General features: G+C 38.9%; 43 protein-coding genes and 2 pseudogenes (1 of these 45 running past the window's edge). 4 read left to right on the top strand and 41 right to left on the bottom strand.

Translation table 11 applies throughout. The annotated features are described in order from the left end of the window. Positions 1–266: 266 nt before the first annotated feature. The 29 genes and pseudogenes from ACFVS1_RS22580 to ACFVS1_RS22720 form a co-directional block, all read right to left on the bottom strand. Entirely contained in the window at positions 267–944 is a 678-nt protein-coding gene (locus ACFVS1_RS22580; RefSeq protein WP_387550696.1) for a hypothetical protein, read from the bottom strand. 232 nt (positions 945–1,176) lie between these two features. Further along, complete coding sequence (locus ACFVS1_RS22585; protein WP_387550699.1) at positions 1,177–2,283, bottom strand: glycosyl hydrolase family 18 protein; 1,107 nt, start codon at positions 2,281–2,283, stop codon at positions 1,177–1,179. Positions 2,284–2,584: 301 nt separating this feature from the next. Then, the gene (locus ACFVS1_RS22590) at positions 2,585–2,797 is read right to left on the bottom strand and encodes a biotin/lipoyl attachment domain-containing protein (protein WP_387550702.1); all 213 of its coding nucleotides are present in this window, start codon (positions 2,795–2,797) and stop codon (positions 2,585–2,587) included. Between the two features lie 60 nt (positions 2,798–2,857). Further along, positions 2,858–4,108 carry an NADP-dependent malic enzyme gene (ystJ, locus tag ACFVS1_RS22595; RefSeq protein ID WP_387550705.1) on the bottom strand — a complete coding sequence of 417 codons (1,251 nt, stop codon included), beginning with the start codon at positions 4,106–4,108 and terminating at the stop codon, positions 2,858–2,860. A 54-nt stretch (positions 4,109–4,162) separates the two neighbouring features. Beyond that, positions 4,163–4,818, bottom strand: a pseudogene (gene rpe, locus ACFVS1_RS22600) (ribulose-phosphate 3-epimerase). Between the two features lie 58 nt (positions 4,819–4,876). Beyond that, positions 4,877–5,326, bottom strand: coding sequence for a ribose 5-phosphate isomerase B (gene rpiB / locus ACFVS1_RS22605; protein ID WP_387550708.1), 450 nt, complete (start codon positions 5,324–5,326; stop codon positions 4,877–4,879). A 40-nt stretch (positions 5,327–5,366) separates the two neighbouring features. Then, positions 5,367–7,376, bottom strand: a pseudogene (gene tkt / locus ACFVS1_RS22610) (transketolase). Between the two features lie 195 nt (positions 7,377–7,571). Further along, positions 7,572–8,525: a transketolase family protein gene (locus tag ACFVS1_RS22615; protein ID WP_144551367.1), complete on the bottom strand. Its 954-nt coding sequence runs from the start codon at positions 8,523–8,525 to the stop codon at positions 7,572–7,574. A gap of 2 nt (positions 8,526–8,527) precedes the next feature. Beyond that, the gene (locus ACFVS1_RS22620; RefSeq protein WP_387550711.1) at positions 8,528–9,379 is read right to left on the bottom strand and encodes a transketolase; all 852 of its coding nucleotides are present in this window, start codon (positions 9,377–9,379) and stop codon (positions 8,528–8,530) included. An 81-nt stretch (positions 9,380–9,460) separates the two neighbouring features. After that, complete coding sequence (iolG, locus tag ACFVS1_RS22625; protein WP_387550714.1) at positions 9,461–10,480, bottom strand: inositol 2-dehydrogenase; 1,020 nt, start codon at positions 10,478–10,480, stop codon at positions 9,461–9,463. A gap of 255 nt (positions 10,481–10,735) precedes the next feature. Then, on the bottom strand, positions 10,736–11,758 hold the full coding sequence (gene iolG, locus ACFVS1_RS22630) for an inositol 2-dehydrogenase (protein ID WP_387550717.1): 1,023 nt from the start codon (positions 11,756–11,758) through the stop codon (positions 10,736–10,738). Positions 11,759–12,005: 247 nt separating this feature from the next. Continuing rightward, a complete protein-coding gene (locus tag ACFVS1_RS22635; protein ID WP_387550720.1) occupies positions 12,006–13,181 on the bottom strand; it encodes a sugar ABC transporter permease in 1,176 nt (391 codons plus the stop codon). Position 13,182: 1 nt separating this feature from the next. Next, positions 13,183–14,724 carry a xylose ABC transporter ATP-binding protein gene (locus ACFVS1_RS22640; RefSeq protein WP_387551085.1) on the bottom strand — a complete coding sequence of 514 codons (1,542 nt, stop codon included), beginning with the start codon at positions 14,722–14,724 and terminating at the stop codon, positions 13,183–13,185. Between the two features lie 120 nt (positions 14,725–14,844). Beyond that, the gene (locus ACFVS1_RS22645) at positions 14,845–15,936 is read right to left on the bottom strand and encodes a sugar ABC transporter substrate-binding protein (protein WP_387550723.1); all 1,092 of its coding nucleotides are present in this window, start codon (positions 15,934–15,936) and stop codon (positions 14,845–14,847) included. A gap of 46 nt (positions 15,937–15,982) precedes the next feature. After that, entirely contained in the window at positions 15,983–16,789 is an 807-nt protein-coding gene (locus tag ACFVS1_RS22650) for a sugar phosphate isomerase/epimerase family protein (protein ID WP_387550725.1), read from the bottom strand. Between the two features lie 935 nt (positions 16,790–17,724). Then, positions 17,725–18,714, bottom strand: coding sequence for a sugar ABC transporter substrate-binding protein (locus tag ACFVS1_RS22655; protein ID WP_387550728.1), 990 nt, complete (start codon positions 18,712–18,714; stop codon positions 17,725–17,727). 30 nt (positions 18,715–18,744) lie between these two features. After that, complete coding sequence (locus ACFVS1_RS22660; RefSeq protein WP_387550731.1) at positions 18,745–19,734, bottom strand: sugar ABC transporter substrate-binding protein; 990 nt, start codon at positions 19,732–19,734, stop codon at positions 18,745–18,747. Positions 19,735–20,368: 634 nt separating this feature from the next. Beyond that, positions 20,369–21,382: a zinc-binding dehydrogenase gene (locus ACFVS1_RS22665; protein WP_387550734.1), complete on the bottom strand. Its 1,014-nt coding sequence runs from the start codon at positions 21,380–21,382 to the stop codon at positions 20,369–20,371. Positions 21,383–21,574: 192 nt separating this feature from the next. Then, positions 21,575–22,573 (bottom strand): ABC transporter permease, encoded by a 999-nt coding sequence (locus ACFVS1_RS22670; protein ID WP_144551387.1) that lies wholly within the window; start codon positions 22,571–22,573, stop codon positions 21,575–21,577. Between the two features lie 4 nt (positions 22,574–22,577). Continuing rightward, on the bottom strand, positions 22,578–24,131 hold the full coding sequence (locus ACFVS1_RS22675; protein WP_387550738.1) for a sugar ABC transporter ATP-binding protein: 1,554 nt from the start codon (positions 24,129–24,131) through the stop codon (positions 22,578–22,580). Positions 24,132–24,635: 504 nt separating this feature from the next. Next, positions 24,636–25,844 (bottom strand): MFS transporter, encoded by a 1,209-nt coding sequence (locus ACFVS1_RS22680; protein WP_387550741.1) that lies wholly within the window; start codon positions 25,842–25,844, stop codon positions 24,636–24,638. A 185-nt stretch (positions 25,845–26,029) separates the two neighbouring features. After that, complete coding sequence (locus ACFVS1_RS22685) at positions 26,030–27,448, bottom strand: sugar porter family MFS transporter (RefSeq protein WP_387550743.1); 1,419 nt, start codon at positions 27,446–27,448, stop codon at positions 26,030–26,032. A gap of 339 nt (positions 27,449–27,787) precedes the next feature. After that, positions 27,788–28,705, bottom strand: a complete 918-nt coding sequence (gene iolE / locus ACFVS1_RS22690) for a myo-inosose-2 dehydratase (RefSeq protein ID WP_387550746.1) — start codon at positions 28,703–28,705, stop codon at positions 27,788–27,790. A gap of 73 nt (positions 28,706–28,778) precedes the next feature. Next, complete coding sequence (gene iolB / locus ACFVS1_RS22695) at positions 28,779–29,585, bottom strand: 5-deoxy-glucuronate isomerase (RefSeq protein WP_387550748.1); 807 nt, start codon at positions 29,583–29,585, stop codon at positions 28,779–28,781. A gap of 22 nt (positions 29,586–29,607) precedes the next feature. Next, positions 29,608–31,473, bottom strand: a complete 1,866-nt coding sequence (gene iolD / locus ACFVS1_RS22700) for a 3D-(3,5/4)-trihydroxycyclohexane-1,2-dione acylhydrolase (decyclizing) (protein ID WP_387550751.1) — start codon at positions 31,471–31,473, stop codon at positions 29,608–29,610. Positions 31,474–31,496: 23 nt separating this feature from the next. Continuing rightward, the gene (gene iolG, locus ACFVS1_RS22705) at positions 31,497–32,498 is read right to left on the bottom strand and encodes an inositol 2-dehydrogenase (RefSeq protein ID WP_387550754.1); all 1,002 of its coding nucleotides are present in this window, start codon (positions 32,496–32,498) and stop codon (positions 31,497–31,499) included. A gap of 46 nt (positions 32,499–32,544) precedes the next feature. Beyond that, positions 32,545–33,747: a diphosphate--fructose-6-phosphate 1-phosphotransferase gene (locus tag ACFVS1_RS22710; RefSeq protein WP_387550757.1), complete on the bottom strand. Its 1,203-nt coding sequence runs from the start codon at positions 33,745–33,747 to the stop codon at positions 32,545–32,547. Positions 33,748–33,955: 208 nt separating this feature from the next. Next, positions 33,956–34,978 (bottom strand): LacI family DNA-binding transcriptional regulator, encoded by a 1,023-nt coding sequence (locus ACFVS1_RS22715; RefSeq protein ID WP_387550760.1) that lies wholly within the window; start codon positions 34,976–34,978, stop codon positions 33,956–33,958. 58 nt (positions 34,979–35,036) lie between these two features. Continuing rightward, a complete protein-coding gene (locus ACFVS1_RS22720) occupies positions 35,037–36,038 on the bottom strand; it encodes a Gfo/Idh/MocA family protein (RefSeq protein WP_387550763.1) in 1,002 nt (333 codons plus the stop codon). Between the two features lie 332 nt (positions 36,039–36,370). Here ACFVS1_RS22720 and ACFVS1_RS22725 point away from each other — a divergent pair, with 332 nt between their 5' ends. Together ACFVS1_RS22725 and ACFVS1_RS22730 are read left to right on the top strand one after the other, a co-directional pair. Then, complete coding sequence (locus ACFVS1_RS22725; RefSeq protein WP_387550766.1) at positions 36,371–37,795, top strand: NAD-dependent succinate-semialdehyde dehydrogenase; 1,425 nt, start codon at positions 36,371–36,373, stop codon at positions 37,793–37,795. 582 nt (positions 37,796–38,377) lie between these two features. Then, the gene (locus ACFVS1_RS22730; RefSeq protein WP_387550769.1) at positions 38,378–38,992 is read left to right on the top strand and encodes a hypothetical protein; all 615 of its coding nucleotides are present in this window, start codon (positions 38,378–38,380) and stop codon (positions 38,990–38,992) included. Positions 38,993–39,340: 348 nt separating this feature from the next. On the opposite strand, the gene ACFVS1_RS22735 is transcribed toward ACFVS1_RS22730, so the two are convergent. The 12 genes from ACFVS1_RS22735 to ACFVS1_RS22790 all read right to left on the bottom strand — a co-directional run bounded on the left by ACFVS1_RS22735 (position 39,341) and on the right by ACFVS1_RS22790 (position 53,527). Further along, positions 39,341–39,502, bottom strand: a complete 162-nt coding sequence (locus ACFVS1_RS22735; protein WP_016236194.1) for a hypothetical protein — start codon at positions 39,500–39,502, stop codon at positions 39,341–39,343. Between the two features lie 229 nt (positions 39,503–39,731). Next, complete coding sequence (locus tag ACFVS1_RS22740; protein WP_387550772.1) at positions 39,732–40,262, bottom strand: hypothetical protein; 531 nt, start codon at positions 40,260–40,262, stop codon at positions 39,732–39,734. Between the two features lie 17 nt (positions 40,263–40,279). Next, on the bottom strand, positions 40,280–41,314 hold the full coding sequence (locus ACFVS1_RS22745; protein WP_387550775.1) for a bifunctional lytic transglycosylase/C40 family peptidase: 1,035 nt from the start codon (positions 41,312–41,314) through the stop codon (positions 40,280–40,282). Positions 41,315–41,406: 92 nt separating this feature from the next. Then, entirely contained in the window at positions 41,407–43,461 is a 2,055-nt protein-coding gene (locus ACFVS1_RS22750; protein ID WP_387550778.1) for a CD3337/EF1877 family mobilome membrane protein, read from the bottom strand. An 11-nt stretch (positions 43,462–43,472) separates the two neighbouring features. Beyond that, complete coding sequence (locus ACFVS1_RS22755) at positions 43,473–43,907, bottom strand: hypothetical protein (RefSeq protein ID WP_387550781.1); 435 nt, start codon at positions 43,905–43,907, stop codon at positions 43,473–43,475. Further along, positions 43,904–46,354 (bottom strand): ATP-binding protein, encoded by a 2,451-nt coding sequence (locus tag ACFVS1_RS22760; protein ID WP_387550784.1) that lies wholly within the window; start codon positions 46,352–46,354, stop codon positions 43,904–43,906. Before ACFVS1_RS22760 ends, ACFVS1_RS22755 begins: the two co-directional genes overlap by 4 nt. A 12-nt stretch (positions 46,355–46,366) precedes the next feature. After that, entirely contained in the window at positions 46,367–46,756 is a 390-nt protein-coding gene (locus ACFVS1_RS22765) for a TcpE family conjugal transfer membrane protein (protein ID WP_048883074.1), read from the bottom strand. Further along, complete coding sequence (locus ACFVS1_RS22770; protein WP_016236199.1) at positions 46,753–46,983, bottom strand: TcpD family membrane protein; 231 nt, start codon at positions 46,981–46,983, stop codon at positions 46,753–46,755. Before ACFVS1_RS22770 ends, ACFVS1_RS22765 begins: the two co-directional genes overlap by 4 nt. Positions 46,984–46,988: 5 nt before the next feature. Continuing rightward, complete coding sequence (locus ACFVS1_RS22775) at positions 46,989–48,068, bottom strand: conjugal transfer protein (RefSeq protein ID WP_387550788.1); 1,080 nt, start codon at positions 48,066–48,068, stop codon at positions 46,989–46,991. Then, positions 48,055–50,037 carry a type IV secretion system DNA-binding domain-containing protein gene (locus ACFVS1_RS22780; RefSeq protein ID WP_387551088.1) on the bottom strand — a complete coding sequence of 661 codons (1,983 nt, stop codon included), beginning with the start codon at positions 50,035–50,037 and terminating at the stop codon, positions 48,055–48,057. The genes ACFVS1_RS22775 and ACFVS1_RS22780 overlap by 14 nt, the downstream gene beginning before the upstream one ends. Next, entirely contained in the window at positions 50,006–50,800 is a 795-nt protein-coding gene (locus tag ACFVS1_RS22785) for a hypothetical protein (protein ID WP_387550790.1), read from the bottom strand. Before ACFVS1_RS22785 ends, ACFVS1_RS22780 begins: the two co-directional genes overlap by 32 nt. Positions 50,801–51,976: 1,176 nt before the next feature. After that, a complete protein-coding gene (locus ACFVS1_RS22790) occupies positions 51,977–53,527 on the bottom strand; it encodes a primase C-terminal domain-containing protein (protein WP_387550793.1) in 1,551 nt (516 codons plus the stop codon). Positions 53,528–54,585: 1,058 nt separating this feature from the next. On the opposite strand from ACFVS1_RS22790, the gene ACFVS1_RS22795 reads away from it, so the two are divergent. After that, positions 54,586–56,442 (top strand): helix-turn-helix domain-containing protein, encoded by a 1,857-nt coding sequence (locus tag ACFVS1_RS22795; protein ID WP_252270627.1) that lies wholly within the window; start codon positions 54,586–54,588, stop codon positions 56,440–56,442. A gap of 162 nt (positions 56,443–56,604) precedes the next feature. Continuing rightward, positions 56,605–57,671: the 5' portion of an Alp7A family actin-like protein gene (locus ACFVS1_RS22800; RefSeq protein ID WP_387550797.1), read on the top strand. It continues 76 nt past the right edge of the window; only the first 1,067 of its 1,143 coding nucleotides appear in the window; its start codon is at positions 56,605–56,607; its stop codon lies off the right edge, out of view.

Genomic DNA, 57,671 nt, shown 5'->3' on the forward strand with positions numbered 1-57,671 from the left:
AATACATATAGATAAACTTTTTTTATTTTCATCTACTAACACTCCAATCATAATTTTCATAGTTTATTTTTTCCACATCAAAAGCTACTCCACCACAAAAGAACGTACGTTCCTTTTAATGCAATTATATTCCACAATTAACCAATAGTCAATTTCTTATGGAACTATCCTGCCCCGATAGTTCCATAAGAAAAGAGCTGCCAAAGCAACTCTCTTATTGAAGTAAAGCACCCATTAGTTCAACAAGGTTATGAAATGGGAGAACACTACTCATACTCATAATCATCAGTTACCAGCTCGACCTTTTCTGGTATTATTTTTTGAAGAGAGTCTATTGTTGAAAAGTGTTGATCATTTGAGAACGCGGTAATATAGTCACTATCATACCCTACCCAAAACATAGTGGAACTTTCAGTTAAAGTTGCTATCGGGGTATTGGCTATCCACTTTAATTTAACTAGTCTGGTTCGGTTTTTTTTAGTCTTTTTTACAGGATAAGGTGACTCATATTCCCTTTCCTCTAGTCTGAATACATCCTGTTTTAGAGACCATAATGATAAGTTCATCATGCTTCCATTCCCGTACAAATAAGGATAATATTCTTTAAATTGCTGCGGGCTGTGTATAATTGCCTTTACAAAGAACGTGTCTTTACGACTCCCCTTCATATAATTAAACTCTATATTTTGCATCTTAAACAGCTCTTCGTACTCTGCTTGTTGAAAATCATAGATTTCCGCAAGTGAATAAATAGGGTAATAATCTGGGCTATCCATCCAATTACAAAAGAATTCTTCATGGGTATCTGTATAATCACCATCAATATAACAAGAAAACTCTACGATATATTGGAACTCACCGTTAATCTCAAAAGGATAAGTGGCTTCTTCCCCCGGTACAGTTATTATTTTTTCGGGAGGGAAGTAGCTTATTTCTACCTTCATTTTAATCGCCTCTCTTAAAAGGTTTGAATAGTTTATTTTTATTATATTACCACGTAAAACCGTTGTTTTCGCTGGCTTATTAGTATTATCAGCTTCTTGAACTATCCTGCCCCTTTAGTTCCATAAAGAAAGAGCTGTCTTAAAGACAGCTCTGATCTTCAGCTAACGCACCCGTTACTTTAAGTACAAATCTTCACAATTAAACAAGTTCAGGATTTAGAGGGACCATTCATCACTTTTTTACTTTTATTTCCTCGGGTATAGTGGTCCAGAACTTTGGGTCTTCTAAGCCGATCCGCCAAATCCCGATTCCCCGCAAGTTATATTTTTTTACTAGGTTTAACTTAAACCGCAGACTATCGCTATTCTCAAACCAAACTTGGTGGCTATGATGATTATGATCAACGTAACTGAATTGAGGTGTTTGCGAATGGGATTCCCATATAACTTTAGCTTTATATTTTGTTCTCTGATCCATTAACTGTGCGTAGGAGCTATACAAGGCTTTGTCTGCTGTCGTATCCCAGTCCCATCCATACCCAGCAATACCGAGTAAAATTTTTGATGGTGGTACGCCATGTTTCAAAGCATAACGAATCGTTGCTTCTGTCCAATTGACTGATGCTGTTGACCCGGGTTTTGTTCTTGGGTTGTGTTCATCGTATGTCATAATCATTAACCCATCTGAATATAGACCAAGCTTTTCGTAATCAAACCACCGTGACCAGGGATTAGCACGGGAATCACCTGTGTTTGCAGGGACTGAAACCGTAACTACTTTTCCATCACGATGCACAGCATCAAACAATTTTTTTATCAGCAGACTAAAGGAATCTCGGTCAGTCAAATACAAATTTTCCATGTCAATATTAATACCGTCATATTTAAACTGATTCATTTCATTGCGTAAGTTCTGAATGAAAACATTGCGGTTCTTATCGTTTTCGAGTACATTACTCGCTACCTGCTTGCCCTTCTCCACGGTTTCATAGAAGAGGTTATGTACAACCATATATACCTTCAGGTGTTTTTTATGAGCACTCTGAATAACCTTTATCTTATGATCTGCTGTAACAGAAACTATAAGACTGCCTGGACGTTTATCATCAAGCTTATACCAAAAGGGTGCAATGATGCTTAAATTGGTGAATTGCGAGTTAATTGTAGGTTGAGACCCTGGATACGTTCCTTCCTGTTCTGTGTAGAAACCTAAAACTTCACGAGGAGTTTTATTCTTATTGTATTCCTCTTTTCGTTGTAATTGACTACAGGATGACATTATTAATAACGCCATGCTTAAAGAAATGATGGTGAATAACCGATAACAATTTTTCGCCATAATACACCTTCTTCTAATTTGTATATATCTTAAGATGATAAGAAAATTTGTAACTTATTCACGAATTAAATTTCCCCCATATAAAAGGTCTCAGGAAAAAACCTCCACAAGTTAATAAGTAGTTCGGTTTTAAAATACAAAAACGCATTTAGAGAGCAAAATCGAAACAGATTTAGCAACCGAATTATCAATGTAAATAACATTACAATTGGCATAAAAAAACACTCAGAGTGAAAGATCTCTGAGTTTTTGTTTATAACGTCCTATTCCATTAAATGCCCCCTTTAGCTGAAGAGGACTATCAACCAATAAATTTAACCTTTTCAATTGTCCCTCTTGTACCGACAGAAATGTATTGTAATAAGCCATTATTATTTTCTATTTCAAACATAGGAGCCCATTCAGAAACCTTTTGACCTTCAGCTAAAAGTACCTCTTTTACAATTCCGTTTGAAGGACTAGTTACCAGCTCTAGATTCAGCCAACTATGCGTTGTTAATTCCCACTTAATCATAAAACGATGCATCCACCTTATTTGAATATGTCGTTAATTATTATTTTACAATCTATCTTTTCAGTATTCCGCAACTTGTTCTTTTGCATTTCCCATTACTAAAAGACGGTACTTAATGTCCAAAGGATTTACAATCTTTTGTGCAACACCTGTTTCAATCGCAGCAGTAGCAACTTCTGAAGCGACATATGCTGCGACTCTTCGATCAAAAGGATCTGGGATAACATAGTCTGGATGTAAACTGGATTCGGAAATAAGGTTAGCAATAGCATGGACAGCCACTATTTTCATTTCTTCATTAATCTCTGTTGCTCTAACATCTAAAGCACCACGGAAAATCCCTGGAAATGCTAATACGTTGTTTACTTGATTAGGAAAATCCGAACGTCCCGTACCGACAACAAGCGCACCGGCTTCTTTTGCTTCAGCAGGCATAATCTCAGGGACAGGGTTCGCCATAGCAAAAATAATAGGATCTTTTTTCATTGAACGAACCATATCTTGTGTTACGGCACCTGCTGCTGATACTCCGATAAACACATCAGCATCTTCAAGCGCATCTGCTAGTAAACCGGTTTTCCCTTCTATATTTGTTATGAGTGCCAGCTCTTCTTTAAACTCATTCATTCCCTCTGAACGGCCTTTATAGATAATCCCTTTTGTATCGCAAAGCAAAATATCCTTTACTTCCATACGAAGCAGCAACTTCACAATAGCGACTCCAGCAGCACCCGCGCCATTAATGACTACGCGGATTTCATTCATTTGTTTGCCTGCAAGTTTTAGTGCATTTAGTAGCCCAGCAGCAGTAACAATTGCAGTGCCATGCTGGTCATCGTGAAAAACAGGAATATTACATGAATCCTTTAAGCGCTGCTCAATTTCAAAACATTGAGGAGCTGCAATATCTTCTAAATTCACTCCCCCAAATGTTGGCTCTAATAGTTCAACTGATTTCACCAATTCATCAGTATCTTGAGTATCTAAGCAAATAGGAAAAGCATCCACATCCGCAAACGATTTAAATAGAATAGCTTTCCCTTCCATAACGGGCATCGCTGCCTTAGGTCCAATATTCCCAAGTCCAAGTACTGCTGTTCCATTAGATACGACTGCAACCAGATTACTTTTCATCGTATAGTCATAAACTTTATTTTCATCTTCATGTATTTCCAAGCATGGTTCAGCTACGCCTGGAGAGTAAGCAAGGCTCAGATCGTGACCGTCGTTAACCGACACCTTGGAATATACACCGAGCTTTCCCTGTTTTTCTCTATGCATTTTCAATGATTTTTCTTTTAAATTAAACATGTTTTCTTCCTCCCTGCCCCCGATGTAGTGCATTTTATATTAAAAGCTTATCAATCAAATTTTCACGGCATCCAAAAGTGACTCAATGGCTGATTTTCGATCATACGCCTTATAAATAGCTGAACCAGCAACAAGCACGTTTGTGCCTGCTTTTACGCAAGCCTGAGCAGTCTGCTCATTGATACCGCCATCAACCTCAATCTCAACTGTTAGGTTACGATCGTCAATTAATTTTGCTAATTGCTCAACTTTTGAAACCATGCTTTTAATAAATGCCTGCCCTCCAAAGCCTGGGTTAACTGTCATAATTAAGACTAAATCTACCTCGTCTAAGACATGTTCGATTTGGCTGATAGGTGTAGCAGGGCACAATACCACCCCCGCTTTGATATTATGACTTTTTATTAACTGGATTGTACGATGAGATGAGGACACGCTTCAGCGTGAACTGATATAATATCTGCTCCTGCCCAAGCGAAGTCATTTATATAAAGATCCGGGTTATCAATCATCAGATGCACATCTAAAGGCAAATCTGTAATGAGTCTAATCGATTCCACTACTGGAGGACCAATGGTGATGTTAGGAACAAAATGACCATCCATGACATCCACATGAATATAATGAGCCCCGCTCATTTCTACTTCTTTGATTTCATTCCCTAGCCGGGAAAAATTTGCTGATAATATAGAAGGCGCAATTTTAATCAATATACTACCCTGCTTTCTTCTAAAAAATGGTCTAAATAGAAGCTGACATGTTACTCATCTATTTCTGATGTGCATGTTCATACGAAGATATTTTCCCAACACGATTAGCATGTCTTCCGCCTTCAAACTCTGTGCGTAGCCATACTTCAGCAATCTCCCTTGCCAATCCAGGCCCTATGACACGTTCTCCCATTGCAAGGACATTTGTATCATTATGCTGTCTTGTTGCTTTAGCGCTGAAAGTATCATGTACAAGAGCACAGCGGATTCCTTTGACTTTATTAGCTGCAATGCTCATTCCAATTCCTGTTCCACAAATTAATATTCCACGGTCTGCTTCACCATTTAAGACCATTTCGGCAACTGGAACCGCATAATCAGGATAATCTGCAGATGTTTCACAGTCACATCCTAAATCTACATAATTAATCTTCATGTCATTTAATAATGAGATGATCTCTTTACGAATATTTATACCTCCGTGATCTGAAGCAATTGCCACTTTCATTTTTATCCTCCTAATTTACTCATAGATAGGTTGATTTGATTTATAAGATTAACTCTTTGAATGTTTTTACAACGTTTTCGACTGTAAATCCGAATTCTTCCATTAATTTTTGTGCCGGTGCAGAGGCCCCGTATTGGTCAATAGTAATCTTAGCGCCATTTTCTCCAATGTATTCTCTCCAGCCAAATGAAACACCCATTTCAATAGCAAGGCGCGCTTTTATATGACTTGGAAGGATTATGTTTTTATATTCGGCTGACTGTTTTTCAAAGCGATCCCAGCTTGGCATACTAATAACCGTTACAAAAATGCCTTCCCTCTCAAGCTCTTTTTGAGCTGCAATAGCGAGAGACACTTCTGAACCAGTAGCCAATAGCAATCCCTGCACCTTATTTTTTGACTCCGAAACAATATAGGCACCCTTTTCTACACCAGCAACTACTTCCTTTTGATTCTTTTCAAGAACCGGAAGCGCCTGCCGGGTGAATAATAAAGCTGTAGGAGTGTTGGAGCTCTCAAAAGCTATTTTCCATGCAGCAGCAGTTTCTTTTGCATCTGCCGGACGAATAACAGATAAGTTAGGAATTGTACGCAAAGAGGCAAGCTGCTCAACTGGCTCATGGGTCGGCCCATCTTCACCAACAGCAATACTATCATGAGTGAAAACATATGTGACCGGAAGCTTCATAAGTGCTGCAAGCCGGATGGCTGGCTTTAAGTAATCCGAAAAAACAAGAAATGTTGCCCCGAATACTTTTACTCCTCCATACAACGCCATACCATTCATCACGGCTGCCATTGCAAATTCCCTTACACCAAACCAAATATTTCTGAACTCATATCCATCTGCACCGAAATTCTTTTCTGAGGCAATAAGCGTTTTATTTGGCCCTGCAAGGTCCGCTGATCCTCCGATTAACTGTGGAATTACTTCCGCTAAAGCATTCAATGTCTGTCCAGAAGCATCCCGGGTAGCCATTTCTGCCCCTGCCTCAAAACGAGGAATTGATTCAGTCCACTGTTCTGGAATTTTTCCATCTAGTGCAGCTTCAAGGTTTTTCGCCAGCTCAGGATATTCTCGTTTGTACTCTTCATAAAGAGCAATCCACTCTTTCTCTTTCTCTCGGCCTTTTTCTGCTAGTTCCTTAAAATGACCTCTTACACTATCTGGAACAGAAAATGGTTCCTAATATGTCCACTTGTACTCTTTTTTTGTTAGGATTATTTCTTCCGCGCCAAGAGGCGCACCGTGACAGTCGGATTTTCCAGATTTAGTGGGAGAGCCAAATCCAATTGTCGTTTTGATTTCAATTAATGTCGGGCGCTCCAAGTCTGATTTTGCTTCCTTAAGTGCTTTTTCAATAGCATCATCATCGTTATTTTCTACTCTTATCACTTGCCACCCATAGGCTTTAAAACGATCTTCCACGCTTTCTGAAAATGAAAGATTTAGATCTCCATCAAGCGAAATATCATTAGAATCATATAAAACAATTAGGCGGCCAAGTTTTAAATGACCTGCAAGGGACGAAGCTTCTGCTGTGACCCCTTCCATCATGTCGCCATCTCCACACAAGCTGTAGGTATAGTGGTCTATTACTTCATAGCCTGTCTTATTATACTTAGTAGCTAAATGACGTTCTGTCATAGCCATCCCCACTGCCATGGCAATTCCTTGTCCAAGTGGGCCAGTTGTCGCCTCTACACCCGGAGTGTGTCCTACTTCTGGATGGCCGGGAGTTTTACTTCCCCATTGACGAAAATTTTTCAAATCCTCAATTGAAACGTCATATTCAAATAAATGGAGCATGCTGTATAGTAAAGCCGAACCATGACCTGCAGCTAAAATAAATCGATCCCGGTTTATCCAATTAGGATTATATGGATTATGATTCATTACATTCGCCCAAAGTACATAAGCCATTGGAGCAGCACCCATAGGCATTCCAGGATGACCAGATTTTGCTTTCTCGATTGCATCAATCGAAAGCGTACGGATGGTATTGATCGCTAACTCTTTAGTAGAAGTCCTTGATAAATCGATTACCATATTTTCACCTCATTTAAGATATTATGAAATATTCTTTGAAGATTAAATGGCTTTGCATTTGTTAAATTAAAATGTTCTTAGGTAGGGAAAGCGCTTAATCTAAAATTTTCAATAAAACACTTTATTTAAAGAACTACAAATATATAAATAAAATTGAAGCTTAGCAACGCTAAACTTCAATTTTATTCAGTACTTTTATTTTCTTTCTAATACATTTTTTGCAGCTTTTACGATATGGCCAGCTGAAACTTCATACTTTTCAAGTAGTTCATTATTTCCTGCAGACTCAGAATTACGGTCTTTTACTCCCACACGCTTCATTGGTACTGGCGCTTCTTCCACTAAAACTTCAGCAACCGCACTGCCAAGCCCACCGTAAATGCTGTGTTCTTCAGCTGTAACAATGACACCGGTCTTATGAGCAGCTTTAATGATCGCTTCTTTATCTAATGGCTTAATAGTAGGCATGTGTAATACTGCAGCAGAAATTCCATCTGCTTCTAGCTTTTCAGCCGCTTCTAGAGCTCGGCTTGTTTCCGTACCAGTCGAAATAATTGTGACGTCCGTACCCTCTTTAAGGGGAACAGCTTTTCCAAGTTCAAACTCGTAATCTTCAGGGAAGATAATCGGATAATTATCACGAGCAAGGCGGATGTAAACCGGTCCATCGTATTTATGTGCCCATCTCATCATCTTTTCTACTTCTACTGCATCTGCTGGGGCTAAAACAGTCATATGAGCAAGACTTCTAAAGATCGCAATATCTTCGAGCGCTTGGTGGGTTTTACCAGTCAGACCAGTAAGAAGACCGCTATATGCGCCGACCATTTTCACATTTAAGTTTGGTTGTGCAATTTGCACCTGAATTTGATCAATAGCCCGTTTGCAAAGAAACGCGGCAAATGTAGTGGCCCATGGCTGTAAGCCCGTGGTGGCTAAACCAGCCGCTACACTCATCATATTTTGTTCTGCAATACCCATCTGTAGAAACTTAGATGGATTTTTTATTGCTACTGTATCGACTTTTGTAGAATTCGCCAAATCACCATCAATTGCATATACAGCCGGATCTTCCATTGAAAGCTTTAAAATCGTATCCCCGAATGTATCTCGCATTGATACACTTTTCTTTACTTTAACTTCTGTCATTTTTATACCCCCACTTCAAGTTCTTTAATAGCTGAGCTTAGTTCCTCGTCAGTTGGAACCCGTGAATGCCATAAGTAGGCATTTTCCATAAAACTTACTCCTTTTCCTTTAACCGTATTTGCAATAATGATTGTCGGTTTGCCGCTCGTTTGTTTTGCTTCGTCAAAAGCCTGTTTAATTTCTGTAAAATCGTGACCATCACAAGTAATGACGTTCCATCCGAATGCTTCCCATCTTTTTTCAGGGTTAATGACAGGAACCTCACGGACTGTTTCTTTTCCGTCCCAGCCGAATTGCTGCAGCTTATTGTAATCCATAATGACTACTAGATTATCTAGCTCATATTTTGAAGCTATGTCTGCTGCTTCCCATACTTGCCCTTCCTGAGATTCTCCATCTCCAATCATACAATACGTACGAAATTCTTTATTTTGAAGTTTGGCACCTAGCGCCATACCTACTGCAGCTGAAATACCTTGTCCAAGAGATCCAGTAGACATGTCAAGCCCTGGCAGAGCTGTCATATCAGGATGACCCTGCAAACGAGAATTGATAGAATCAAATGTATTTAATTCTTCAATAGGACAATATCCTTTTACAGCTAAAACTGAATATAGACCAATAGCTGAGTGACCTTTGGAAAGGACAAAACGATCTCTGTTTTCAGCATGCGGATCTTGCGTATCTACTTTCATTTCATTAAAATAAAGGCTTACTAGCAAGTCTACCGCTGACATTGGGCCTCCCACATGCCCTGCACCGGCGTGGTGAACTGTTTTGATGATTAAGCTTCTTGACTCAGCCGCCTGTCTCTTAAGCGACGATAACTCCTCATGACTTAATTGTTTTTTCATGCGAACTCCTCCATATAATAATTTTTGGTTAAGCGCTTATCCAATGTTGAAAAAGGAAACAAGATAATTTCTTATCTTGTTTTAAACTGTCAATGTCTTGCTTTTTATTTTAACGGGTAAACCTGTTTTTCTAGATTCAGCAGCTGCATGTGCAATAATTTCGGCTTGAAGACCGTCATTACCCTCACATAAAAGCGGTTTATTGGTAAGAATTGAATCAATAAATGCATATGTTTCCGTTATATAAGCTTCTTTATAACGTTCCAAGAAGAAATGATGCGGTTTATCTCTAAATACTCCTTCACCGGTGCTAATCTCTGCGTTAGTAGGTCTGATATTTTCAGTAGTAATAACCCCGTTAGATCCAAATGCTTCTACACGTTGATCGTATCCATATACAGCTCTCCGACTATTGTCAATGATACCAATAGCACCATTTTCAAATTTTAATGTAATAACTGCTGTGTCAATATCACCAAGTTCACCAATCATAGGATCTATAAGATTTGCTGATTGAACGTAAACTTCGGTTACTTCACTACCTGAAACAAAGCGAGCCATGTCAAAGTCATGAATAGACATATCTACAAACAACCCACCTGAACTCTTAATATATTCAGCTGGTGGCGGCTCAGGGTCACGAGAAGTAATTTTAATAATATGCGGAGTTCCAATTACACCGTTTTGTACTGTTTCTTTTACTTTAGAGAATTGTGTGTCAAATCGGCGGTTAAATCCTACTTGAAATTTAACGCCTGCTTTTTTCACTGCTTCTAGAGCCTTTTCAGTTTCTTCAATTGAAAAGCTGATTGGCTTCTCGCAAAAGATATGTTTTCCATGCTCAGCAGCTTTTTGAATGATTGGAACATGAGTTGTAGTCGGTGAGCATACAAAAATTGCATCAATTTCAGGATCATTCAGGATTTCTTTATAGTCTTCTACAACATTTTCAATTCCAATTTGTTGTGCCCACTCACGAACGTTAGCTGCGAATAAATCCGAAATTGTTTTAATTTTAACTTGGGGAATATGGATGATATTTTCCGCGTGAAGACGACCAATTCTTCCGGCCCCAATAATCCCAATTGTAATCTTTTCCATATAATATACACCTACCTATGAATGATTTTATTTCCTATTACAAACTCCAAGGGAGAAAGCGCTTTCCTTATTCTACGAACATTATAATCTAAATTTTCAATCTTTTGAAGCGTTTTCCTCTGGTTATCCGAAAATTTTTTTAATAGGATTAATTTACAACTCCTTTTTTTAAAAGCACCTAACATAGCCGCCTGCTTTTTTAGCTGCGTTAAATATTATTGATAGAACGCTCTGAAATGATCAGAGCGTCTAAAATTACTGTAGAACTTTTTTCAGGTCAACCGTTTGGCTAGTTTTAAAAGATTGAGTAGCGGCAATAGCAATTTCCAATGCTGCTTTTCCATCTTCAGCTGTACAAGAAGTTTCTTCACCTTTATGCAATGCATCAATAAAATGTATCATTTCGAGCAAGTAAGCATCTTGGAAACGAGAAGGGAAATCCTGAATGGTATCTTGAAGACAGCCTTGCTTTGTAAGAATTTTAACATCATTATTTCTCATAGAGCCGATTTGGATGGCACCTTCAGTTCCTACTACTTCCCCACGAATGTCATACGCATATGGTGCAACACGGGAAGTTTCAATATCACCGGCAGCACCTGATTCAAATGTACAGAATGTCAATGCTTGATCTACATCATCATATTTTTTCATAAACAGATTCGATGGATTGATAATACTTCCTGATGAAGAAATAGACGTGATATCTTGTCCCATTAAAAAGCGAGCAATATCAAAATCATGAATGGAAACATCAAGAAAAATGCCGCCGCTGTGCTTAATAAATTCCTCATGTGGAACATTTCCATCACGGCTTACACCTTTAAAATACAATGGCTTACCAATATCACCAGCCAGGATACGTCTTTTAGCTTCTGCATACGCTGGATCAAAACGTCTCATAAATCCAACTTGTAAAGTTACATTTGTTTCTCTTACCACTTGAATTACATCGTCTGCTTCAGACACTGTTTGTGTAATCGGCTTTTCTACGAATATCTGTTTTCCATGTCTTGCAGCTAGCTTAATCATTTCTGCATGGGTGCTAGTTGGAGTTACAATGACTACTGCATCTATTTGATCGTCTTCAAAAGCATCCATTGGATTTTGAGACCATTTTTCAGCACCAAGTTCCTTAGCGACTTGTTCAGCGCGTCCTTCTAGTGGATCTACGACCTTTACCAATTTTGCTCCTTTTACTTTTGAAGCCAAATTTTCGGCGTGCCAGTAACCTAATCTCCCTAGTCCTAATACTGCGCAACGAATTACCTCTGCCATTTCAATCATCTCCTAAATAATATATAATTTTCCCAGTAGGTAAGCGCTTAATCAATTAGTGTTTAAAAAATGAAATTATTTTTAGAAACAATTTCATTATTCACTACTTTTTTATAGGTAAGCGCTTATATTTTAAAAATTCTATCTATTCATCCTAAATATAGATCAATTAACAAAGGTTTGCAATAACTTTTTATGAAAATATTATTTCTTTCTTATGATTAATCAAAAAAAGTATGAACTTCGGTTAGTTGCCTTTTTTCTTGGTGTATACATCAAACCATACAGCCAAAACTAAGATACCGCCTTTAACAATATATTGCCAGAATGCTTCAATATTCAATAAACTCATTCCATTATCCAAACTTGCCATAATGAGTGCGCCTAAAATTGCCCCGTAAATTTTACCGCGTCCACCTGCAAGGCTTGTTCCCCCGATAACTGCTGCAGCAATGGCGTCAAGTTCCATCATTGTTCCTGCTGAAGGAGATCCCGTATTTAATCGTGCTGATAGAATAATCCCTGCCATAGCAGCCATTAACCCATTTAACGCAAAAACTGATAAAACAACTTTTTTTACTTTAATTCCTGAAAAAGTTGCAGCTTGTAAATTTCCACCGATTGCATAAACACTTCGTCCAAATCTTGTTTTATCCGCAAGAAAAGTAAATACAATGACTAAAATTAACATAATGTATACTGGCACTGGCATCCCCTTGTATGAAGTCATAATGTATGAGAAGCCTAGGATAAGCAAGCTAATTAGAGCCAGTTTCACATATGCCGAACTTGCGTTGACTGCTACATCAAAATTCTTTCTGCTTTGTTGTTTTTTAAATTCTAAGAAGAATAACGCAGCAATAGTAAGGATTGCAAAGAGATAAGTCGTCATATTAGTGACATACGCTTGTCCAAATGCTTTGTATCCTTCATTCATCGGAGCAATGGATACCCCTTCTGTAATACCGAGCAGGATGCCTTTAAAAACCATCATCCCTCCGAGTGTCACAATGAATGACGGAACATTTAGGTAAACAGTGGCAAATCCTTGAATAGCACCAGCTACTAATCCTAACGCCAAGACAGCTAGTACTGTAGGAAGCGTACCCCAGTCATTCCAGACCATCAAAGCAGCTGCAACCCCTCCGACCAAGCCAACTAATGACCCTACGGATAAATCGATATGACCTGTTACAATTACCATAACCATTCCAGTTCCAAGAATCGCAACGACCGCCATTTGCAATGTTAAATTGGAAATATTACGAGCTGATAAAAATGTTCCATCGGTTAAAATGGAAAACAAAATCCAAATAACAATTAACCCAACGATCATGGTATAAGCTCTAACATCAACATTTTTTAGTAAGCTCTGTTTTACAGGACTACTATTAACCGATGTTTTAGCTTTACGTAATTCCATCTTACACACCTCCTGTAGCATAATAAATAATTTTTTCTTGTGTGGCATCCTGGATGTTAAGGTCTGCAGTTAATTTGCCTTCTGTCATAACCATGACACGGTCACTCATTCCCAAAACTTCTTCAAGTTCTGAAGAGATAATAATAACGATTACATCTTCGTCCACAAGCTTATTGATAATCTCATATATTTCATACTTAGCTCCAATATCAATTCCTCGGGTTGGCTCGTCCAAAATAAGAACTTTTGGATTGGTCATAAGCCACTTGCCAATAACTACTTTCTGTTGGTTACCGCCACTTAGGTTTCCAACTACAGATTCAATAGTTGGTGATTTTACATTTAGATCCTTTGAATATTGAGTAGCGATAGAGGACTCTTTATTATTATCCATGACAAAATTAGATACTTTACCCAAGCTTGCCATTGTAATATTCTCTTTCACGGTCATATTTAAAACAAGTCCCTCAGACTTACGATCCTCCGAAATTAAGCCCAGTCCATGATGAATGGCATCTACTGCATTTTTTATTTTTACTGGTTTTCCTTCTATTAAGACATCGCCTTGCTGTTTTCCTTCATACACACCAAAAATACTGGAAACCATTTCTGTCCGCCCGGCTCCCATCAAGCCGGCGATACCTAGAATTTCTCCTTTGTACGCCTTGAAATTGACATTATCAATTACCTTTTTTGTCGGCACATCAGGATCATAAACGGTAAAGTTTCTCACTTCAAAACCGCACTCACTTTTAATTCTTTCTTTCCGAGGATAAAGTTTTTCTAATTTCCGTCCAACCATCATGTAAATAATTGTGTCTTTGTCAATTTCCTTTCGGCTTTTGGTATCAACATACTTGCCGTCGCGTAAAGCAGAAACTGAGCAGGCAATCTCTAATACTTCATCCAGTTTGTGCGAAATATAAATAGAAGTAACACCCTTTTTCTTAAGTTGGTGAATAATCTTCAATAATGTTTCACTTTCTCTTTCAGTTAAAGCAGAAGTGGGCTCATCAAGAATAAGAATTTTTGCGTTTTTTGAAAGTGCCTTAGCGATTTCTACAAGCTGTTGCTGCCCAATCCCAAGATTCTTCACTTGCTCGTCAGGCTTGATATTTAGACCTAACTCGTCCAACAAAGCTTTCGTCCGGCTATACATGGCATCCCACTTAATGATACCTGCTACATTTGGCTCGTTTCCAAGAAAGATATTTTCTTGAACCGTTAATTCTCCTACAAGAGCAAGCTCTTGATGAATACATACGATTCCTCGTTGCTCTGCATCATCAATATTTGACAATTCAACTTTTTCTCCGTTTAGTAGGATCTCTCCCTCGTAAGACCCGCTAGGATAAACTCCGCTGAGGATTTTAATGAGTGTTGACTTTCCAGCTCCGTTTTCCCCGCATAATGCATGGACTTCACCTTTTTTAAATTTAAGGTTTACATTGTTTAAAGCAATAACACCTGGAAAGCTCTTTTTCACATTTCTTGTCTCTAATATATAATCACCACTGTGAGATACTGTTTTTTTTGCTGTAATTCCTTTGGCATTAACTTCCTTCACTAAGGTTTGATTTTCCACATTACTCGTCCTCTCTTATTGTTTGAATGGAAAAAGGTAAGAGAACCGGGTATGAAACACCCGTACAATCTCTAACGTTTATTGCTTCGGCCATTCACTTTTTGGAACGTTTTTATACACATCATCCATTTTGTGGAAACTGTCTTTGATAATAGTATCCATCATGTTTTCTTTCGTTATTGTCTGCACATCAATCAGGACACTTGGAACTTCTTTCGTTCCATTATCAGTTTTACCATTCACCTTAGCTTTAGCTGCTTCTTCATCCCCCTCTGCAAGAGAAAGCGCAAGTTTCATCGCAACGGTATTTAACTCTTTGAGCGGCTTATACACCGTACTTGTTTGTGTTCCTTCTGCTACACGCTGCACGCCTTCCAACGCTGCATCCTGCCCAGACACTCCAACCTTGCCAGCCAGTCCTTGTGCAGCTAATGCCTGAACTGCTCCCCCGGCTGTCCCATCGTTTGAAGCCAGTACAGCAACTACATCATTATCAGCTGCGGTAAGACCATTTTCTGTGTGCTTTAACGCCTCTTCCGGACTCCATCCTTTTGCCCATTGCTGAGCCACAATTTTTATGTCACCTTTTTTGATAAGTGGATTTAATATACTTTCATGACCTTTTTTAATTAAATGCGCGTTAAAATCTTCAGGTCCACCTAGAAGCCAGATATATTTTCCTTTTGGATATTTTTCAACCAGGGATTGTGCTTGAAGCTGCCCTACTTTGAAAGTATCGAAAGTAACATAGTAATCAAGATCTCCGTTACGTACAAGACGATCATAAGCAATTACGGGTACACCTGCTTCGTGAGCAACATCAATAACAGTTCCTGCCGATTCAGAATCCTGAGCTGAAATAAGCAAGACGTCAATGCCTTTAGTAATCATATCTTCTACTTGCTTTACCTGTTTTGAAGCATCCTCTTCCGCGGATTGAACCATAAGATCGAAATCATTTTTCTTGGCAAAGTCTTTGGCCATCTCTACTTCACGTTGCCAACGCTCCTCTTTTGTTGTTCCAACGGAGAAGCCAATTACAGTTTTACCGTCATCGTCCTTTGTCGCCTTATTACTCGCTGCCATATCTTCTTCACTTTTTATACAACCTGCCATAAGAACTGATGAAGCCAAAAAGATAGACGATAGAATTGAAAGATTTTTTTTCACAAACATACCCCCATGTTTTTTTATCCCTAATATATAAATTACGAGATTACGAGATAGTTGACTTTAAAATCTCTACGTCTTGTTTCAACAACGCTAAAGGATCTTCACCTAAATTTGATAATGGCTTTTGATCATAATAATTTTCTAAATGCACCCAGCCTGTATAATTCTTTTCTATTAAAACTTTTATCGTTTCGAAAAAGTTTGTATCTCCTTGCCCTAATAAAGCACCGCTTAATGCATTATTTCCATCTTTCACATGAACTTCGCAAATGTATGGATAAAGTTCTTTAACCATTTCAGCGGTATTATATTTTTTATTCAAATAGTAGTTTTGTGTATCAAAGTAAAGCTTCAAATTTTGCCGGTCGACTTCTTTAAAAAGTCTTTTGTTTTCTTCTATAGAAAGCAGGTTTTCTGTTGCAATGATTACCTCTGATCCTTCACATTTATCACAAGCAAACTTAAGGCACTTTACAACTCGTTGAAAGTCTTCTTCTGTTTTAATTTCTCCATCTAAAAAACTAGGAAGCATTACAACGGGAATGTCCATTTGTTCCGCTACTGAAATCGCTTTCAAAATTGCTTCGATCACAATATCCTTTTCTTTTGTTCCGTCAGGACGTGTCATACCATGCAAATCCAGCTCTCTTACCGCAAGAGATGTAAACGTTATATCATTTTTCTTAGCATATTCCTTGTATTTTTCTTGAACAGATGGCCAGGATAATTGAAAACCTCTTTCATAACTTCCAAGATCAATTTGTATTCCCTTTAGGTTGAGATCTCCTAAAATATCCATAGCTGCTGGTCCTTCTAAAGGAATAGACCAATGACAAACACCAATCTTCATAAAAAATTCCTCCCAAAATTATTCTCATTAGATTACTTGCCCAAATTCAAGAAAGCGCTTAACCTAATCGGCAAAAAAAGAAAAAAGAATGCTTTCATATGATACAATTTGTTAATAAAGGAGCTAGATATTCAGATAAAACTGATTTAAAAAAAGATTCTGCTTTTAGATAAAGCGCTTACCTATATTCGCCTGTCTATGCGTTTAATATAAACCAATTTTTAGAAAATTGCAATATTTTTTTATAATTCTCTTTTTATTAATTGCTTTATTTTGCGCGCCCTCAATATTTTCTTGAAACCTTCTTTTAAACTCTTTTATTATTAAATATTCTTTTTTACCTAAAGTTACGCATACTTGAATACTTTTAAACTTTAAAAGTTAGGAGACAGCCCCTGTCCTAAAATTAATCATGTATTTTACTTCATTATAAAAAGCAACCAAAACTTTACGGATTTGGTTGCTTTTTAGTGTTTATTATTTGCTTATTAAGCCTTTCACTTCTTTTAATTTTCCCTTAGCATTTTCTTCCGTTATTAACAAGTTCCTCTCTACTTCCAATTTCTTAATCGATTTCCTGTCCATTAATCACTTTAAGTTCGTCTTCAATGCCTTTTGTATGTCATATGATGGGGTTGTTGTGCAACAGTTGCAGTTAATTACCCTTTACAATTGACTCGAGTGCCTCACGACGACTGGTATTGACATATTTTGAGCTTTAAGGCTCTTAAAGCTCCCAATACCATTTCTTCATTTGCTGCAAAATACCATTTAAAGCTATCAGTATATTTTCTACTAACTAAACCGCTTTGTTCCAATCAAATCAGCTGTTTGGGATGCAAGTAATTTTTAAGGCCTTCTTTTTTTAACTGCATCTATATATGTTTTTTCTTTGCATTATCGTGATCATCACTTTTCTTCTACAACGAAATGCATCATTTTCCTAGGTTTCCATTTATTTTTTCAATTGCTTCCACTACATTTTCTTCAGTGATTACTTTTGCTCCTGAATCCATCCGTTTTTCTACCTTTTCACCTTTCACAGCCTTTACTGCTGCTTCAATGGCTTGGAATCCCATGTTATACGGATCTTGAGCAACATTTGCCACCATATCACCATCTTGTAATGCAGCAAGCCCATTTGGAGTTCCATCGAATCCAATAAGCGGAATATTTTGTTTTCCTTTGTTAGCAAGTGCTTTAGCTGCACCAAGTGCCATTTCATCTGAAGTAGCGTACACAGCTTTAATATCGGGATTCGCCGTCAAAATATTTTCCAAAATATTAACCGATTTCTCACGGTCATGTTGCGCATCTTGAACAATAAACTCAATGTCTTTGTCAGCCAAAGCTTCTTGGAAACCATTAACCCGTTCATCAAATGTTTGACTTCCCATTTGCCCTCTAAGAATTGCTACTTTATCACCGTCTTTAAGTAACTCAGCGATATGTTTACCAGCAAGTTGCCCGGCTTTCAAATTACCGGTACCAACGAATGAAACTTTATCTTTAAAATCTGCATCTGTATCGACTAGTACAACTGGTATGCCGCTTTGATCAGCATTGTTTAAAGCAGGGATAACAGAGTCGGGCTGGCTTGGTGCTACAACTAATGCATTTACTCCTGTTGCAATCTGATCTTCAATCATTTTAATTTGCTGCTCATATTGCGTTTCAGCTTGCGGCCCTAAGAAATCAACCTCTGCCCCAAGCTCTTTTGCCGCATCTTCTGCGCCAGCCATAACAATTTTCCAGTATTCAGTATTGAGCTGCTTTAAAACAACTCCAATTTTCAAGTTTCCATCTGAGCCAGCCTTACCACTTTCCGAATTTGAGGCTTCATTTTCTGAAGAACAAGCTGCTAGTGAAGCTAGAGTGAACATCATTGATATAAGGAGGATAAATTTATTCTTTTTCATTTTCATTTCGATTCCTCATTTCCAATTAATTTCTGATTATTTCCCTAAAAGCTCACTTAATTCTGAAAGTTTTTCCTCGCTATTTTCTTTTGTGATGACATCCAGTCCGCTGTCAATTCGTTTTTCGAGTTCTTCTCCATCTAATACTTTTAAAGCATTTTCAACACCTTTATAGGTCATATCATATGGTCTTTGGGCAACTGTAGCATAAACACCATCAGCATTTACGGATTCAACTGCTTCTGTGATTCCGTCAACGCCAACGATTGGAACCGACATATTTCGAGAAGTTGTCGCTCTTAACGCACCGAGTGCCATTTCATCATTTGCGGTAAAAATTCCTTTAATATCAGGGTTAGCTGTTAAAATATTTTCCACTGCTGAAACAGCTTTTACTCTATCATAGTCAGCTGCCTGAGATGCAGCTATCTCTAACCCTGCTTCTTTAGCCGCGTCCTCAACCCCTTTAACGCGCTCTTCATTTGTTGGAGTACCAAGTACCCCCTCAAGAATAGCAATTTTATCACCTTTTTTAAGCTGTGATGCAAGGGCTTTTCCTGCTTCTGATCCAGCTGTGTAATTGTCAGTTCCGATGAACGTTGTTTTGCCCTTCCAATTCACATCACTATCAGCAAGCAGCACAGGAATGCCTTTAGCTTTGTATTTTTCTAACACTGGTATAGCCGCATCCGACTGGCTGGGCATTACAACTAGCGCATCTAGGTCTCGATTCAACAAATCTTCAAGCATATTAATTTGCTTTTCTACTTCTGTCTCATTAGATGGGGCTAAAATTGTTCCATCGACACCAAGATCTTCAAATGCTTTTTTCGCTCCAGCTTCCATTAATTTAAAATATTCCGTGTTAAGCGCTTTCAAAACTACAGCTACTTTTGGCTTCCCATCTTCTTTGTCACTAGCCTCTGTTTTTTGTGTTCCTGATTCAGAATCTACTCCTCCATTGCAACCTGCCAATAGCAATAGCATTACACTGAATAATGTAAACAACAATTTTATGTTTCTCATTAACCAAACCCCCTCCGAAATATCAAGATATTTATTATTCCCTACTGCACGCATATGTTCATAAGCTAACTTAATAATCTATAAATGCTGTTTCAATGAGGCCGCAACACATTTTTAAATATTTTAATTATTTATAATAGCATCCCTCACTCTTTCATTTTCAGAAACAAGGGATGTCGTTTAAACTTAAAAAGTTGCTAATCTTACAAACTTTTACTTATGATTTCTGAAACATTTACCCTTGATTTTTGCAGAGCTGATTTCTCTATTGATTCTAGTACTACCTGATTACGCAACCCATCTTCAAAATTAAGCTTGGGCTTACTCCATTTACAATCCCATTCATAAATTCAAACATCAAATTAATTAACTTATGCTCTACTGGCCAATACGCATCTGCATAAGGGTGGTATTCCTCAGTACAATGATTTTGTATTTTGGTTGCCTCATGCTACCAATAAAAGAAGAAGAACCATCATTGTTACATTTATTCAGAAATACTTTTTAAATTTTGCCACTCAACTTCCTCCTGCTAAGAGCTTTTTAATTTGAAATCAAAGCTATAAATTAATTAAAGTTAATTAAGTTAAGACTAAATTTATGTAATTTAGTCTCAACTATACTTTTTACATATTTAATTTGGATAGACTACGATTTTGATAGCATCTCCCTTACCCATTATTTCCATTCCTTCATGTATGTTTTCTAGTGAAATCTTATGGGTAATAAGTACATCTAAATTTAGTTGGTTTGATTCTAAAATTTTAATTACTTTAGGGAAATCATGATTTTGAATAAATGTTCCTTTTACAGTAATTTCATGTCGTGTAATATCGTATTGTTTAATAGGCGGTTGAGCATGCTCATTCATTCCTACCAACAAGATCTGCCCGCCTTGGCGGACAAGATTCATGCATTGTCCAAATAATGAACCTACGCAATCAATTACGACATCAGCCCCTACTCCAGTAATTTCTTTTACGGCCTTTTGAACATCTTGGCTTCCTGGATTTACAAGATGCGTGGCACCTGATGAGCCTGCAACTTTTAGTCGATATTCTGATAAGTCAACACAGATAATTTCAGTTGCTCCTGCTGCTTTCAAAACCTGAGTAAATAATTGTCCCATTGGTCCCGCACCAATAATGACGACATTGTCACCTGGTTGAACTTTTAATTTTTCAGTGCCCCCAATAACACAAGACAGCGGCTCAGCCAATACGGCAATTTCGGATGGGACTGATTTTGAAATTTTATAAACATTTTTTGATGGAAGAACACTATATTTAGCCCATCCCCCATCCACAAAAATCCCGATACTTGAGCCATTTTCACATAAATTTTGGTTGCCTATCTGACAATAATGACATTCTCCACAAGTAATAGTAGGATCTATAACTACACGATCCCCAACCATTACATTTGTTACTTCTTCACCAATTTCAACAATTTCTCCTACATATTCGTGTCCTTGGATAACGCCAGGCGTAGCTGGGTGTCCCGGAGGATCTGCTAAAATGTGGACATCCGTGCCACAGATACTTGCTGCTTCAACTTTCACCCTTACATCCCGATTGAATTTTAAAGCAGGGACTTCTCTTTCTTGTAATACTAAACTGCCTACTTTTTCGAATACTGCTGTTAACATACTTCATCTCCTATTCTTTAAAAGCCATTTAAAATTTAGAAATGCACTTGCACCAGGCATACATATTAATAAAAAATTTTTGTTTGTAGTAGGCAGATGCCTGCACTTCAAATCATAAAATAAACTTCCTTTTAAAAAACTGAATCAGTTTATCCTGGACCCATTTATTCTTATTAAACAATAGCTTACTCACTATTTTTTTGCGGAGCGACGACGGAGAACATCTACAAATACGGCTGCAATAATAACCGCGCCAATCACGACTGTTTGTAAGTCAGATGATGTTCCAAGCAAGTTAAGACCGTTTCGGAGTACTGCAATGATTAATGCTCCAATAAGTGTCCCCCATACGGTACCTACCCCTCCTAAGAAACTAGCGCCACCGATAATAACTGCAGCAATGGCATCAAGTTCATAGGATAATCCAGCAATTGGTGAAGCTGAATTGGTACGGCCAATCAATACAAGGCCTCCTAAAGCTGCCATAAATCCACTCAGTGTGTATACAATTATCAAGATTCTATCTACTGGAATACCTGATAGACGTGCTGCTTCAGGGTTTCCACCAATCGCATAGATGTATCTTCCGGTAGATGAGCGAGTTAAAAATATGTGAAAAAATACATATGCAATGATAACTAACAAGAAGCTAAATGGAATTATCCCGATATTTTCTTGGCCAACAAAATTTAGTAAGTAGGGAAATCCAAATATAGGAGAAGCCCCTGTAACAATTAGGGCAAGTCCACGGAATACATTCATCGTTCCCAATGTTGCAATAAATGGGTGAGGCAATCGCAATTTCGTTAACAAAAGGCCATTTAAGGTACCTGCCAAGGCTCCCACTCCCAGACAAACAATTACACCGAGAATAGGGTGCATTCCCCATGTAACAGAAACCATCCCTGCAGTAATGATTGAAAAAGCTAAGATAGAACCAATCGATAAATCAATACCTGCTGTTAAAATCGGCAAAAGCATTCCAAGAGCGAGCAGAGCGTTGATGGACGATTGTCGAGCGATATTCATAACGTTGTCTACTTGAATAAAGCTTGGTGATAAGAGCGCTAAAATGATACAAAGGCCAATTAATCCAAACAAGGCACCAAATTTATTAATAATGCTTTTAAAGTTTGTGCTTTTTTTGACTTGAGGGGTTACTGTTTCCAATGTATTTGCTGGTTGTGACATATAATCAGCCTCCTGTAGCCGCTTTCATTATTATTTCTTGATCTGCCTCTTCACGTCGTAAATCCCCAGTAATAGAGCCTTCGTGCATCACTAGAATCCGATCACACATCCCTAGTATTTCCGGGAGTTCAGAGGAAATGATAATAACACAGGCACCCGCTTCTACCAGATTGTTAATGAGATTGTAAACCTCCACTTTGGCACCAACATCTATCCCACGCGTTGGTTCATCAAAAATAAATACTTTAGCTCCAGTAAAGAGCCACTTTGCAATAACTACCTTCTGTTGATTTCCACCACTTAAATTACGTGCCAATAAATTAATATTATCTGGTCTAATTTTAAGATCTTTCACATATTGATCAGCTACTTCTTTTTGTTTTTTCGGATTTATCAGTCCATTATTTTTAACTTTTTGAAGCTTGGCAATGGTTTTGTTGAAGATGAGTGACTGATCCAAAAATAGCCCTTCTTCCTTGCGGTCTTCTGTAATAAAAGCGATGCCCGCTCGAATGGCGTCTCGAGGGCTTTTAATTTTTTTCTCTTCTCCAAATACAAACACTTTTCCATCAGCAATAGAATCAGCTCCAAAAATCCCTCTAACCAGCTCTGTTCGGCCAGATCCTACCAGCCCTGAGAATCCTAGTATTTCACCTTGATAGGCTGTAAAATCAATCGGATTAGACTCTGGGCTTAGTTTAAACCCTTGAATCTTGAATCCTTCCTTTCCACGTACAAATTCTTTCTTAGGAAATTTATTGTCAAGAGTCCGGCCAACCATTAAAGATATCATTTCATCTATACTTGTGGTTGCAACATGGACCGTTTTTACTTTTGTTCCGTCTCGTAGAATGGTAATACGATCACCTATTCGTTTGATTTCTTCTAATCTGTGGGAGATATAAATAAATGTCATACCTTGTGCACGGAGTTTTTCTACGGTTGTCAGCAGCTGTTCAGCTTCTTGGGCACTTAAACTTGAGGTTGGTTCATCCATAATGATTAACTTAGCATTTAGGGAAAGCGCTTTAGCAATTTCGACTAGTTGCTGTTGTCCAACTCCTAAATTGCCCACTAATTCGTCCGTATCTACTTTTTGTCCGAGCCGTTTCATTAATGTTCTTGCTTCTTCTTTCATCTTTGCTCGGTCAAGCAATGAATACTTACTTCCCTTTTTCATTTCGTGCCCTAGAAAAATATTTTCCATTATAGATAACTGAGGTATAAGGTTTAACTCTTGATAAATGGTGGCGATACCGGCATCAATGGCATCTTTGGGTTTTGAAACTGGGAGTGTTTTTCCCTCCCAATGAACTTCCCCGGTATCTTTTGTGTATGCACCCGTTAAAATTTTAATGATGGTTGATTTTCCGGCGCCATTTTCGCCTAATAGTACATGAACTTCTCCCTTTTCTACATCCAAATTAATATTGTGAAGCACCGGGACCCCTGAAAAAGATTTACTAACATCCTTCATCTTAAGAATTGTCTTCATTTCTTTAATAATAACGTTTTTTCCTAAAAAAGGATCTTTCACGTCGTTCAGTTCTAAAGACATCCAGTTCCCTCCTAACCCATCTAATCGAGTAGATTATTTTGTTTGCTTCTTTTAACGCCTACAGGAGTTTTTTCTTTATTAAGTGCCAACATTCTGCTTTAACCTTTAACTTTACTGGATATGTCCAAATAGTCCTCCCTTACCCTTAAACTCTAGGAAAGCGCTTAACTTTTATTGGTAAGCACTTTCTTTGACAATTTTAGTATAAAACCATATTCATTCAATTTCAACACTTTTTTAATTGAATATTCAGTAATTTCATTGAGATTAAAAAAACTTATATTCTCTTGTCATTATAATAAAGTTCCATAACCTTATAAGACGGTTATTTTCTTTTCACAAGCAGTGGCCTCGACATGAATATTATCGGGATTTTTAAAAATCAAAATAATTAATCATCAAGAAAGCAACAAAATAAAATAGCTCCTGCAGAGTGCTGAAATGTTCATATAATTTTATATTAGATAGTGGTCCAGAAGGTCTTAGCTAAGAAGCTTACATTGTTTATGCATCGGAGTTGTCAAATTTTGTCCGTGAAAACAATAAGACTAATACAACAGCAAATAAAGCAAGCCCTCCAGTGAAAATAAAAACAGTACCCAAGCTGCTATTTTCAGTAATAACACCTGCGATTAGTGGACCAAGAAAGATGCCAATTGCATAAAATGACTGAAAGAATCCCATTGCAGACATTTTATATTCAGTTGGACTGACGTGTATGACTTCACCCAGCAGAATTGGAAAAATGAATCCGAGGAATAGACCTATCAAAATATGCATTAGATTAAAATGAAAAATTGATTCGGTAAACGGAATTGCAATTAAAGAGCCAGCTGATAGGAAAAAACATATAGCAAGTACAATTTTATTATAATGCCTATCCAGCTTAAAAAAAACAAAGCTTAAAGAAGCAAGGGAATGTGGGATAAAAAAAGCACTGGTTAGCCACATAAGTGACTGTTCTTTCATCCCTAACTCTGCTGCATACATAGGGCTAAATCCAAAAATCGTGATAAATAAAACTGCATGGGCAATTAACGATAACAGTGTTAGCATTTTTAATTGTGGTATTTTAACCGTTTTTTTTAAGTAATCAACGGGCTTTTCAGGCATAGAAATTGGATTATGCTTCACTTCTCTGATATTTAATGCAAAGTAAATACCTAATATTGAGGCTGCAGCGCCCACCCAAAATGGAAAATTCCAGCCTAAGTGATGAACCAGCCACCCGCTAATGGCCATACTGACGAATTGCGTTGCTACTGTTATAAACTGTATAATACCCATTGCCTTTGATGCTTGATCCGCGGTGAAATATTGAGAATACAACACTGTGGCCATGACCCACATAGAAGCAGTTATACCAACCAGGAGGCGGGCAGTTAAGACATAGAAAAATGAATCAAAATAAACGAGGATTAGATTGCTTAATAACGCTGCTATAAAACCAGCAACTAGGAGTAACTTACGAATGTTTTGAAGGAAGTCAGATAAAACCCCGAGCGGAAAACGCAGCAAGATTTGAGTAATACCGTAGCTTCCAAAAATAATGCCAATTGCCGAAAAGGTCAACCCAATTGATTGTAAGTATATGCCAAAAACAGGTGCATAAATATAAAATGCAAACCAGAAACAAAAAATAGCTGCTAAAAAGTTAAAATGATCCTTTGTAAGGATAACTGTAGTTTTTTCTTTTATTAATGGCGTTTCCAAATCACAGTCTCCTCTCCTATTGTTAAGCGCTCTCTTAAATTACTCCTTTTTACGTAACATAGCTAGAATCCATTGTCTTCAATAATAATTCTTCTGTTACAAATGAAATAGGTCAATTAAAGTTAAAAAAGAGAACTACTAAGTTCTCTTTTGAAATAGTAATATCTATTACTTTGAGGTTATTACTATGCTCGTTTCTTATCAATATACGTATTGTGATTTATTAGGTCTTTTCCATGGTTACGGAGTTGGTGCTCCAATTGTTCAAGTGTAAGCCCGCGTGTTTCTGGGAGGTATTTTTTCACGAAAGTGATGGCCAAAACACCGAATGCAACAAAAATGTAGAATGTTCCGGATAAACCAACTTTTGCAAGCATGATTGGAAAAAATAATCCAACACAGAAGTTAACAATCCACGAACCAAATACAGTAATACCCATTCCAAACCCGCGAATTTTGAGTGGGAAAATTTCAGAAATCATTAACCATGTTACTGGAGAAATTGCTCCTTGTTGGAATGCAAGGAATGTAACTGTTAATGAAAGGACAACATATGGAAGTGAGCTAGAACCTTCTAAAACACTTGACAAGATAGCCATTAATAGTAAAGCTGTTGTTGTGCCAATAAGCCCTACTATCAGCATTGGCCGGCGTCCGACTTTCCCTAACAGCCAAATGCCGACAAATGTGGCCAGGACGGAGATAACCCCGTTGGCAATATTTCCAATAAGCGCCGCCTCTGTTGCAAAACCTGCATCTTTTAGTATTTCTGTTCCATAATACATGATCGAATTAACACCGGTAATTTGTTGTACGACACCGATTCCGATACCGATAAATAATATACGTCGAACCCAAGGTATAGTAATACCCATCAAACCTGTTTGTTCCATATCTGATTCTTCTGCAAATGTTGTCCTAATTTCAGCTAACTCTTTTTTAGCCCGGTCTTCTGTACGAATCCGTTTTAAGACAGTTAATGCCTGTTCATTTTTCTTCTTTGAGACGAGCCAGCGTGGGCTTTCCGGCACACGAAGCATACCGATAAATAAGAAGATCGCCGGAACAGCTGCAATTGCTAACATATAACGCCATACATGTTCATTGTGTCCCATGGTGTTACCTAGAATTGCATTACAAACAAAGGCAAGAAACTGACCGCTGACAATCATTAATTCATTCTGTGTAACAATGCGGCCGCGGCGTTCTGCTGGAGACATTTCAGCTAAATAAGCCGGAACAGTAACAGAAGCACCACCAACCGCAAGACCAAGAAGGAAGCGGGAAATAATCATAACTGTAAGGTTTGGGGCAAACGTACATCCGAGAGTGGCAATGAAAAAGATAACTGCCAGCATTAAAATATTTTTTCTTCGCCCATTATAATCTGATAACCGGCCGCCAAATAACGCACCAATTGCTGCTCCTAATAAAAGCGAGCTAGCCACAAGACCCTGTGTGTAAGACGTTAAACCAAATTCTTCTGTCATGTATGGGAGTGCACCATTAATGACACCAGTATCATAACCGAATAGGAGTCCTCCTAAGGTTGAAATTATGATTATTTTGCGTAAAAATGTTGATTGTCCTGCGTTATTATTCATTTTTCTGTACACCTCTTATTGTTTCGTCACGAGTGAAAGCACTGATTCCCCAATTTTTAAGGAACTTAAAAAGACGTAAGCGAGTAGGTTGCCGGTGGATTCAGATAAATTTCAATAATATGGTTATTATTTAGATGTCAGGAAGCATGCGCTAACAATTGTTAAACCCTCTCCCCCATTGATTAATCTCTTTTGCACCAATTAATTTATCATGGATGAAGCGCTTTCCTTTTAATTTTAAAAATTCACCTGCAAATTTTTCTTCTTAAATTTGCAGGCTATGTAAGTGATAATTATTAGTCTGAATACTTCATTTACCTAACTTTTACTTTACACAAGTCATTTGGCGACCTTTTTAAAAAGGCTTTCAATATAATCTTTTGATTTCTTTGCATATTCATAAGGATTGCACTTTAAAGGATCCTGTTCCCCTTCAATTAGAGCCCAGCCGTTATAACCCCGTTTTTTTAATATTTCGAAAACAGATGCGAAATCAAGGCATCCATCCCCAGGAACTGTGAACATGCCATTACTGATGCATTGCTTAATTGTGTATTTTTCAGCTCGAGCTGAATCAAGCACTTTCTGACGAATATCTTTTAAATGAATATATTGTACTCGATCATAATATTTCTCAAGCAATTCAACCGGATCATTCCCACCGTAATAACCATGGCCTGTATCATATAATAGAGAAACAAGATTTGGATCACTCATTTCCATTAAACGCTGAATTTCTTCTGGCTGTTCTACAACCGTCCCCGCGTGATGGTGATAAACAAGCGACATCCCATACTCATTTGCAATTTCTCCTGCTTTATTCAAGCCTTCCACCATGTATTTCCAACCGTCTTCATCTAATTGGCGGACTTCCGTTTCATCCTGTCCGCGCGTAAGATCTTGGTTCAGCATTGATCCGCCAATCTCAGCTGTACTGATAACCTTACATCCAAATTTTGATAAAAACTCTGCATGTTCACGATAGGCTTTTAGTTCACTTTCATGTCTAACTGGGTCAGAAAAATAGACGGACTTCCATTGCGTAGTAAGCTGTAATCCGTATTTATCTAAAGCTTTTTTGAGTTCAACTGGATCTTTCGGAAATTTGCGGCTGACTTCTGTTCCTTTGAAACCCAAAGAAGAGATTTCTTCCATAACTTGCTCGTACGTATAAAAGTCACCATGTTCTAATACGTCTTCTCCAACCCAGTTAATTGGGTGAATGCCTAGGTTAAAGGGAATTAGGGATTCCGTCATCTTAATGCCTCCTTAGTGTCAAAAGAAAGGGTGAAGCGCTATGAAACACATATTACTTTACCCTGTTGTATTTTTATTGTGTTACCCATTCATGGTCTTTATCAGGTGTAAACTTCCATGATCTTATTGGACCCGCCATGACATTCAAGTAATATAAATTGTATCCTGGAGGTGCAGACACAGGATGATAACCACCTGGCACAAGGACAACATCTCCGTCTTTTGCTACAATGTTTTCGTCCAAAGTTTTGTCATCTGTGTATACTCGTTGCACTGCAAAACCATTTTCAGGCTTATCAATACGGTAGTAGTATGTTTCCTCTAAATAAGCTTCTTGAGGATAATTATCTTCATCGTGTTTATGAGGTGGATAGCTAGACCAGTTGCCTTCTGGTGTAAATACTTCAAAAATAAACAAGCTGTCTGCTGGCTGATCTTCTGGAATTATATTATGAATTTCACGTTGAACGCTTCCAGCGCCGCGTTTCGCTACTCCTACATCTTGAGGAGTAATTAATCTTGCTTCATGAGTGCCTTTGCCAGGCGCTTTACATACAGCAATTTCTAATGTTGTTAAAGCTTCTAGTTTAACTTGGTCGCCACTTGGGATATAAACTGTATAAGCAGGAATATTATCAAAAACGCTCATTCGTTTTCCAATGTTGTCCCATAACTTTTCTTTTGTAGATGCATTTGCACGACCTGATAAAATAACAACCGCTACTTCTTGATCTTTTGTTTCTTGTTCAAATGTCTGGCCTTCATTTAATTTATAGACTTCAAAACCTACGTATTTCCATCCTGCTGATTCAGGTGTGATGTTGATTAAATTACCGTCCCGGCCAACTTCTTGGTTTGGTTTCACTAATAATTTAGACATTTTTTTCCTCCCAAAAATTTAATTAATACTTACGCGCAGTTGCAGCTTTTTCTTCCATAGCTTTGTGTGCTTTTTGTACCTTTTCATCTGTAGACACTTCTGCAACTCCTAAACGCCACCATGACTCATATCCTGTTGTGCAAGTGCCAGGAAGAACTTTAATATCAATTAATGTAGAAACTGTTTCTTGTTTTGCTTTTTCAAGGGCATCTTGAAGTTCTTCAAGTGTATGGACCGTATATCCTTTTGCACCCATTGAACGAGCATTTGCAGCAAAATCAATTTCTAAATATTCACCAGTCAGCTTGTTATCCTCTTCTGAGCGGTAGCGGAATTCATTACCAAACCCGTTACTTCCCTGACCTCTTTGAAGATTATGAATACATTGGAAACCATTGTTGTCTAAAAGAAGCACTGTGATTTTCTTGTTTTCCTGAATACTTGTCACAAGTTCAGAATGTAGCATTAAATAACTTCCATCGCCGACAAGTGCATATACTTCCTGCTCAGGCACAGCCATCTTAATTCCTAGTGCTCCCGCAACTTCATATCCCATACAAGAGAAGCCGTATTCCATGTGATATGTTTTTGGAACTGTATTTCTCCACAGGCGGTGTAAATCCCCTGGCATGCTTCCAGCTGCTGCAACAATAATATCTTTTTCATCAATAAATTTATTGATATCGCCCAGTACTCTTGTTTGTGCAAGACCATCAGGATGTTCAGCAGAATAGTAATTGTCAACTTCTTGATTCCAATTTGATTTCAACTCTTCAAGACGGCTTTCCTCATGACTTGATTTGTATTCTTGTTTCTCAAGCTCTGCTGTTAACAATTCTAGACCTGTTTTTGCATCAGCTACTAGTATTTGCGCATCCAATTTTAATGCATCCATCGAGCTAACATTAATATTCAAGAATTCAACTTCTGGATTTTGGAATGCTGCTTTTGATGATGTTGAGAAGTCTGTCAATCTTGTACCGACACCTATAATCAGGTCTGCTTCTTTTGCAAGAATGTTAGATGCTAAAGATCCAGTTGACCCAATACTGCCCATGTTCCTATTATGTTTCCAAGAAAGAGCGCTCTTTCCAGCTTGTGTTTCTCCAACAGGAATGTTAAATTTCTCTGCAAAATTACTTAATGCCTCTGTAGCGAGTGAATAATGGACGCCTCCGCCTGCAATAATGATAGGATTTTTCTTTTCAGAAATTAGCTTAACTGCACGCTGTACTGCAGTTTCAGAAGGTGTTCTTCTTTCGATATAATGTACACGCTTTCTAAAGAACTCTTCCGGATAGTCAAAAGCTTCTGCCTGTACGTCTTGTGGCAAACATAAAGTGGCTGCGCCTGTGTCAACAGGATCTGTTAGAACGCGCATAGCATTTAAAGCAGCTGTCATGAGTTGTTCAGGGCGTGTAATACGATCCCAGTACTTGCTTACTGGCTTAAAAGCATCACTTGCTGCTACTGTATAATCAACAGGACTCTCGATTTGCTGTAAAACTGGGTCAGGCTGACGATTTGCGAAATTATCACCTGGCAAAAGCAATACTGGGATACGGTTGACTGTCGCTGTTCCAGCACCCGCTACCATGTTTAATGCCCCTGGACCAACAGAAGTTGAACACGCATAAATTTCAAGTCGATTTTTTTGTTTTGCATAAGCTGTTGCAGTATGAACCATACCTTGCTCATTTTTCCCTTGAAGATATACCAATTCACCCGTATGATTTTCAAGAGCTTCCCCCATACCCGTTACGTTACCGTGTCCAAAAATACCAAAAACGCCTTTTACAAATTTTGTTTCCTTGCCATCAAATTCTACATATTGATTGTCCAAAAATTTTAATAGGGCCTGAGCCATTGTTAAACGAATTGTTTTCATCTTTCATTTCTCCTTTTTATATATTAAAGATAGACCTTTTTGCTAGTTTTAAATGAATCCGTTGCGGCAATCGCAATCTCTAAGGCTATCTTTCCATCTACTTCATTGATAAGAGGAACTTTCTTTTCTAGTAAACACTCGATAAAGTGCTCAAGTTCTAATAAGAATGCAGCTTTAAACTTTGATGGAAAACTTGGAATATTATCGTGGTATGACCCTTTATTAGTAAGAATTATATTATTATGGTTTTGAAGAGATCCTATTTGGATAGCCCCCTCTGTTCCAACAACCTCTCCTCTAATATCATAACCAAATGTAGAATTGCGGCTGCCTTCAATATCTGCTAGTGCACCGTTTTTAAATTGTAAAACTGTTACGCCCTGATCTACATCCCCATATTTCTTCATAAATGGATGAACCAGAACAGTGCCGTAAGTTTGAACAGATTCAACCTCATCTCCAACTAAGAAACGAGCAATATCATAATCGTGAACACTAAGATCTAAGAATATTCCGCCACTTGTCTTAATATAATCTTCTGGTGGAGACCCAGGATCCCGGCTCAATCCTTTAAAATAAAGAGGTTGTCCAATGTCACCGTTTACAATTCTGCGTTTTGCTTCAGCATAAGAAAAATCGAAACGACGCATAAAACCAACTTGGCAAATTACGTTATTTTTTTGGATAGCTTTAATTACTTCATCTGCTTCTTCTAGTGTTTCTGTAAGTGGTTTATCTACAAAAATATGTTTTCCGTGCTTAGCTGCTCGTATGATAAGATCAGCGTGTGTTTTAGTAGGTGTTACAATTATAACAGCATCAATCGTTGAATCTTCAAACACATCCTGTGGATCTGTCGTCCACTTTTCTACACCTAATTCGCGTGCAGCCTTTTCTGCACTTTCTTTTCTTGATGCGACTACCGTGACAAGTTCTGCTCCTTTAATACGGCTTGCAATATTTTCGGCATGAACATATCCTAGCCTGCCTATACCAATTATTGCGCAACGGATTTTCCCTTCCAAATTAACCCCACCTTTACTAAAAATAATAATTTGATAAAGCGCTTACTTAAATAATTCGCTGATATCTCGGAAGCCCATCTTGTGTTGGAACAAACATCTCACCCTGAATTAAAGGAGAGGCATATTCCTTAAATTCTTTTACCATTGTACATTTATCCGAATTATACCATTCGATTGGTAAAAACCGTTCTTTCCCAGCTACTTCTGACAATTCAACTGATTTATAAGTGATATGATAATCATCATTTTCCTTTTCTCTCTCTAATGCCACCATAACTCCATTGTACTCCATTTGAGCAAGCATCCACGCTTGTTTACCTGCTTCATACGCTTCGTTTACATCCGTTTTTGAAGCAAACATCATACTGCTTCTTTGCCAAATGCTTGGTTCAATGCACCTTGTTTGAATTCCTGACTCTGTTTCAATAATTTCTTTTAGGAATGAGGAAACACCGCCTAATTTCGGACGCCCTAAAACATCTTCTTTGATGTTGCTTCCTCCAACAAGATTCCCGTTTGTATCTTTAATTCCTTCAGATACTATAATGATAGAATTTCTCTTTTCATTATAAGCTTTAGAAACCATTTCAAGGCATTTTCCCATTTCAAATGGACTTTCAGGTATATATATGGTTTGCTGACATTGACTTTCTTCAGTATCAGCTAATGAACATGCTGCAGCCAACCAGCCAGTATGCCTGCCCATTGCCTCTAGAATGGTTATTCTATTGCTTCCAGGATAACTTTCCATATCCATTTCAATATCCAATACACATGTTGCAAGAAATTTCGCCGCACTTCCAAAACCCGGTGAATGATCTGTACCATTTAAATCATTATCAATAGATTTTGGCACTCCAATTACTGTTAATTCATATTTCCGAGCTCTAGCGTACTCTTCAACCAATTTTGCTACACTCATTGACCCGTTTCCGCCAATATAGAAGAAGTATCGAATATTATTCTTTTTTAAAATTCTAATAATTTCTCCGAAATCTTCTGGAGTTAATTTGTATCTCCAGGTTCCTAAAGCTGCACCTGGTGTACGACGCAATTGATAAAGATCTTTGCTATTCATTTCATGTAACTTTGTGAAAGTTCCATTCAATAGGCCGTGCAACCCACCTACAGCACCAAAAATCTGTCCACTAAATTGACTTTTGAGGGCTTCATCAACAATGCCGACTATTGAATTATTAATGACAGCTGTTGGACCTCCAGATTGAACAATCATACAATTACCATTCATTCTTGGTCCCCTCTCTTTTAGTTAAGTAGCGCTACGCTGCATTTATGTATTCCATTTGGTTAAGCGCTTTACTTTCTGTAATTACCATTTTATTTAATTATTTAGAAAAATGCAACTTTTTTATTTATTTTTTAAAATTATGACTAAGTGAAAGAGTATCCCGGAGCCTAAAGTATTAAAATAAGCTTCCGGAATGATCATTCTTCACTTATAAATTCAGATGAATTATCCGTTCATTATTGTCTTTTTCTTTTGTTGATTCTCTGATTACAAGTTCCGGCAACAAAGTGAGCCTTGTTTTTTCCTTATCACCTTTTATCATTTTAATCATAAGATTCACAACTTCCTGACCCATCCGTTGTATTGGCTGGGCTATAGTAGTCAAAGGCGGGTCGACAATGCCTGCAATCATGGTATTATCAAAACCAACAACTGATAATTGATCAGGCACTTTTACATTTTGCGCTTTTGCAGCTTGAATAGCCCCTATTGCTAATAAATCGTTGCAAGCAAATAAGGCAGTGGGAGGCTTTTTGCTTTTTAAAAATTCTTTTGTAACTTCTTCTCCTGCAGCTATAGTGGTATCTTCTGCAAATTTGAAATCCGGTATTTCTAAACCATTAATTTCCATAGCTTCTTTGTATCCTCTTAAACGCTCTCTGTTACTCCAAACATCACGGGCAATAATACCAATATCTTTATGTCCTAAACCAATTAAATAAGTTGTGGCTTCAAAACCTCCCATGAAGTCATCCACTGCTACTGCATTTACAGGGAACATTGGAAAATCACGTGCCACTATGGCAACTGGAATGTCTTCATTCATTAATTGTTCGACTTGTTTTAACTTTTCAAACCCCGACGCCAAAATAAACCCATCTACACTTTTCTGTTTTAGAAGAGATATATATTTATTCTCTTTTTCAATCAAATAGTCAGTATTACATATCACTACATTATACCCTAACTCATTTGCGCGGTCTTCAATACTTCTAGCGAGCTCAGAAAAAAAGGGGTTAGCCAAATCAGGAATAAATAACCCAATAGTTTTAGTTTGCTTACCCATCAATGCAGATGCGATGAGACTTGGCTGATAGTTTAATTCTTCCATCACTTTATACACTTTTCTTTTGGTTTTTTCACTAATTCTTCCATTTTTATTAATTACTTTTGATACTGTAGCTATTGATACATTTGCTTCTTTTGCCACATCGTAAATTGTAATTTTCATATCCCACCACCCTTTCTTTTTATATTATTAGCATTTTATATTAAAAAAGATTTATCCTTTAAATTTTTGTCAAACTAGAATTATTGTAAAGTGATTTGTAGCTTATTTCAAGATAACGAGACATTTCAACCGACTGTTCCATATTGTATATCGGCTTTTCCCCTTCTAAAATACAGTCTTGGAAATGTTCAATCTGATTTAGATATTGATCATCTTCAAAAGTTTCTTTAATCGTGACTATTCCATTTTTATCTTTTACAACTAATTCGCCTCGCTTCTCTACAGACAAATCTGGCCGGAAAGAAGAATTAAGTGTAATCGCTCCAAGTTCTCCTATTATTTCGTATCGATCTAAAAAGGGAAGCTCCATGGAAGCTGTAATTGTAGCCGTACGTTCCTGCTCATCAATAAGAACACAAGTAGAGGTTAAATCAACACCTGGATTATCTGGACGCACATTTTTTAGACTCCCGGTCATGGAAACGTTTACCGGCTTAAAACCAATAATCTGTGTAAGTGCATGAAATCCATAACAGCCCACGTCTCTCATCGCCCCTCCCCCAAGTTCTGGGTTTAATCTAATATCATTTTCATCAGGGAGCATCCAGGAAAAGTGTGCCTTTAAATGACGATATTCACCTATTATTTTGCTTTCTAGAAGTTCTTTGATACGCTTGTGTTGCTTATGAAATTGATACATAAAAGCTTCCATCAGTATTACATTACTCGATTCAGCCACTTCTTTCATATTATACATTTCTTTTTCAGTTAGTGCTGCCGGCTTTTCGAGTAATACATGTTTTCCTTTTTCCATTGCTTTTATTGCCCATTCAGCATGAAGAGAGTTTGGGAGAGGAATATAGATAGCATGAATATGTTCATCATTTATTAATTCTTCGTAACTAGTAAATACATTCTCAATATGAAAGCGCTTTGCTTTTTGAGGCGACTTAGTAGCAATTCCTTTTACTATTGCTCGGCTTGATCGGCGTAAAGCCGGAACGACTTCATCAAAAGCGATGTTTGCTGCACTCATAATTCCCCAGTTAACCATTTCCATCAATGTATCCTCCATTTTCAATAAGTTTATCTTGCAATACTTAAAAACATAAATTATGATATAGTTACAAATAAGTTAAGCGCTTTCCTTTAATTATAAACATTTTTCTGATTTTTTCAATTTTTATTTTGTTTTTAAAATAACTCTTAAAGGCGTTTGTAATATTAGTAAGCCAGTTTATTTTTCAATATAAAAATCTTATTTTGTTAACCATAAAACTACTAAAAAACTTATTTATCTCATTCTCTTATTTGACGTTTTTGCTTGATTAGTCTGAGAATGGGGGTAGTTAATACTGGTCAACACACTAGAAAAAGGAGAGGTAAATTTCTATGAAAACTTGGAAAATGTACATCGATGGCCAATGGATTGAAACTGAAAAAACAATTGAAGTCAAAAACCCAGCTACACAAGAGGTGATAGCCACTGTTCCTGATGGAGGTGCCGAGGAAGGTAAAAGAGCGGCAGATGCAGCAGCTAATGCGTTTAAAACTTGGTCTAAAAAAACTGCTGGTGAGCGTTCTGAATTATTGATGAAATGGTTTCATCTTGTTGATGAGAACAAGGAAGAGATTGGCCGTGTCATGACTGAAGAACAAGGTAAGCCTTTACAGGAAGCCATTGGAGAAGTTAATTACGCTAATAGTTTTATTTCCTGGTATGCTGAAGAAGGCAAAAGAATTTATGGAGAAACGATTCCTTCGTCCCATTTGAGTAAGCGCTTACTCATTATAAAGCAGCCAGTTGGTGTTGTAGCTGCTGTTACCCCTTGGAATTTTCCAGCTGCCATGATTACACGAAAAGTAGCTCCAGCTCTAGCAGCCGGTTGCACAGTGATTGTGAAACCAGCCAAGCTGACACCACTTACAGCCCTAAAACTTGTTGAGTTGGCTCATGAAGCTGGCATTCCTAAAGGAGTAATCAATGTTGTAACTGGAGATTCAAGATCAGTAGTAGGTGCTTGGATGGATGATAGTCGAGTACGTAAAATAACTTTCACAGGATCAACTGAAATTGGGAAAGTTTTAATGAAACAAGCAGCTGATACCATGAAAAAAGTTTCTCTTGAACTTGGTGGCCACGCACCATATATTGTGACCCAAAATGCTGATATTGAAAAGGCTGCTAAAGGATTAATTGGCTCAAAATTCCGTAATGCCGGCCAGACCTGTGTATGTGCTAATCGCATTTTTGTTCACGAATCGATTGAGAAAGAGTTTACAGAAGTCTTTAAAAATGAAGTAAGTAAGTTGAAAATTGGTAACGGATTGGAAGAAGGTGTCGAGATTGGTCCTCTTATTGACGCTGACGCAGTAAACAAAGTAAAAGCTCAGCTTGAAGATGCTAAGAGCAAAGGAGCTGTCCTAGAATTAGGTGGCGAAGAATTAGCAAATTCTAAGGGGCATTTCATTACACCAGCTGTACTGACAAATGTAACAGATGATATGGAGTGCATGTTCGAAGAGACTTTTGGCCCTCTTGCTCCAATTACAACTTATAGTACAACTGAAGAAGTTATTGAGCGTGCTAACAATACTCCATTCGGCCTTGCTGCATACATTTTCTCTGAAAATATTTCAGAGGCTGTTGAAATTTCTGAAGGTCTTGAATATGGAATCATAGGATTAAATGATGGACTTCCTTCTGTTGCACAAGCACCGTTTGGCGGCTTTAAAGAAAGTGGCCTTGGTCGCGAAGGTGGACATTGGGGATTGGATGAATTCCTGGAGCTTAAATATATTTCACTTGGTCTTTGATATGCTTTTTGAGCGCATCCCCGATTTGGGATGCGCTTTTTAGCATACTGACTTTATTTTCGAATCCAAAACTTATATTCTACCGAGGTTTTTAGTGCATTATACAAATATAGATTATTTCTTTTGATAGCGTCTTTAGGCTATCCAAGCGCACAGGAGTAATTCTCTCTAATCGATTAAATTAAAAATTACATCTCTATTAGAGGAAGATACACCAAAATAATCCCCTTGTAAGCCAAAGGGTCTATCATCTTTCATTTCTATTGTTTATGTATAATTTTATTCAGATAAAAAAGGATAAGTTCACTAAGTCCTCCTCCGGTATTGGCCCCACCTACGCCAGATACTATGACAGCCACACATGCCATCCAACCCATTTTCATTATATTGGAGAGCGCTTACATTCCCGAGGATTACTAGAAATCCTTATTCTACGATTTATTGTTGCATGGTTGTTCCTCTGAACAGGGATTTATGATGTAAGGGTATTTGGTAATTCCGTTCGAAATATCGGAGGGAATTCACACCAGAATGTAGAATAGGTGAATTAAGAGTGATATCAGCGTGAAGGGAATGTGAATCATGAAAATCAAGGAAATATTGGACGACCTATTGATAACCGGAAATACCATAGCCAAGATCGCAAAAGAGAAAGTTCATATTGGTGAGAAGAAGTTAAAAGAAGCTTTACACAATGCTGGATACGAGTATCGAAACTCTGGTCAAAAGGGCTGGCACTATGTAGGTGAAGGGGAAGAACCTCTTTATACATCAGTGTTTGAGTTCATCAAATCTAAGAATAGTCACCCTAAGGTGAAACAGACTACACCTATACACGCATTCAATGTGAATCAAAGTTCACACGACACGAAAAAGGATTCACATCCTATTCCCCTCGATGTGAATAACGTACGAACTCAAGATAAAAGTTCGATTCACACGGAATTCACACCAGAAGAAAGAGCGATTCTTAGAGATTTAATAAGAGAATATGTTCTTAACGACCAGCAAGATAGTCATGGAGATGACTTGTATCAAAGGGTAGTGACTTTAGAAAAAGGCAAAAAGGTACGGAAGACGATTGTCATAAATGAGGACGTTGGGGTTTTGCTGGATAGCTTCGCAGACCAACAGAAATTCAATAAATCCGATCTTATTGAAATTGCTATCCTCGATTTGGTTAAAAAGTACAAATAAAAGCCCTCTCCAATACATGCTGCTACTTTCTTAGAATACTTGGGACATCGATGGTTTTCTTTTTCTTTATTCTACCTGATTTCAATAGAATTAGAAAAAGACAGCCGGGGATGGATGCCTTTTCGGGTGAGGGAGGGAAGTAATGATAGGTAAAGAAATTACTCGTGAGGTTCTAAAGAAGAACGAAAAAGGACCATATAACCAGAGAATAATAAAAGAAGAACTATTGAAAATCAAGTTTCTTTTTTATGTTTTTCGTATATTTATGTTATAATGTGGAATATATAAAAAAGACGAGATGCGCTAACATCTCGCCTTAGTAACCAATCCAAAGTGGGTCGGTTGCTCCTAAATTTTGCGCTTATTAGAAGGCCGCCCGTGCTTTTTGGACAGAGAACGGGTGGTTTTCTTTTGGACTTTTTTAGCAGGAAGCAAGCTAAATAAATAAACAACTGTCGAATTGGCAACTGTTTTAGCCACTTCCACTAGTACGTCTTTTAGAATATCCATTGCGGTCACCTCCCTTCACTCTTAGATATAAGAGATAGGGTTAGGGCAACCTCCCACCCGGCCAGTTACATACGGTAATTATACCATATTTATGTAGAAACGAGGCGGATGTTTGCTAAAACTTACATACTAATGGTTCATACACACACACATACTAATTCAATTACCAAGTCTCTAATAATATGAAATGTAGGTGTAAATGTAATAGGAAAACTCAAACAAACTTTTTTTAATGTCCAGTTAATTGACCAATGAACTCAACATCATCAACCTTCCATCCTTGCTCTTTCACAAAAATGAGCGAAGTTTTAACGATAACCGTGTCGGTTGCAGCCACATTGTTAAATTCCGTAGTGAGTTTAAATTCATTAAAAAATTCAGCATCCGTTTTAGAGGTCTGATATTCAAATGGCTTCAGGCCTACCATGGACGACTTCACCGATTCTTCCGAATCTGGAAGTTCTGTTCCGGAAGGATGGGTCGCTTTGAATCCTTGATCGGTCATGAATGGTTCAACTTTTTTATACCGTTCGGCAGTAGTATGATAGGTGAAAAAACTCTCCAGAAACTGGCGGTTCACCTTTAAAGCATCCGTGTTTTGGATGGAGGATAGGGACTGAATCTGCTCTTCATAGTTCCCCTGGTTGGCTCTGACTTCCTGTAGCTGTGAACGCAAACTGAAAACGTACATAATAATCAAAGCAGCAATGATGAATACTATCATTAAAAGCAAGAAATTTTTCTTTTGGGTTGGCTCCATGCCCTGCACCTCCATTTCTAGATTCGTCTAAAACCTAGGAAGGGATATAAGTTTTTCCATTCTTCAACGGACGAATAAGAAGTTCCACCACTGCTATTGGCATTGATAAATTGACCATTCCCCACATACATACCAACGTGCGAAGCCCCTGGCTTATAGGTGGAGAAAAAAACGAAGTCACCCGGCTTTATATGTTCCTCTGAAACCGGCTTTGTTTTGTTGTACTGCGATTGAGCTGTCCCGTACATATCCACGCCGACCTGTGCAAAAGCATATTCCAACAGCCCACTGCAGTCAAACCCTCCTGCTGCTGGTGTCCTGCCTCCCCATACATAGGGCCGGCCGAGGTACTGTTTCATGATGTTATGAACCTCCTCTACATCAAAAGATTGCGAACCGTCCCCCATGACAACCATGCTGCCATCTTCACCGTTGTAATATTGCATGACATGGTCCACATAATTCACATCACCGTAACGGCTCCACCCTTCCCTAGCAGCCATCCTATGACTAAACTGGGTGGCTACTTCCTTGGAATAGCCTCCACGCTCCAATGCGTATCCGATAAATCCATCTCCAAAGTTGTAGCTTTGCAAAGCTAGGTTTACATCACCTTTGGCTAGCTTCATCACTTCTGCAAAATGTTTCACGCCTACCTGAATGGAATACTCCGGGTCGGTAATGGCACCGGGTGGGAGCCCGATCGATTCGGAAGATTGCATCACATCCAATTCACGTCCACCTGATTCCTGTTGGATCATGGCCAGGATAAGTCCGACATATTCCCCAACCCCATTTTGTTCCGCATATTTCCGGATTAACGGCTCGTATCGTATGACTTCAGAAGACACCTGCGCTGTTCCCCCTGCTCCTTCACCGGACATACCTGATTCAAGCTGGTTCTCACCGCCCAAGCTAATTGAAATGAACAAGGCAAATCCGAAGAGCGATGTAAGGAGGAGAAGGATGCCTGCAATGATCCAAGATAAAGGGTTTTTGAGAATGGCAATGGTTCCTGCGGCCTTTGCACCTTTCTTTAAAACGCCTTGCATAGGAACTCCTTTCTAAAAAGAGATTCTGACAAAACAATGAGTGTGTATGTTCACAAACATACCTGTCATGATAACTACTCACTTCTCTCGAATTATCCTTTTCGATCCTTTTCGGTCTCCTTGGCTTTGGGTTTACTGCCCTCCGAACGTTTGACGGATACGGAAGGTGATACTTTAGCTTTTCTAGTATCAATCTTCTTTTGGATTTCCCATTGCGTTAGGTGTTTGACTGGTTCTCTTGATGCTGCTGCTTCTTGTTTGCTTTCCATTTTTGTGGCCGGATTACGATGCGGGGAAGGTTGATTTCCAGGGTCATGTACCCCCTCTGTGAGTTGCCTGGAAGGCTTAGGCTGTTCTTGTTTTCTATTCTCTTGTCTAGTTGACTTCGGAGGGTTCGCACCAGGTTTCCTAGATTCCGGAACGGTACGTTCAGAACTTCGTGAAGGTTGTCCACTGACTGTTCTTTTGCCTGTTGCCCCTTCAACCTTTTCACTTTTATAATCCTTTAAATCCACAATCGCAGCTCCTGCATTTCGTGAAGCTGATCTCTTGGACATTCCTGTATTCAAACCCGTTGCTTTATTTTCCGAGCCCTTTCCAGTTGCTAGTTGCCCTTGATTTCTTCCTACACCTGGTTTTTGAGGTGAATTCTCACCAACAGCTTTTCGATGTTCTGACCTTCCACTGTTTGCTACGGGTGGATGGGTAAAGGTCTTTCGGTCCGAGCCTTCTTTTCTCGACTGATATTCTTCTTGATGCTTTTTATTTTGATGGCTTCTATAAGCTTTGGCGACCATTCTTTTGGCTCCCTTGAATCCTGTTTCACCAGCATCCTCCATCTTATTAAGTGTATGGATTGTCGCTCTCTCTACTACTTGCTGACCTTGAACCATACCAGCAGAAGCAACCTCAAAGATTTCAGAACGATATTTGAACAATCCCCAAATGGTCATGCAGATAAGAAAGACAACAAAGACATACCCTTCTGCACCATTCGTCACTTTTACGGATTCGTAAAGCAAAGTGACAAGTCCAGTAATGACGGCAATCAAAAGGACTAATCCCGCTTTCATAAGTATTACTCCCACAAGCTTCTTCCCGTGATTCAAGGCTGTTTCACTATAAGAAGGAATGACGGATAGAACTAATGGTATGGCTGTGAAAATGACCAACGCCAAGAACCATACTTGAAGTAAAAACTTAAAGACCCCTAATAACAGGATTGGAACGGAAAGTGCAATGGTGGAAAGAATCGTGACAATCAAGTATCCGAACCGTTCACCGCTAAAACTGGATGACATTTGTTTGTTTTCATATGTTTTAACTTCGTCTTCAATTACTACTTTACGTTGCTCTTCCCCTTCCTCTGTATTTGGTTTTATTTCTAAAAGGCTATCAAGTCTGTTTGGATCCTCGCTTACTACATCAGATTCTTTGGTAGAACCATAATTCATGAGTAAATATGGACGCTTCACCATTAAGTTAAATAGTTGATTTTCCAACACCGCAATTCCTTCTTTTGAATCATAGGCAGCATTGCTGTCAAACTCATCAGAACTGACCAAAACGTTTGCAGAGCTTGCAATTCCTTCGAGCTCCGCCCCCCGATCATTCAGCCATTTAATGTTTCCCGTTGCATCTGAATAAAACCAAAAAGTAATAACCATGATAGACATAGCTCCAAGGATTGATTTCACTGCATGGCCGACCTGTTGATTTACAAGGTAACGCCAGGCAGCTGTACCTCCCACTAAAATAACAAATAAGGATAAAAACGTTCCGGACATGATTTCATAGATTCGCTCACTCATGATTGCAGCTTCATCAACAATGATCCCAATCAAATCAAAGGACATCAGCTGGTTAACCGAATATAAAGTAAAACTGGCAATGGTTTTATTAAATCCCCACATTCCTTGATTAATGGCATGTAACGCATTATCGCCAGCTTCCTTAATACCGTCGCCAATATCTGCTTCCATCTGATAATGATAGAGAGGATATTCCTTACTTTCCAATGTCACACGTCCCACTGTTTCCTCTTTTTTCGGAACAGTAGGGGCCGCATCTTCTGCAACGGAAGATGTAGGCAAGAGAAGAACCAACAACACTAAACAAAAGCCTAGGCCTTGTTTAAGGGTTTGCATCCAATCCCTCCTTATTTGCAGTTAATGCAGGCTTCCCGGTCAAACTTCTCTGATATATCTTCACGGACGATATCCAAACTATTGCTTTTATCAATTTTCCATTCATCATCTTTTTTTCTAATCAACAATTCGTCTTTAACTGCATTTGCTCCAGTAGGACTTTTAAAATCGGTAAAAACATAATATTGCTCTAAACTTTCGTCATAATAAATTTCATACCGGATATTTCCATACTTTAATCCGGAATCCTTTTTATCTCTAGATTTATGAACTTCGAAAGAACCTTCCTCGTAAAGGAGTTCCTGTTCTCTTTCATAGTCAGTATCGAAATAAGCCTTTTCCCATTCGTAAGCTAGTTTCGAAATATCTTCAGAAGTTGATGCGCTTTGATTACAACCGGTTAAAAGTGCCATCAAAGCAATAAAAGAGATGAATATTCTTTTCACATGAACGCCTCCTCGGTCTCTGCTCTACCACGATCACTTTCTTTTGTATTGAAGGCGCTGATCCACTCATCAAACAAGACATCCGTCTGAATCTTGGCCGTTCGCCCGTACATATCCTCAATAATGCATTGACCTTCCGAAAGGTTCTTCAGCATATCCCGGTTGGCCTTGTTATCTTCCATCCCAAGGAATTCAATGATGTTTCCAGCTTCCTCGGTTGTTTTCGCTTTAAAAGCAAACTTCGTGCCTATATTTTCTTTGATTTGCGGCTTATTGTATTCATACGTGGACTGTGTGACGATATAAACGGCAGAACGTAAGGAACGTCCTGTACGAAGTAATTCATTGATTAGGCGATCCCCTGCACCCGTATTCATGAGCATCCATGCTTCCTCAAACACCGTCATCTTGACGACCGAATCATCGCGCGCGAATTTCGTTGCGAACTTGGCCAGTGGCTGCATGAGGGCAACGGCAATGTGTTCATCCCTCGTGGCCGCCCTTTCGCCTTCGTCCGGAAGATTTAAGTTTTGAATCTGCAGGATATTCACTTGTTCATCAAGGCTGATTCCGACAACTTCACCTTCAGAAAACATTAGTTTTGCAACCCCGTTTGTTCCAATCTCATAAAGTAGATCTCCCACATTTTTAATGTCTTGATCACCGGCTGCCTGCAAATAACGTACGACTTTCAGAAGGCCAGGCTTCTCTTCCTGTTGAAGGACATGACGAACCCCTTTATAAATGGCCGTTTTTACATTCCTTTCATTCGATTGAAGCTCCGATAAGTATTCAAGCACGCTAACGGCTGCATCCTGCGCCTCCTCCCCTTCAAGGAAAGTAAGTGGATCAAGCTTTCCAGCATCCTTCTTCTCGCTTGATAGAGTGATATAGTTGAAACTCTCAATTAATTCTTGAAAGAAGGGGGCGGTACGCTTCATTTCAGGCGTAAGGGCTTGCTTGAATTTCTTTTCCACCTCGTCCTTCGGGTCCGTCATCAGGACTTTTGCTCCAAAAAAGACGGCATTTAATAAAATATCTTTTAGTAGATATGATTTCCCCATCCCTGTCGGTCCCGAGATGGTCACATGCGGGGAGGAATATTTGGATCCCTTTAAGCCCAAGTGGGCTAGGAACGGATGGTAAAAGACGAGAGAGGGTGAGCTTTCCATGCTTTCCCCATCATGCGATAAATTCTTACCGAGATAGAATCCCACGGTATTTCCGATTTTTCGTGTAAGGGAGAAAAGGGACTCGGCAAAGGATTCAGGCGTAAGGATTTGCTCCCAATCCCCTGCTATAATCTTGGCTGCTGGTAACGATTGATGGAATAAAAGGAGTTGGTCGGCAAGTGGCTGCACAAGTTCAATTTGCTGATCCTTAAAATCTGATTTGAGCCTTCTGGCTCGTTTTCGGACTTCTTCTTTTGTTGGACCATATACAACAAAGTGGATGTGCGTTCTAAGAAGTGGTTTTCCTTGGTTTTTAATTTCATTTTCCAGTTCATGCAGGAGCTCACGTCCCGTATTGATTAAACTGTCATCATCCTCATTCGCTTCGATCAATTGAGCGTCCTGATCGCGAAATCTCTTTTTTATGGTATTGGTTTGGTTCTCATCCTCTTTTTTCCTTTTGTAAATGGTCCTCATATTGACTTCTACTGGGAAATGATAGGACTGAAAAAAGTAAGCCCACTCCTTATGGCTTAGATCAACAGGAAATTCTGAAACAGGAAGGAAAGCACACCATGAATCATCATCCAGTTGAATGATATGGAGATATCCGGCTTTCCCTGGATCGAGAATGCCTTCCGTCAGGCTGTAGACACTTCCGTCACCGTCAGGCTGTTTCTGGCCCCTTACGAACTGATGACGGATGATATAACGTAATTCCTTCTCTTTCACCCTGAAGGCCCCTAGATAATGATTCAAGGTCGTAAAGGCATCTTCCTCGGATTCCTCGAACATACTGGCTGTAAGGTCGTCCACCTCATTCCCGCCAAAACCGGCAAGCTTTTGCAAATAACGGTTCATGCTCTTAAAGGATGAAGTAAACGTGCGGATGATACTTTCATCCAGCTCCCTTTTCTTTAGCTTCACGCCTACGAAAAATTTGTATTCCACGACATTTCTAGCTTCTTCACGCAAGATTTCTTTTGCCCGTTCCGCATAGTATTTTCCTGTTTCCGCATATTTCCCTTCATATTGTTGTTGCAGGCTTTCCATACGCTTATCAATATCCACAGGTATCGGCACGATTTTATAGTCAATTTCCTCAAAGGCAGCCATTTGCCAAGCGAGCCTTTGAAGTCGGTTCACCAGATTATTTTCCGCTTCCTGCTCATTCACGCCTACTGTATTCTCATGTACCCGATAATAAGACCAAGCCTCCATATCATGCGTATAGATCACATTGTCTTTATAAGAATGAATCGGAAATTGGATCACGGGATCACCCCCTTATTGGAATCGCTCGTATGACTGTGCTTTCTTCATCTGTGGTTGGTAAACGGGTTTATGGCTGCTGTAACTAAATCGTTTCGTATACAAATATCGGAAGTACCCAATAAAGAAACGATCCAGTCGTTTACCATCCAATTTGCTTCTACAGATCGCGCCTGCGATCATCCAAGGCAACACGGCATAAAAAGCCAGCTGCAACGTCGTTGGAAGGACTCGGTTGATGCTCCCTCTGAAAAGAAAGAAGACACTGAAAAGCACGAGGGCCACCATGATTTGCCTAATCTCAATCCCTTTGGAAAAGACGAGGGATTTTTCGTTTTTTCCAATTTTCCAAATTTTCAAGGGGTATTTAAAGAATTTCCGGTAGCTATAAGCAGCTGACCTCATGAAAGCCCTCCACTTTTCACTTGATTCCAAATGGCATTGGCCATGCTTTCGAATTCACCCGGATTGGAGACAATCACATAGCACACGACTGCAAAGATAAAACTAGAGAAGAACATGCCCCAACGTTGGGATATGAAAGCTCGAACAATCATGACAACCATAACGATGAACAAGACCGCCGCGACCTGGGACGACACGTAATCTGTAAGACCTGTAATATCTGGCATGAAAATCATCCTCCTTTAGTGTGTCTTAATTCATGAACATAAAATTTATTATTTTGCTTGCTCACAACAAGGGTAAACGGGTGTTTCGATTGTAGCCCCGTATTCGCCTCTTGTAAGAGGACCAGCGTCTTCACGATGTATTGCCCTTTTTTCTCCCCGTCATAGACCACAAAGCCTTCCAGGCCCTTATACTCGTATAGGTCTCTAAGAGATTCGGGGGTTTCCATGAGATACGACATTTCATCAGTAGAATTCGTCGTATAAGAAGTGAAAAATTGTGTCGCGAACTGCTGAAGTTCACTCTCTATCTCAGTATTCTTGTCAGCCTGGTCGGTTTTATCGGCAATGGCCGTCAATCGAGTTTCATTCGGAAGAGCTTGATAGTATGGTTGTTCCATTACGTTAAAGGAATTCCCGTCTGTCCCAAGCCGAACGACAATCATTTGCAGTTTCTTTCCTAGCGATTCATCTTTCCTAGTGGTCTTTTCTTCTTTCACGACCTCTACTTTGCCCTTATTGTTTTTCTTCTTCACTTCCACCTGTTCTTTTTTCTCGACGCTCTTGAAAAGTTCATATTCTATACGATACACATAACTGGCAGCTGCTTCCGAAACATCTTTCACATCATATAAACTAGCACTCTTCAAAACTCGTTTCCCTTTAAACTCTGAAAGGTTTTCCAACTGTCCAACTTCTAACCCTTCTGCAAGAAAGCTTTGGAGTACCTTGGATCGTTCTTCTCGCTGCTTTTCGTCATCGGGTACGTTGATATAAGTATCAATAAACTGTCTGGAATAATCTTCACCAGCTGGTGAATTGGCGAAACCCACTTCATTCAGGTTCGCGATCTGCGCCGCAGCCTTATCTTGGTATCCATTCACCTTCTCGTTCAGGAAACCTGTTCGAGACCATGATAGGAAGGTCAAAAAGATTATCCCTAGAAGTACAACCCAAAATAAAAAGCTAAAGGCCATTCGTCCATTAAATCGCGACGACTTGAGTCGTCTTTCATCTTTCATCACTTTCTTGCGCCCTCGGTCTGCATTGTTCTTCACCCCATGCTTGAGCGTGTCAAGAAACTTCATTTGGTGGAATCCCCCCTAATTCTAGTGCGTTTCGAACATAGACTCGTCGGAAATAGGTATCACCCATATCTTCTTCCACCATTTTACGATTGATGAAAATTTCACCGATTTGCAAATTCTTGATTTCGCTCGGATTCGCCTTGAACCGTTCTACATCCCGAACCGTTCCCATGGTTGCTTCATACCGGAGATGGGGATATTTCTTTTCAATTTGCTGCGTGATTTCCTGGTCGGAATACGTACCAAAAACTTGGGCGATCCGTTCGGCGTCTTTGGAAGAATTGACACGGCCTGTTGCAATAATATTGCAGTTAGAAATGATTTGCTCTGTCATGATCGGGTCAATGGCGTCAATATCAGACAACGTTTGGGTGGAGATAATGCATTCAAAGCCAGCAGAACGTGATTTATTGACGATATCAACGATCCTGCGATCACCATAGGCAGAAAACTCATCATACACACCAAAAATCGATTTACGCCCTTGGGCTTGTCTATACGCGACCAAACTATTTACGTCCAAAATGATCATTTTTCCAATCTTTTTAATGTATTCGGCATATCGGCTTCCGGAAATGCTGAAAATGACGACGTCGTTATGATCCGTAATTTTTTGAAGATCAATGCCGTTCTCCCTTTCCACAAATAAATGACCAAGATCTGATTCAAGGAGCTCACCCAACTGCATTTTCAATCGTGTCAGGCATCCCTCCACAATTTCTTCCGGAAATTCGTCATCTAATACCTTTTTTATACGCTGCATGCCCTCTTCAAGCTTTGTAACATATCGTTTCTTCTTTTCTACAACCATTTTTTTGACTGTTTCCTTCTTTGGTTCTGCATTGGCTATAAAACCACTTAAATCGTCATCCGTTGTAGATGGAGACTGCCTTTCGATGACTTCTTCCTCCACTTCCACCTCGAACTCTTCTTCGATTTCTACTTGGCTGCTATGTTCCCTGAAAAATTCGCTCACGTTTTTATAATTGGTTAATCTCACAATCGTCTTGATGTCTCTTGGAACCCCTGCCTCATCAATTAATTTGACCACCAATTGCAAATAACGGGAAGCAATATCGGTATAGTAAGCCCCATCCCCTTCATTTGAAAAGCTAAAAAGTGACATGAGCTTATCCCGTGTTTCGGTTGGGGTACCATTCTTGATCGGATTGTACGTGAGATCGTCCATTTCGGAAAATAGATACACCTTCCTGCCATAGGCTTCGCACAAGGCCTTAAATTCAAGCATCGACTTTCTTTCGCCCTTCCCATCCATGAAAATAACCGGTTTTTCCTGTTGCAAAGCCGCTTCCATTAGGGAGGCAATCAACGTAGTCTTTCCAGTACCGGTTCCTCCTGTTGCTAGCATGTGATAATTGAGTTCTTTTGAATGAAGCGTTACACGCTCTTTAAAATCGGAGTATCCGACAAACACTTCTTTGGACGGTTTGTGTCGGTACTGTTTCTGCTTCTTATTCAAGAACTTCACTCGTTTTTTGCGGAAAGCCTTATATTTCTGCTCTTCCTTTTGCTTCTTCACCTCACCAGATTTGGTGGTCACCCGCTTTTTCCAAAAGTATTTGGCGAAGATAAAAAATACAAATGAGAAGAGAAAGGCTAACCCGAGTAAAACAAGATAGGAAGTACTAGTCACGGCAATGGCATCCCCCTGATTGAGGAATCTTTCCAAAACATCTGACATATAAGGAATATTCATGTCTGAAATCAATCCAAAATAACTGAGGAGTTGCCCTGTTTGAAATGGCCAAAACAAAAGGATGACCCCGGCTGCAAGGATAACGTAGGAGATCCAATCCCGCTTAAAGAGGGTAAGAATCGCAAAAATCAGCATTCCAAGCATGGCCGGAAGAAAAAACAAGACTCCAATTATGCCGATTAATCCGTAAACCACTAGATCGCCAACGATCCGATCGGTTTCAGTCTGCTTCGGCTCTCCCTGGCTTTCCATCGGTTCCAACCGGCAACACCTCTTCCCAACGTTCTTCCAAAATGATAGAAGGTACATTACGCACAGTAATCTTGCTGGCATTAATCAGCCGCTGTTTAGCCTGATTGATCACATTGTGAATTTTTACGTCATTCGCAAAATAGATCACCTGATCATAGGAGTAAAGCAGATGGTCCTGTCGTCCACCGGAAAGCATGTCATCAAACATCTTAAACTTGTAATCATAGCGCTTACGATCTTTCTTGTTCAATTCCAGCTCAACCCAAGTGGTCGTAACGTTCCCATCCGTTCCTTTAAAAAAGAAAACGGCATCCGGAATTCGGTCCCGATTATCATTGTAGGCCTTCAATTTACTTCGATTATCTCCTTCTCCTATCATGGAAAAACGAATTTCCCTCTCTGTCCGATATTTAAAGTCAACGGCCTGCTTTTCCGATTGTAGTTCGTAAAAAAGGATCAAGTCGGTAATAAGAAGATCATGCTGCATGGTATAGATCGTTGCCTTATTTGGAACGGTTACATGGACATTCGTTAATTTCCTGGCCTCAATCGTTCCAAGATAAACCCCTACTTTATGTGCAATGCGTTCATGCTTGACAAACTTTTGGCCTTCTAATTTTCGTAGCCTGCGATAAACACGGTGAATGTTAGGCTCCCTGAATTTCAACATGATTTGTTTGGCCGTCACCATACCATTCCTCAAAATAAACGATAAATACTCCAAATCTTTCTCTTTCAACGACGTGTACTTTAGCAATACCAAAAATATCATCCTCTTCTAGAAAATATAGGAACCACTCTCCTTCTTAAAGTTTACCAAAATAGTTATTATTTTCATAAATAAAACCGCAAGTAAAACCACAACTAATAAAATAAATGATTGAAGTATTTTCAAACCCAGCCAAAAAACTACATCTAAGAAAAACCCATAAAACAGTTAAGCTCTTATTTAGTCAACAACCACAATAAAAATGGATTAAAAATGTATGTTTATACAATCCTTTACAATACTATTGCCCTTGTTAAACCCTCTACATTAATCTCCCATTCCTACCATTCCTCCACTTTCTTATTCCCTTGACCTTGAAATAGATCTTGAACTTTTTTATTCTTGAACTTGATATTTGACCTTGAACTAAATTACTTGAACTTAATTCTTATCTCTTCAACTACCTCACTATCACTCCTCCCTATTATCTAAAATCTAACCTGACCACCCCAATCACACTTTGAATACCTCCGCCTTTATTTGAGTAGCAGAAGACCTCGGCTATGTTTACGTAGTATAGGCGAGGTCTTCTGCGGGAAACGAGAATAAACAGGAGGGGTTCAGCCCTTGTGTGATTGGGGTGGTCGTCATTTTAGACCGCAAATAACAAAGAGATTCATTTCCCCTCCATTTACGTATATGAATCTTTATTATTTGCTATTTTTTTACTTATTTTCAGTCTACTAGACGTACATTTGTTTGGCAATGTTTGTAAAGATAATTGATTAAAAATTACCATATTATTGGGAAATAACTTGTGTATTATCGCCTATATGGAATTAAAATCTAATACTAAACTCACCTGCTCATCAAACAGAATAAGGACTTACGATGCCTAGTTTCAATTTCTTAACCAAAACAACTAAATATTACTGGAGATCTAAGATTAACAGATGAAGTCTCAAATAAACCGATAATTAAATCACTTATATGTATAAAATAACGCATGAAAATAATAACCAACGGTGTAGTAGACGTCTACTACTCTCCCCCCATAATGCTTTGATTACCCATTCAAACACCATTACATTCCCTAATAAAACAAGAATGATCATCAACTTTCACACCCTATCCCCTCGAAAAACACTAAGAATAAGGAGGAACAGTGATTGTTATAGACCCCACAAGCAGGATACTATAGATATGTATTGGCAGACTGGCCTATTATTTTCAAGAGGTCATCTTATCCGGCGGGGAAGCTCCGGAATTATATATTATGTCCACTTCATGGCTAAACAATTCGGCCTCCAATGTGGGTATTGGAAGGGTTGCAGTAAATTGATTCGGATGGGGCAGCAATTCCGCAAACGTCAGCTGGGATTGGCGAATGCGATCCCTACGTAATAGCAACAAGTTTTGGAATAGCATGGAACGGCTTGCTAGTTTGGTGACTGCCCCGCGTCCTCGGCCAATAGTAAACTTTTTCAGTTTACTAGAGTGCTTGCAGACCTCTTTTAGCGTGGATAGGGGAATCCCAAAGGTTTCTGCAAGGTTTTTCAAAGAAGCCTCCAAAAACGGTTTTTCAGGGCTTGTATGGGTATCCAGGTAGGCAATGATGTCCTCTTCCCACTCCTTATAATGGGATCGCACTCGTTCTTCCCGAGGCTTTTTGAATTTATACCAGCCTTCCCTTCCCTTGAATTTAGCTTGTCCATCTGTCCAAAGCTCGAGTAAGCCTTCCACATATGTACGTTTTACCCCTTTATATTTTCCTGAATAGGCACTCTTCAGGATTCGTTCGAATTCTCTTTTCTTAAGGGGGTGTTCCAGGTTGCTGTTGAATTGATCCAGTTCATCATAGGCTTCCTCGATTGGCCGTTCACTCGCATAATTGGCAAGTGCAAGTGTCATGAGCGCATTATTGCGGCTGGAGCCGTAATGCCCCTTCTCGATGTGTGTAGCCCTAATAAGCGCACGATACCAGTCCGAAGATGTTTGATCGATTGCTGATGCTTTCTTGTTGTAGACCACACGCAGGAAGTTCCTATTCTCCTGCTCTTCATACTGTTTGGACCAGGTAAGCAACAGGCTTGTATTGGCAGGCTGATCATAGAAATCCAGTACATTGTCTTCTCTTGGGATACGGTAGAAGCCGAAAGGGATACATCCGGTATCGACCGGTACATATTTCTTAAGCGCTTTTCGAATATTTTCTGACAGACGCTCGGCCACTCTTAAAGCCTTGTAATCGTTTTTTTTGTTTATATGGAAGGGAGTTTCCAGGACAAAGAAGACCTGGAATCCCCTTGGCGTTTCCAGCAGGAGATTTGGCCTTGGCAATCCCAGTTCCTCACATCCCAGATAAAGGGCGTACAGATCCACTTCCTTCGAATCTATATCAAGTCCTATTACATGGATTTGTTTAAGATTTTCACGCTGATGCCCCTTGATGATGCGGTTTTTGAAATCATAGTATGTACCACCTCGGTAGGTATTGGGTGTCCAGTGTGAGAGGTTTTGATACTTTTCCTGAAGCGTTTCGTAAGAGGTCACGACGAAGCCCTTTCCCTTCACGAGTTCTTCCTTGGACGGCGATACAAAGACCACGCCTTTACGATTCTTGGTTTCGCTCATGGCCTTCTCGTATGCCACCACTCTTTTTATAGGCTGGCGTGTCCCCTTTTTTTTGTATAGAAGCAAGCCATCATGGGTCATAAATTGCATGATTTCAACGATAGAATGAAGGCCTCTTTTATGATTTTCTGCCAATGGAGTTCCCATGATTCACACCTTCCTTCTAATACTTGATTACATACTGCTAAAGTTAAAAAAATTGGACCGATTTCCACTTCTTACATGGAACTTTTTGTTGAATAAAGTATATCGAACTCGACTTTTGAAAAAGGGTGCTCTCTAAGGGAAATGCACCAAAAATAAAAAGCCCCTTGAGGCTTAGAGCCCCAAGGGGTTGAAAAAAATATCATTTTTTTTTATTATGCAGGTTCCGCTCGCTTTTTGCACCAAAAAGGCCAATAATGGACCATTTGTGCACATGTGTGAAATTGAATGGATTCCTGAAAAAACCTGTCATATGAAGCTTTGTTAACGTTGAGTTAAAAATGATACCAAACAGGTTCCGCTCAACTTTTTGGGCTTGTGGTGCACTTTTGGTATACAGATTCCGCTCAACTTTTCAATTTTCCATCAAAAGGTGAGTGCAATTTTATGGTTGAGAAAGATAAATCGGTGCTGAATGGTTGTTTCGCCAACGTTTGCCCCTCCTACACAGGTTCCGCTCACTTCGTCTCCAAAAATATAAGTTTGGTGCATTTTTTCCATAAGATAGTACACAGGTTCCGCTCGAATGCAGTGAATTGGTGCACATTTTACTCAATTCCCCTAAAAGGATTTCAAATTGGAATTTTTCTAAGAATCCATGATCCATAAAAAATGTTCCACATATAGGATATTTGTGGTGCATTTCATCTATAAAATGGTACACAAGTTCCGCTCACAGCTAGAATAATGGTGCATTTCTTTGAAAACTGGAGTTCATTTGAAAAATCAAATAGTGCTAATAGTGAAGAGGTTGACTATTCCCCCTTTTTCTTTACAGCGTACAGCTAGTAGGAATTCCTTATTAATAGAGGTGTGTTAGGAATTAGACTGGAACAGGTGCATATGCACCAGTATTTCGAAACCTGTGTAGTAAATGGTGCATTTACTCTTCGAAATGTGGTCCACTCTTGTTATAATGATAGAAAAGTGGTGCATTTTAGATGAAAAGGTTCTAATCTTTCCACCCAAGGATTCCCTGCAATAGAGAGGATGGGTTGTAGTTGAGGTATCAAGAAATACATGATCGTATGATTTTGAACTATGAATTCCTGAAAATTTCTATTTTCGAAGAAACCAAGATTTTGTTTGAAGATCGTCCTTATATTTTGGATAAATGGAAACAGGAAGCCTATCGTATGACGGAGGAAGAGGTAAAAAATCAGGTTCCGGGCTTTTCCATGGGACCAAGCTTTCGGGCCTTATTTTCCTTGTTCACTCAAACGTTATACTTCGAAAAACTTATAACAAAAGAAATGATAAAAAAGGCAGTGGACAGTTACCAGGATACAATCAAGGTCATATTGGCCGGCCATTTCATACACGAATTCCCGATGGATGAGATAAAACGCAGTGCGAACGAAGAGAAAATAAGCGAGGCATTGAGCCGCCACTATATCTATTCAAGCATGGATATTGATTATCATTTAATGAGAGACATCGTAACAAAGAAAAAGGACTTTAAAAAAGGAGAGGCTGGTCTCTTGGCAACCGAGATTATAGACAATCGTGGACACGTTAGAGGATTAGCTGAAATAAGGCCCCCAGAATCACAGAAAGCAGAGCTAGCCTCCGATCAACAGGAAATGTGGCTTGAACTGATAGAATCTACTATAAATTCATTGGATGAAATGACCGCCGACCTCTTTGACTTAATTACATATTTATGGATGGTCTCGCCCAAGTCCGTTGACGGGTATATTGAATTTCATAGCAATGATGCCTTACAGCTTAGGAACCTGAAGAAACGGACAGCACAAGGACGGGAACTGGACTTCCGTGAGGAAGATCGCTTCAATATCATGAAACGGGTTGCTGCACTATCAAGCATTTGGATCTCTCTGGGCAATCAACAGGTAAAAGTGATCAACACCCAGGATATCCAGGACAATGAACTTTATGAATTCAAGGATTTCCAGAGAATGTTCGAAATCGGAAAAATCCGTGTTGCTTATGATAAAAAGACCGGGGAAGCGAAAGGGATATATGCCGTACAGGTAAAGCCGTCCCCTGTTCTTACCCCTTACTTAGATGGACCAAATCGCACACTGGGCTTGTTGGATTTAAAAGTGTTTCAGTATAGCCACTACACACAGCGTGAACACAAGCGATTGACCCGCTACCTGAATCTACAGTGGAAAATCAGGACCATTAGAAGGTCCTTGCATCAACCGTTTAAGGTCTCTACCCTGTTGAAAACAATGGACATATCCAGTCGATATAACGGGGTCCAAAAAAGGGATAAGTTTGAAAACGTTTTGGATGAATTGCAAAAGGACAGCGTGATCAGCAGATGGAGCTATACCGAGGAGATCGATGAGGAACAAGTTGGAAAAAAAGGATGGTTCCAAGGCTATTGGACCAAGTTGAATGTGCTTATTCTACCAACAGACATTGTCGTTAAAGAGAACCAGAAAAAAATGATGATAGATTCAAACCGCTTGGTGAATGAGGAAATTATTGAACGGATGAATCAGATAAGTCACGAAAATTCGATTTCAGAAGACCTTTTTTTCTCCCAGGACTTTTCACTAAATGAGTTGGCTTCTACACTTGAAATAGAAGACTCCATTGAGATTCCATCCAAAGTGACATCCGAGATCACCAGTAGTCTTCCGAAAACAGAGCAGCAGGCATTTCATTTTGGACCGGAAAAGGAATTGGCGCTTTCTCCTGAGACGATGAGAGAGATGATGGACTCCCAAAATATGAGTATCCGACAGACCGCTGAAGAAATCGGCATTTCCCACTCTACCCTTTCGCGATACCTAAGGAAGGAAAATAAGCGTCAAAACAACAAAAACGATGAAAAAATGCTCAATTGGATAAAAGAAAAATCCAAAAGACAAAACTCTAATTGATTATCGTTAGAGTTTTGTCTTTTTGTTTTCTCCCTACATTCGGACAGGGTAATTCTCGAATGCATGCAATTTGCATTCAAGTTTGACAGTTGCATACAAAAAGCATACAATTAGATTATATTTCAATGAAAATAAATGAAACCAAGGAGGAATCTATTAAAAATGGCTAGATTTGTATCAGTTGATGTTGGTAATGATGCGGTGAAAGGATTCTTGGGAAGTATTGAAAATCGTGTATACATACCGAACGTTATAGCAGAAGTGCAAGATCGGGAAATTGTGGAGATGGAAAAAAACATATTGAATGGATTACATGTGGAGATTACTTCATCCGCCTTAAAAAATAAAAACGGATGTTTTGCAGTCGGAAAATTAGCATCCAAGTATCCAAATAATGACGAATTAACGCCAGATCAAGATAAATCCGAGAGTGACCAGCCTGTTATCATGCTTTTGACAACCCTTGCTTATGATGCGGTGGAACAATTTCCCGAAGAAGATGGTGTGATTGAGGCCATTTATTATTTATCAACAGGATTGCCTCTGGATGAAACTAAACAGGGAAAAGCTAAAGACTTCCGAAAAAAGCTGAAAAACTCCCAACATGAAGTGAAATTCTTAAAAACGCCTTCCCTAGAAGGTAAAATTGTTCGAATTAAATTCGAACAAATCCTTGTGAATACGGAAGGTTTCGCAGCGTTTGTGGATTTAACTACAAATGATGACGGTTCTACCAAAAACGAGGAACTCATAGGAAAAACAATACTCATCAACGATATTGGGGGCTTATCAACGGACTCAGCGATCATCACCGATGAAGCTGAAGTGGATAATGAATACAGCAATGGAATAAAAAGAGGTGTATCCACCTATTTGGATAACATAATCAAGAAAGTCTATTCCAAATATAAATACACCATTAAAAGTAGACGTACACTCGTAGAAATCATCACAAATGAACAGCCTGATGAACAATATCATATCTGGGTTAATGGGAATAGGGTCTCCATCAAGGATATCATAGATGAAGAATTATCCGTTTTGGCAAAAGAAGAATATAAATTAATTAAAGATATGTGGCGGAATGTTCCGGACATAAGACTGGCCTATCAAATTGGGGGCGGATCCTTGGTTTTAAAACCTTACTTGAATGCTCTGAATCAAGCCGACAAAAACTACCCTCTCCGTTTCGTTTCCGAAGATGACAGCGTATGGATGATTACACGAGC

Origin of the sequence: Peribacillus sp. NPDC058075 (assembly GCF_042885195.1) — a bacterium.
Taxonomy (GTDB): domain Bacteria; phylum Bacillota; class Bacilli; order Bacillales; family DSM-1321; genus Peribacillus.

Coding starts and splice junctions, on each gene's coding strand:
- ACFVS1_RS22580 (WP_387550696.1), bottom strand. CDS start 944: ATGAAGGTAGAAATAAGCTACTTCCCTCCCGAAAAAATAATAACTGTA.
- ACFVS1_RS22745 (WP_387550775.1), bottom strand. CDS start 41,314: ATGCAAGGCGTTTTAAAGAAAGGTGCAAAGGCCGCAGGAACCATTGCC.
- ACFVS1_RS22750 (WP_387550778.1), bottom strand. CDS start 43,461: ATGCAAACCCTTAAACAAGGCCTAGGCTTTTGTTTAGTGTTGTTGGTT.
- ACFVS1_RS22735 (WP_016236194.1), bottom strand. CDS start 39,502: ATGGATATTCTAAAAGACGTACTAGTGGAAGTGGCTAAAACAGTTGCC.
- iolG (WP_387550717.1), bottom strand. CDS start 11,758: ATGGCAGAGGTAATTCGTTGCGCAGTATTAGGACTAGGGAGATTAGGT.
- ACFVS1_RS22585 (WP_387550699.1), bottom strand. CDS start 2,283: ATGGCGAAAAATTGTTATCGGTTATTCACCATCATTTCTTTAAGCATG.
- ACFVS1_RS22715 (WP_387550760.1), bottom strand. CDS start 34,978: ATGAAAATTACAATTTACGATGTGGCAAAAGAAGCAAATGTATCAATA.
- ystJ (WP_387550705.1), bottom strand. CDS start 4,108: ATGTTTAATTTAAAAGAAAAATCATTGAAAATGCATAGAGAAAAACAG.
- ACFVS1_RS22670 (WP_144551387.1), bottom strand. CDS start 22,573: ATGTCACAACCAGCAAATACATTGGAAACAGTAACCCCTCAAGTCAAA.
- ACFVS1_RS22650 (WP_387550725.1), bottom strand. CDS start 16,789: ATGAAGATTGGTGTTTGTCATTGGTCTATTCCTTTAGAAGGACCAGCA.
- ACFVS1_RS22790 (WP_387550793.1), bottom strand. CDS start 53,527: ATGGGAACTCCATTGGCAGAAAATCATAAAAGAGGCCTTCATTCTATC.
- rpiB (WP_387550708.1), bottom strand. CDS start 5,326: ATGAAAGTGGCAATTGCTTCAGATCACGGAGGTATAAATATTCGTAAA.
- ACFVS1_RS22710 (WP_387550757.1), bottom strand. CDS start 33,747: ATGAATGGTAATTGTATGATTGTTCAATCTGGAGGTCCAACAGCTGTC.
- ACFVS1_RS22730 (WP_387550769.1), top strand. CDS start 38,378: ATGAAAATCAAGGAAATATTGGACGACCTATTGATAACCGGAAATACC.
- ACFVS1_RS22620 (WP_387550711.1), bottom strand. CDS start 9,379: ATGAAAAAACAATTAAGTCATGAGGAGTTATCGTCGCTTAAGAGACAG.
- ACFVS1_RS22775 (WP_387550788.1), bottom strand. CDS start 48,068: ATGAAGTTTCTTGACACGCTCAAGCATGGGGTGAAGAACAATGCAGAC.
- ACFVS1_RS22665 (WP_387550734.1), bottom strand. CDS start 21,382: ATGTTAACAGCAGTATTCGAAAAAGTAGGCAGTTTAGTATTACAAGAA.
- ACFVS1_RS22720 (WP_387550763.1), bottom strand. CDS start 36,038: ATGGAAATGGTTAACTGGGGAATTATGAGTGCAGCAAACATCGCTTTT.
- iolB (WP_387550748.1), bottom strand. CDS start 29,585: ATGTCTAAATTATTAGTGAAACCAAACCAAGAAGTTGGCCGGGACGGT.
- ACFVS1_RS22615 (WP_144551367.1), bottom strand. CDS start 8,525: ATGACAGAAGTTAAAGTAAAGAAAAGTGTATCAATGCGAGATACATTC.
- ACFVS1_RS22685 (WP_387550743.1), bottom strand. CDS start 27,448: ATGAATAATAACGCAGGACAATCAACATTTTTACGCAAAATAATCATA.
- iolG (WP_387550714.1), bottom strand. CDS start 10,480: ATGGAAAAGATTACAATTGGGATTATTGGGGCCGGAAGAATTGGTCGT.
- ACFVS1_RS22765 (WP_048883074.1), bottom strand. CDS start 46,756: ATGAGGTCAGCTGCTTATAGCTACCGGAAATTCTTTAAATACCCCTTG.
- ACFVS1_RS22590 (WP_387550702.1), bottom strand. CDS start 2,797: ATGATTAAGTGGGAATTAACAACGCATAGTTGGCTGAATCTAGAGCTG.
- ACFVS1_RS22655 (WP_387550728.1), bottom strand. CDS start 18,714: ATGAAAATGAAAAAGAATAAATTTATCCTCCTTATATCAATGATGTTC.
- ACFVS1_RS22770 (WP_016236199.1), bottom strand. CDS start 46,983: ATGCCAGATATTACAGGTCTTACAGATTACGTGTCGTCCCAGGTCGCG.
- ACFVS1_RS22780 (WP_387551088.1), bottom strand. CDS start 50,037: ATGGAAAGCCAGGGAGAGCCGAAGCAGACTGAAACCGATCGGATCGTT.
- ACFVS1_RS22740 (WP_387550772.1), bottom strand. CDS start 40,262: ATGGAGCCAACCCAAAAGAAAAATTTCTTGCTTTTAATGATAGTATTC.
- ACFVS1_RS22635 (WP_387550720.1), bottom strand. CDS start 13,181: ATGGAATTACGTAAAGCTAAAACATCGGTTAATAGTAGTCCTGTAAAA.
- ACFVS1_RS22660 (WP_387550731.1), bottom strand. CDS start 19,734: ATGAGAAACATAAAATTGTTGTTTACATTATTCAGTGTAATGCTATTG.
- iolE (WP_387550746.1), bottom strand. CDS start 28,705: ATGACGGAATCCCTAATTCCCTTTAACCTAGGCATTCACCCAATTAAC.
- ACFVS1_RS22675 (WP_387550738.1), bottom strand. CDS start 24,131: ATGTCTTTAGAACTGAACGACGTGAAAGATCCTTTTTTAGGAAAAAAC.
- iolD (WP_387550751.1), bottom strand. CDS start 31,473: ATGAAAACAATTCGTTTAACAATGGCTCAGGCCCTATTAAAATTTTTG.
- ACFVS1_RS22725 (WP_387550766.1), top strand. CDS start 36,371: ATGAAAACTTGGAAAATGTACATCGATGGCCAATGGATTGAAACTGAA.